Source organism: Mangrovibacter sp. MFB070 (assembly GCF_000705335.1).
Classification (GTDB): Bacteria; Pseudomonadota; Gammaproteobacteria; order Enterobacterales; family Enterobacteriaceae; genus Mangrovibacter; species Mangrovibacter plantisponsor.
This window is the reverse complement of sequence record NZ_JJMI01000050.1, coordinates 1-57,671: the sequence shown is the minus strand read 5'-3', so window position 1 is coordinate 57,671 and position 57,671 is coordinate 1. Positions and strand designations below refer to the sequence as shown.

Genomic DNA, 57,671 nt, shown 5'->3' with positions numbered 1-57,671 from the left:
ATCATTAACTGATTTATACCAGCGTGATTATGGCCTGCACTACGGTGGTGTGCGTTTTACCGTGTTCCCCGGGCCACTTCCGGCTTTTGCGGCGGGGCGACTGCATGTTTCACCGGGCAGCCCGGGCTTGTTTATTGACCGAACTAACCGCGACCAGTACGGGCGCATTATTGACTGTGACCATGAATACTGGCGCTATGATGCATTGTGTATTGATGTGGCTGTCGGGTCTGGTTCCGATACAGACTGGGCACCTTTTCATACCCGCACAACACCAACGTAAGAGTGGCAAAGCTGAATAGTGGGTGGCGTGCAGCCCTCCAGAACGCCCGGTGACGCGCACGCCTGAAGAGCAAAAAAACGCTACAGTTTCCCTTCTTTTATTCGCCGGGCCAGCAGTACCCGCCGTAATTGCAGTTCACGCAATTCGAAAGTGACATCCAGGCTGACCGGTGGATAATCGGCCTCTTCCTGGGGGGCACTGGTTGCGGCTTCTTCCTCGCCACTGGCGTACACGTCTTTTTCAATCAGCCTGAACGCTTCTTTTTTACTGAGCCCCTGTTTTTGCAGGAGCTTCGACAGCATCTTATCAACAGCCGTATATTTTACTTTTCTTCGAAACATACTTTTTCTCTGACACAGGCCTGGTTGCAGATCCTGCCAATCGGTTTAACGCAAATTTTATCGTCTGCGCGCCCGCAAGTTAAGCAGTGATAGCGCTTTGTGACAATCTCTGACAATTAATTAATGGTTGTCATACACCGAATGCTCATTAAAGCAGCGTGATGGTGTTTTTTTGTGCGGGGTTTATTCAGAAACAGCAAGGAAGGCCATAACGGCGAGGGAACCCAGAAAAGAGAAAACACACCGGGCATGGTTACCCGGTGTGCAGGTGTCAGAAGCGGTATTGCAGGCCCACTGTCGCCGTGTAGTTTTTATTTTTCAACCCGGCGGCATCGCCATCAAAATAGTCATGAGTACCGGTATCCCGGTCAATCATTTCTGTACCACCCTTCCCTTCTTCATATTTGTTCCAGGCAAATTCAGCAAATACTTTGGCATTCGGTGTTACGTAGTACCCGACATCCATTGCCACTCCGTAATAATTGCTGTGGCCGCCTTTATCACGGAAAGTCAGGTCACGCATGTAATGCTCGTCGTTATCTTTTGACTTAACCCAGCCACTGAATTTAAACGCGCCATTGACTTCAAAGTTCTGGTAACGGTATTGCCCAACCAGGCCAATATATGGCATGGAGAAACGTTGCTGGTAACCAATTCCTCTTTCACCAGGCGTGAAACTCCCGACATTGGTACCGTTGTCGTAATTATAATCCCCACCAAATGCTGTCCAGCTAAAGCGGGTTTGCTGGTAACCTGCTATCGCCCCTACTTTGTAGGTTTCGCCACGCAGTATCCAGCCTTTAAGGTTCAGGTCAAATTCATTGGCATAATTCAGGTTGGTATTTTCATGGCTGGAATGGTCGGTCCAGCCAGACTGGTTATCATTGAGCCAGTCATAGTCGTCCATATGACCAGAGCCGGAGGCCAGTGTGCTCCAGCCACGGGCATTCAGGGTAAGCCAGCTATAAGCATCCCAGGAGATATCACCTTTGATAATTGCCGCATTTTTTATCTTCCAGTCTAGCTGGCTGACTTTGCGGCCACCATCATAAACCAGTTCATGGGACTCACCCCCCAGGTACCCCATGGAAGCCGCCACGGAGACACTTTCCGGTGAGAAGTCTGGCATTGCCGGGTTCATATCCGCCACAGCGACACCAGAGAAAGACACTGCCATTAACGCAACTATTGTTTGTTTTTTCATTTTCATTCCATTTATTGTTATCCCGGATATAGATACACCAGGTTTGGATTTATTTTTGGTATGAACACTTCAGTATTTACGAAACCAGAGGTATTTAGCTTTCATCACCAAAAATAAATATTAGTCACTTATTTTTTAATTGGTAATTTAATAACGTTATTTTTTCATTACATCTAAAAATAACGTTCCATACACTCTAAAAGACAAGAAAATCCGAACAGTCACAACACTAGTGGTTAATGAAAAGCTATATATAAATAAGAATGTCGCCATACACATTATTACAGTGAATAACTACAGCGTATTTACATCATCTGAATCAATATTAAACAGTTAATAACACAGAAAAGATAAAAATAAAAAAGCCCGCCAGTACAGACATACTGGCAGGCAAGGAGGAAAAATGTGGCGTTACTGACCGAGTGGTTTGCGAACAAATACCCCAAAACTGATAGCGCCCAGCATCAGCAAAGCTGCGCCTAACAGAAAGACATTAGTAAATTTACCTGTGGCATCCAGAATAACCCCGGTAACAATCGGAGCCATTGCCGCCCCCAGAAAACCCCCAAAGTTCTGAATAGCACCGAGTGAAGCAACCTGGTCTTTTGGAGCAATATCAGTTGCCAGCGTCCACAGTGCGCCTTGCGGCATCTGGGAACAGAAATACCCCAGCGATAACAAACCAATTGCCAGAGGTGTGCTACTGACAAACGGAATAGGGCCAACAAAGCAGGCGGCCAGTGCGGCACCTAAAACAATCGGCACTTTACGGGAAGTAATAGGTTTAACCCCGCGGCGTACCAGCCAGTCAGACAGAGTGCCGCCCACCAGCACACCAAGAATACCCGCCAGGAAGGGAATAGAGGCAATCCAGCCGGTTGCTTTAAGGCTGAACCCGAGAGATTTTTCCAGGTAGCCAGGCAACCAGGTCAGGTATACCCAAATGGTAAACATGATTGAAAAGTTACCAATCACCATAAACCAGGTGGTGGGATGACGGAACAGGCTGCCCCAACTGGTGGTTTTCCCGGTATTTTTACTGGCAGTGGTGTGGCCGGCATGAATCAGTGCATCTTCGCGCGCCACCGGGTCACGGTAGAATTTCCACCAGGCAAGCAGTAACGGCAGCCCCATTAACCCAATCCCTACAAACATGCCACGCCAGCCAAAGCTGAGTAACAAAATAGTCAGAATGGGCGGAGCCACTGCGTTGGCGATTTGCGAACCGGTGTTGATAATAGCCGTGGGCAAACCACGCTCTGTTTCGCCAAACCAGCGATGAGTAATTTTAATCCCGGAAGTGAAGAACGGCGATTCAGCCACACCCAGCATCATGCGCAGGCCATAAAAGAAGCTGTAACTATTTACAAATGCCGCCAGCACAGTACAACTGGACCACAGGCACAAGGCCCAGGAAAACATCCGTTTGGGACCAAATTTATCCACCAGCCAGCCAGCTGGCAGGTTGGCCAGGGCATAAGGCCAGAGAAACGCAGAGAGCAATAAGCCCATTTCGGTTTGGGAGAAACCAAATTCTGCCGCAATGGTAGTATTGGCAATACTCAGATTCGCCCGGTCAAGGTAGTTCACTATTGCCGCCAGTAACAGCAGCAGGATGATGCCCCAACGCAGCCGGGTTACCACTACCGGCTGGCTGGCGGTGCCCTGGTAACCTTTCACGCCAGGCAGGCTATCCTCAGGCAGGGTCGAGGTAAGTTCTTTCATTGTTATGTCACCTGGTTATCCCTTGTTACAGGGAAGGGTTGTAGGGAAATGCTGCTAAGGTTTGGTTAGCGAGCGGTTTTGGTTTGCCACAGTGCGGTGCCCTGGCGAATCTGGTCGAGAATGACGCCCAGCCCCCAGTATTTTTCCAGCACGTCATCCTTGTTCACCCGGCAGAATTCGCTGGCAAACGTGCCCATTTGCTGGTGATAAATCTTGGCGTTTTTGGGGTAACCCAGGGTTTCTGTCACAGCGGAAAGGGAAAGGAACAAAGAGAGTTCCTGTGCCAGAGCGGGTTGTTCCTTGCCATGTTTCCATAACCAGGCATACAGCTCAGGGTGGAAATTGGTGAAGACACCGCTGAACCCTTTAGAACCCACCTGAATAGCAGGCCATGCAATGGCAGCATTCGCATTAATGACATGAAGCGGCGTGCCTTGCGCCAGCTTGACACGGCGAATTACAGTGGGCAGGTCGCAACTGACATCTTTGAGCACCACAAAACGGCCACTTTGCGCACAGAAGCTGAACTCTTCATCGCTCAACAAACGGCGCCAGGGAGCCGGGCATTCATACAAACCCAGCGGTAATTCTTGCGGTAAAGCTTCGAACAGTGCAGCCAGAGTGGCTTTAAAGGTTTCCGTACCTTTGTTTTGCGGATCCAGGTGGTTGGTTACCAGCACCAGTGCATCGATACCGGTTTGCGCCATTGCCTGTAATTCTTCAATTTGCGCACTTAAATCATCGCTGATATGCCCGGAAGCAATTACTGGCACCCTGCCCTGCACTTTTTCCACCACGAAACGGGCAAGCTCCGTGCGCTCTGCCAGCGACAGATATTGCATTTCGCTGGACTGGCATACTGCGAATAACGCATCCACTCCCGACGCGATATACCAGTCAACCAGCCGCTCAAGCCCAGTCCAGTCAATCTGGTTTTCTGCCGTAAACGGGGTCAGCATGACCGGAACAATACCCTCAATGGACTTCATAAATTCTCCTGATCCGCCTGACTGGCGGTGATTGCATTCAAAAAAACAACGCGTAATGTCAGCGCAACGCCAGGCGTGATATCACCTGTTGGTACGCGGGCATGTTAGACGCCCCTTCGCGCTCAACAGCCAGGGAGGCAAACGCCGAGGCAAAGGTTGCAGCCTGTGCCAGGGTTTGCCCGTCGGCTATTGCTGCCGCAAGAGCGCCATTAAAAGCATCACCAGCACCGGTGGTATCCACACTCAGCGCCGGAAAAGCCGGAATATGTTGAAATTGCTGGTTGTCATAAATCAGTGCCCCGCGGCTACCCATGGTGATGATCACCCGCCGGGCTCCACGTGCGACTATTGCCAGAGCAGCGGCACGCGCACTTTCCAGGTCGGTAATTTCCACGCCCGATAACAGCGACGCTTCGGTTTCGTTCGGAGTAATAATGTCGATAAGATCGATGCAGCCCAGAATATCGGGTGAAAATGGCGCCGGATTCATAATCACCTGCACGCCCAATGCTCTGGCAAGCTTCATTGCGTTCAGCGTGGCATCAAAGTTGTTCTCCAGTTGCACCAACAGCACATTACTGCTGGCAAGCTCTGGCGACATGCTGGCAATTTCATCGCTGCTCAGGGTTTTATTGGCACCGGAATAAATGGCAATCATGTTTTCGCCATCATCCTGTGAGACATAGATCAGCGCATTGCCCGTAGGCTCCCGTTCAGACTGGTACAACCGGAAAGAGTGGATCCCGGAAGATGCCAGGTGATCAAAGGCAAACTGGCTAAACTGGTCTTTGCCCACTTTGGCGACAAAATGCACCTGAGCGCCTGCCCGGCTTGCGGCCATCGCCTGGTTAGCGCCTTTGCCCCCCGGCCCCAGTGAACTGCGCTGTGCCAGCAAGGATTCACCACCACGCGGAAACCGGTGCACCCACGCCACAATATCCACATTGAACGCGCCCAAAATGCATACTTTCCCCCGCAGTGCGTGAGGGGAAACGTCCGGGTTGCGAACGGGTTCCTGCTCAGAGAGGCGTTTGAGCAACACTTCAAAGTTGTCGCCAGTTTCGCTGATTAACCGTGACTGCAAGTTACGCCGCACAATCATGGCACCGCCATGGCAACGCCGAATTAACCCTTGTTTCACCAGAGCCGCCAAATCACTACGAATGGTTTCTTTAGTGACAGCAAAATGCCCGGACAGCCAGTCCACCGTGACACGTTCATTTTTATCCAAATGCTCAAGAATTTTGTTACGGCGTTCTTCGCGAAACATAATTTTCCTCTCCAGTACACAATTGAGACTAAGAAATACCCTGGCTGTAAAAAGTGATTTTCTTCAAACCTTACAGAGCAAAACGGAAACAAACAAAAATGACCAAAAACCTTGCGTTAAAAAAAACAAAAACACCTGCTATTTTTTCTTAATTCATTTTCTTGCAGTCATTTATTTGACGCCTGTCACACTAAAACCATATAAAAATAATGGATAAAACACATAACCATCTCACAGACAGAGTTCAATTCATTGATTTAAAACCACAAAAAAATTCAGGCTGCTACTTCATTCATAACAGTGCACCGCAGAGGTTGCCAGCCAGCAGTAGCTGGAAATACTGATTACTGGCAACTCACCAGAAAATATTTATTAGTTAACGGCAGGAAAATATAGAAAAACAAAAACAGAAAAAACCAAAACCAGAAAATATACGCACAACAGCAACCCAATGGTTTTATTTAATACTTAAATCAAATATCAAGGGAAATATACCTGTAAAAACCTGAAAGAATGCATCTTGCAATGAACCTTACAAAACCAACTACTCCCACAGAAGTATTTCCCCGCAAGGAAATATGTCGATAATAAATAGCAATCGCACCCAGAAAAGCCCGGTGTAAAATACAGGTAAGTGGAACAGACCAGCATCAATGGCTGACCTGAGCAGGCATGCTCCCTTGCACCAGAAGGGGAAAACTTTTTTTGCTTCGCCCGGGGGGTCATATGAAGCAGTGGTCCTTTGTGATTTCACAACAACATTCACTCTCCCAAATCTGGGAGGCAAAAGACCTGCAGGCGCTTGCGGCAAGCCAGCACCCCAAACTGGTATTTATCTATACCGGCTCGGGCTTCGACAATTTGTACGCCTTTGTGCAACGCTGGCTGGAAGAGAAACTGGATAACGTTGAAATTATTGGCGTGACCACTGGTGGCCATTTTATGGATAACAGCCCGGGCAGCCAGCAATTAATGGTTAGTATTACGCTGTTTGAACAGAGCTATATTCAGGTTTTACCCGTGAATATGCAGTCTTCCCCCCTGAGCGCGCTCGCCATTAATCAAATTCTGCACCATACACCAAATCTGAGCCTGGTTATGTTGCTGAGCACCCCGGTGGATGACCCGCTACTCGACGTAGTATTAAACCTGCAACTTCCGGAGCAAACTCAACTATTTGGTGGTGTGGCCTCTCCAGTACACCCGACCGGACTATTATGTGGTAGCGACCCGCTACAAAGTGGGTTTGTACTGGTGCTGATTCAGAGCCAGAATTTGCATTGCCGGACATTCAGTTACACCGGCTGGTTACCCATGAGCATGAACCGGCGTATTACTGATGCTCAGGGTTCGTGGATAAAATCTATCGATAACCTGCCCGCGTTCGAGGTGTACCACAACTACACCACAATAGAGAACGACAACCAGTTTGCTCATGACGCACTGGCCTTCCCGGTATTGCTCCCTCGCCCATCGTTGTTGCTTTCACGGGTGCCCGTTGAAGTGAATAACGCCGGGCACATTCGTGTCGCCGGAGATGTGCTTACCGGAGAAGATGTTTCATTTGGTTATGGCGATGCACATCGTAGTCTGGCCTGCATTGATGACTGGTGCACAACACTGGCTGACTTCGCGCCACAAGTGCTGTTTGGTTACTCCTGCACTATTCGCAATATGCTGTTCGCCGATTATGCCTGGCAGGAAACCATGCTGCCGGGCAGCCTGGCACCGATGAGTGGTTTTGTTACCTGGGGGGAGTACAGCTCAGTAAAAGGCAAAGTAACGCTGAATAACACATCGCTGTTGATGGTGGCGCTGCGTGAAGGCAATGCCAGCCCAATATATGCCAGAGCCACGCCGGCCCGAATGGCACGGACACGGCCGTCTTTGATGTCGCGCCTGGTCAATTTTATGCATGTTGCCAGTGAAGAATTCCGGGAGCACAACCAACAACTGAGCACACAGGCTCAGACCGATAAACTCACCGGTTTATATAACCGCTACCGGCTGGACAGTGAATTATTGTCTCTGCTCCACCAGGCGAGCGCTGCACGAAATTTTTCGCTGGTGTTAATGGATATCGACCATTTCAAGCAGGTTAACGATGCTTACGGCCACCAGACAGGGGACAGTATTCTCAGGCAAATAAGTGAGCTGGTATGCAACCAGTTACGCTGGCAGGATATTGCCGGGCGCTGGGGCGGGGAAGAATTTATGTTACTGATTACTGACAGTGATAAAACCCAGCTCACCACGGTGCTGAAACGCCTGCAACAGTCACTCGCTCATGCCAGTATGCCCTTTGGGCTAACCATCACCTGTAGTTTTGGTGCCGCGCAGTGGCAACCAGGCGATGACGAACGAAGCCTGGTCCGGCGGGCTGATATTGCCCTTTATAACGCCAAAGACCAGGGGCGTAACCGGTTTGTGATTGACTGATACCAGGCCAGCCCGAGCTTGTGCTGCGCCACTCATGGCCTGTGTTTTCACTCCACCTGTCTGGCAGTCAGTGAGGTTGATAACATGCTGGCAAAAGCACACATGTCTTGTTTACCTGCCTTTACGCCCCATGCCAGGTGATAACGTTTTCCAGAAATTGTCACGTTTGCAAAAGTGATTGTCAGGTTCTGGTGAGTTTTCTGGCAGGTTTACTATGACACTGGAGCCTCTTATTACAGAGGAACCCGGCATGTTAAAAAACCCTGCACAGAAATATAAAGCGCACCCGCCCATCAGTCTTCCCAACAGACAATGGCCGGATAATACACTGAAAAGCGCCCCACGCTGGCTGTCGACAGATTTACGAGATGGCAACCAGGCGCTGGCCGAGCCAATGGATGGTGCCAGAAAGCTGAAGTTTTGGGACTTGCTGGTTAGCTGCGGGTTCCGGGAAATTGAAGTCGCATTTCCTAGTGCATCGCAAACTGACTTTGACTTTGTCCGCTCACTGATTGAAGAGCAGCGAATTCCGCGGGATGTCACAATTCAGGTGCTGACCCAGGCCCGGGAAGACTTAATTGCCCGCACCTTTGAATCATTAAAGGGAGCCCGGCTGGCAACCATTCATTTATACAATGCGACAGCCCCGCTTTTCAGGGAGGTTGTTTTCCGCCAGACCCGTGATGAAATAATCCAGCTTGCCGTGCGTGCTGCGAGGCAAATTCGCCGGTTATGCGATGAAACGCCAGAAACAGAGTGGTCATTTCAGTATTCCCCGGAAACGTTTTGTTTTACCGAGCCAGACTTTGCCCTGCAGATTTGCGAAGCTGTGGCTGATGTTTGGGAGCCCGGAATAACGTGCCCTATGGTTATCAACCTGCCAGCGACGGTTGAGGTGAGTACACCGAATGTTTATGCCGACCAGATAGAGTATTTCTGCCGCCATTTTTCACGCCGTAAACAGGTTTGTATCAGTGTTCACCCCCACAACGACCGCGGAACCGGCACAGCATGCGCAGAACTGGCGTTACTGGCGGGGGCTGAGCGGGTTGAAGGCTGCCTGTTCGGCAATGGTGAGCGTACCGGCAACGTTGACCTTGTAACACTGGCTCTTAATTTATATACCCAGGGTATTGCACCCGGCCTTGATTTCAGCGAAATGAAAAAAGTGGTTGAGGTGGTGGAAGAGTGTAATCAGTTACCCGTTGCACCGCGTCACCCTTACGCCGGAGAACTGGTCTTTACCGCTTATTCTGGTTCTCACCAGGATGCGATAAAAAAAGGGTTTGCCGCCCGGCAGCACTCTGACTCCCCTTTCTGGCAAATTCCCTATTTACCGCTCGACCCGGCAGATGTGGGATGCAGTTATGACGCGGTGATTCGCGTCAACAGCCAGTCTGGCAAGAGTGGCGCGGCCTGGCTTTTGGAACAGAATCACAACCTGAGCCTGCCACGCCAGTTGCAACAAGACTTCAGTCTGCGCGTGCAAAAAGAAGCGGAAAACGGTGAGAAAGAGATGTCACAAATGGCGGTCTGGCAATTGTTCCGCCAGTCCTATGGGTTGGTTGACACACCAAAACTGCAGTTAAAAGAGTATGCCAGCAATAACCTGCCAGACCAGCGTACAGTGCTTTCAGCGGAAATTTGCCGCAATGGCAAAAAACTGAGTCTGGCAGGAGAAGGAAATGGTTTTCTGTCTGCGGCACTGACTGCATTGTGCCGCGAGGTAAAAGAGGTACTGGAAATAGTGAGTTACCAGGAACATACGCTGGGCAAACGCAGCGACAGCCGCTCAGTTGCCTATGTATGCTGCCAGAACCGGGCTGGAGCATATGCCTGGGGAGTCAGTATTGACAGCGATATTACCCGGGCTTCTCTGCAGGCAATGCTCAATGCCGCTGGCAACCTGCTTACTGACTAAAGTAATCGCTGGGTGAGACACCCATCACCCGGCGGAACATCACACTAAAAGCCCCCGGGCTTGTATAGCCGCAGTCCAGCGCTACCCGTGTTATTTGCTCACCCTGGGCAAGGCGAGCCAGGGCATGCAACAGGCGAACACGGCGCACCCACTCGGCAAACTGCATGCCAGTTTGTTGGTAAAAATGCCGGTTAAGTGTGCGCCCGCTGGCACTGATTTTTACAGCCGCACTCGCAACTGACCAGGGTTCTTGTGGTGCTTCACGCACTGCCTGGCACAATTGCCTCAGGCGCTCAGAAGCAGGCTCTGGTATGTGAAACGGCAGAGTGTCCATCAGGCGGATTTCATCCAGTATCAGTTCATAAATACGTTCATCCCGGCTGCCTGATGCATATTCTGAAGGGAGGTTCAGCGAGCTGACAATCAGCGCACGCAGTAAATCACTCACACTAACCACCTGGCAGGCAACCGGTAAATCAGCCCGGGCGAGCGGTTCAATAAACAACACCCGGGCTTTCACTTCACCGGTAATATGCAGCGCATGAGGAATATCTGCCGGTATCCATACTCCCCGTGAAGGCGGGACAACCCAAAACCCATGGCGGGTCTCCACACGGATTACGCCGCTCAGTGTATGGATAAGCTGCGCACAACTGTGGGTATGCCAGCTTTCATAAGCGCCGTGGCAGTAATCCTGAGCATAGGGAATAACTGACCGGCCTGAAAAATCGAAGTCACTTTGTCTGGTCACTGAGTTACACACTCTCACTTGATTGCTTTGTGCCGGGGCGCTACTGCTAGCGAGCCGTGGTAACAATGATAAAGAGAAACAGCACCGTGATAAACGCTCCTTTTCTCATGGTGTAATTTTAGCGCTGACAAATTGATTAGTTTGACTACGCTTTTCATCCCTGCTTCACTTGTCTGCTCAACCGCCGCGGAACACATCTGAATATTCCACTGTAGCGATAAGATGAGTAAATGATTTGTTGATATGTTAAGAGCAACAAGGCGTATTAATGGCAGCGGGCGTGGTATCTGTTTCAGTCACAACCATTTAAGCAGCGGGAAGGTCAATCAGATGAAAATGGCAAATATCCCTTTTGGTGTAACAAACTGGGAAAATGTAGCACCCGAAGTCCACAGTGGTGAACAGGGCCAGGCAATATGGCGAACAGCAACGTTTGATGGCATTCGGGTGAGGATGGTTGAATATTCACCCGGGTATATTGCAGACCACTGGTGCTCTAAAGGCCATATTCTGCTGTGCCTTGAAGGTGAACTGCATACCGAACTGGATGACGGCCGCACCTTTACCCTCACACCAGGCGCCAGTTACCAGGTTGCAGATGGTGCAGAAGCACACCGCTCATCTACGGTATCCGGAGCAAAACTGTTTATTGTTGACTGACTCCGCCGCAGGTTAAATGCCTGGGTAACTTACCGCCAGCCATGAATCGCCACGGGTGAGCATACAGTGGTTGCATGCTCACCCGTAAACAACGTTTGTGGCGCCTGTTCCCCCATTTCCGGGAGCAGTTAACGTGTCAGTTGCTGGAGCGTGGTTAATTGAGCAACGGCTTCCTGCATGGCATCCATCCCTTTCGCCACCACTTTCAGGCGTTCCAGGCTTTGAGCCACATTGTCTTTTTCATGGCTGTTTTGCTCACTCATATGGGCAATCTGGTCTGCCGCGTGAATGCTCTGGTCAGCCATCGTTTGGGTTGCAGCTACCGTTTCCCGGGTGACCAGGCGTATCCGGCCGATGGTTTCCACAGACTCGCCAATACTTTGTGCGGTTGCCGTAGCCTGTTCTTTGGCTTTGTGAGCCAGGCGGCGCACTTCTTCTGCCACCACGGCGAACCCGCGCCCTGCTTCACCAGCGCGTGCGGCTTCTACCGCGGCATTCAGCGCTAACAGATTGGTCTGGTCTGCAATACTGCGGATCCCCCCGGTGATTTTGGTTATTTCCTCAGATATCGATTCCAGTGACTGCAACCCTTCTTCCAGGCGTTTTTGCGCCTGCTGGGTTTCCCCGGCAGAAGTACTCATGGCACGAATACTGTTCTGGGCAACATCCAGTGCATCACTTTGCCGGTGTGTGGCCTCTTCCAGTAAAGGTAACGCCGAAAGTAACGGGCTGAGCTCCTGCTGGTAGTTAATCACCTGGTCGATAACCCGTGATTGCAAACGGTGCAAAGCTTCCCAGCGCCGTAAGGTACGTTGTGCATAATGGGCAGCATAAGCCGCATACTCCACCGGGAAATGGCGCATCGCATGGTTGTCTTTATCAAAAAACACCAGTGCCGAGAGTGTCTGGTTAATTGGCACCCCAAGAATTTCGCCAAAGCTTGAGAACCCGGCAGCTGGCAGGTTGCCAAAAAAGCGTGCCGCTGGCAGTTGCGCTTTGTTACCCACACGGCGTAACACGCAGTCGTTCAGGATCATGCCGGAAGGTGAGCCATGTTCAGCCACGAATTCCTGCCAGTCACGTTGGGTATGGCTGATAAAATCAGTCGCTTTCAGTAAATAGAGCCGGTCACCGAATTCCAGGTCGCAGAAAAAGTGAATACTCTCCTGGGTTATCTGTGCCACTGAGCGAATAAAAAAGTCATCGCCCACTTTCACACCAAAGGTGTACCCCTCCAGCCCGCTGGCGAGGGAGTCCGGCGAACACCCCAGTTGGCTGGCAAGATAAGGCACAATTGGGTGTTCATGCCCGGTGTCGTCAAATACGGAGGTGACAGTACGGGCTACCGGGTCTGCATGGGCAATCAGCCAGCTACTGCGGGTTGGCTCAAAATTCTGGCTCTTAAAGGGAGCAAAAGATTTCCCGTCTGCAATGCGGCAAAACACCACTACAGCCTGGCCCTGCAAAACCTGGCCTTTACTGCCAATCCAGGTACCACTGAAATCCAGCTTACCGCCAGCGGAACCGCCAATGGCAAGGCAGGGAAAACGACCGGCTTTATACCAGGCCTGCATTAAGAAGCCTTCAGATGCCGACAGGCCATCGCAATAAACCAGAGCAAAGGTATTTTCTGCAGAAAGCGGAATGTTGACCTGCAACGCACTAAGTTCGCGTGAAATAGCATCAACACGGGTGGCGACTGTATGGGTATCACTGGCATGCAGGTTTACATGGTGTACTTCATGTTCTTTCACCAGCGTTTGTGGCAAAAACAGCCAACTGCCTTCCTGCCCTTCTTCGTCGGCATATAAGCACTGTTTTTGCTGGCACAATGTTCCGGTAGAAGAGAGCACCAGCACACTACGTGCGGGAGTACCAAAACGTTGCCACGCTTCACTCACCTGGCGGAAGTTCGCCTGGGGTGGAACGAACACCATTAATATGCCGCCTTTATCAGGCACACCGGCCTGGCGCAGCGAGGCGGGTAATTTTTGGCAATTGAACACCCCACTTACCGGGTGTGCGCCGGTTAATGCACGGGCAGGAGCAGATACAAAAGAAGATAAAATTCCCATAGCGGCCTCATTGTTTTTAATTGAACCAGGAAACCCGCGTTATCAGGAGGAGAAGTACAATCTGTCACCGGTATTATCGACAAGGCGTAGCCATTATTAAGCAAAATGTTACGCGGATGTTGTCAGTTGTGGTGATGATCGCAGTTTCATGCAACGGCCCGGAGAAAATTTGCCCCAGGGAAAATTAACCCTGCGCAGGTTCGCGTTTCTGGCCCTGGAGGCGGGTTTGCCTCGTTTCAGCAATGGGGAGTACCCCGCTATACCCCTGAAGTATAAGCTGTTTTGTAGTGAGATCTGCATCACAACCTTTTCTCTCTGGTACGTTATAAATAAAGCCATTCAGGTATGACTTTCTTACCTGCGCATCAGGGGTTTTACGTGGTTAATTATTTTTAAACGCTGTCTGTCAACTTATTCGTTCGTACAGTGGTTGTAGTGGTCGTCGCTGTTACTACTGTGTTCCATGTGTTGTTGGTTGTAGATGTAGTAGATGTAGATGTAGATGTAGATGTAGCTAAGGTCGTCGATGTCGTTCTTACTGTCATTGTTCGTTATTCGTTAAGCTGTTGCAGTAAAGCAATAACCGCAGTTGTGAAACAGAAGTACTGAGTTACGTCATGTCATTTCGTTAAAGCTGTCGTTGTACAGATGTAGTGTTATAGATGTCGCGTTAAGCCGTTTCGTTGAAGTTGTATTATCTGTGAAATTGGGTTTTACCCACCTGTAACCAAAAAGGCGCCTGCTTTCGCAGACGCCTTTTTTACACCCCAAATACGCCGGGTACACGCTTACTTAATAGTGCGGCTATATGAAGAGTACGGACTAAGCAGCTGTCGCAGACTCAGCATGCTGTGCACCACGCAAACGCCACAACACCACCCAACGTTGTAATGCCGAAACCAGAATTACCGCCCCCAGCACCACCATAATGACAGAGATAACCCCGTTGAACAGGTTGTAGCCTTTTGCTGCCGGGTTGAAATAAACATATTTCACCATCCAGTATGCGGCATAGTTTACTGTGACATACAGATACGCCAGCGGAACCAGGCAGGTAAGGATGTAAATACGTTTTTCAGACAGGCGCAGAATAATCGTCGCACCAATAATCAGGCCAATTGAAGCCATTAACTGGTTAGAAACCCCGAACAACGCCCAGACCGAATTGATATCCCCGGAGTTCAGCAAATACCCCCATAATGCACAGGCAACAATACTGCACCCCACCGCACCGGGTACCCAGGTAGTGCGTTTTAACGGCGGCCAGATATCACCCAGAAAATCCTGTAGCAAATAACGGGCTACGCGGGTTCCGGAATCGACGGCAGTCAGAATAAATACCGCTTCGAACATCACCACAAACTGGAAGAAGTACGATGCCAGGTGGCTGAACCAGGGAACCCGAGTAAAGATATCTGCCATCCCAACCGCCAGTGTCACCGCCCCACCCGTGCGCCCGTACAGATCCAGGCCAATTTCCTGGCTCAGTTTCGGCAGGTTAACGACTTCCATACCCAGGCCGGCAAAGGTGGCGGGGGCAGAGTTAATGGCGAAATAATCGGCCGGGTGTAACGCTGTTGCGGCAATCAGTGCCATTACACCGACAACACATTCCGCACACATGGCGCCAAAAGCAACCGGCAAAATATCATTCCATTTATCAATCTGTTTTGGTGTGGTGCCTGAACCAATAAAGGCGTGGAAGCCTGAAATCGCCCCACAGGCTATGGTGATAGAGATAAACGGCCATACCGGGCCTGCCAGCACCGGACCATTACCGCTGATAAACGAAGTTACGGCAGGGAACTGAATTTCCGGGTTAATAAACACTACGCCGATAACCAGCGCACCAAATACCCCAATTTTCATAAAACTGGAAAGATAACCGCGCGGTGTCAGTAACATCCACACTGGCAGTGCGGTTGCGAAAAACGCATAGCAGGGTAACACCAGGCTCACTGTCGTTGCTTTCAGGCTCAGCCACTCACCAAATGCGGATTCCTGAATATAAGGCCCGGCCACCACACAGGCAAAAATCACTGCAATCCCAACCCAGGTTGCCGCCCGCATATTACCGGTATAGCGTTCCCATAAGCCAACACCCATCGCCACGGGGATAGTCATAAAGACAGCGAAAGTCCCCCAGGGGTTACGCTCCAGTGCATGAACCACCACCATCGACAAACCCGCCATCGTAATGGTGATGATGAACAACATCGCCAGCCCGGTACACCAGCCAGCAACCGGCCCCAGTTCAGATTTCGCCACCTCGGATAACGACTTACCCTGGTGTTTCATTGACGCGAATAACACAACTGTATCGTGAACCGCGCCGCCCACAACACAACCTACCAGCAGCCATAAAAAACCGGGAAAATACCCATATTGAGCTGCCAGAACCGGGCCAACCAGTGGGCCAGCGGCAGCGATTGCTGCAAAATGGCTACCAAAGTTCACCCATTTTTTTGTTGGTACGTAATCTTTTCCGTCTTCCAGCAAATGCGACGGTGTGACTTCACTGTTATCCGTATTCAGCACCTTACGGACGAAGAACACGCCGTACAGCCGGTAACAGATAGCGAGAATACACAGCGTGGCAATAACAAAAGTCAATGCATGTGACATAGCCCAACTCCAGAGATAAAGAAGTTCACGGCTATCTTTTCACAAGGAAAGTCTGCAACAGAGGGGTTTACCAGTGAGCGGTTATAAGCGGATTTAAGTGGCGCTATAGCGTACTGAGCGGTGCGGGTGAAGTGTGAATCCGGCATGCTGAACAGCACCACGCCGGGTTCAGAATTTCAGGCCTTCAGGCCAAGCGCCACTTTCAGGTTTTTCAGGTAGCGGCGGCTCACCGGCACGCTTTGCCCGTCGCGCAGCAATAACTCGGCCTGCCCACCTTCATCAAAACGAATCTCTTTCAGGTGCGCCATATTGACCAGGTACTGCCGGTGGCAACGCAACAACGGCGTGCGTGTTTCCAGAGTACGTAACGTCAGTTCCGTAAAGCCTTCATCACCGTGAGCACTGGTCACAAACACGCCACTCAGGCGGCTGCTGACATAACTGACATCTTCAACCGGCAGCAGATAAATACGACTGTGCCCGGTGCAAGGGATATAACGCAGATTCTCACTTACCTGGGGGAGTAACGCCGTATCCTGTTCAGTGCGTTCGTGGCGCAAACGATGCAGGGTTTTTGCCAGGCGGCTGGCTTCAACCGGTTTGAGTAAATAATCAAAAGCATGTTCCTCAAAAGCCTGTACTGCATATTCATCCCAGGCGGTAAGAAACACAATCCACGGGCGTTTTACCGGGTCGAGCATCCCTACCATTTCCAGGCCACTGATACGTGGCATTTGAATATCCAAAAACACCACATCCGGGTGTTCCCGGTGCACAGCGCCAATTCCTTCCACCGCATTGCTGCATTCACCAATCACCTGGATATCACTTTCTTGCTCCAGCATCGCTCGCAGGTTTTCCCGCGCCAGGGGTTCATCATCCACAATCAGTACTGTAATCATGGCATTTCCTCCAGCGGCAGGCGCAGCGTTACCCGGGTAAAACGTTCTGGCTGGCATTCCACCTGAATCCCACAGGCATCTCCGTATCGCGCCCGCAGGCGTTTATCAACCAACGTCATTCCCAGCCCCTGTGCATCTGGCCCGGGCTGATATAACCCGGCGTTATCTTCAATAGTCAGCACCAGCCATTTACCCTGGGTGCTGGCGTTAATAACTATCTCCCCGGCTCCCAGTAACTGCGAGGTACCGTGCTTGATGGCGTTTTCGACAATAGGCTGCAGCGTAAATGCGGGCAGGTGTTGCATGCTCAGGCTTTCCTGTAAGTTAAGCTGTACATGCAACCGTGACTGAAAACGAGCCTGTTCTATTTGCAGGTAAGCATTCACGTGGTCCATTTCATCAGCCAGGGTAACAACTTCCGCCGGGCGCTTGAGGTTTTTGCGAAAGAACGTAGACAAGTACTGCACCAGCTCGCACGCCTGGTCTTTATCGCGGCGGATCACGGCCACCAGGGTATTGAGCGCATTAAACAAAAAATGGGGGTTAACCTGGGCATGCAGCAGTTTGATTTCAGACTGGGTGAGTAACTGTTTTTGCCGCTCATACTGCCCGGCGAGAATTTGCGCCGAGAACAGACGGGCAATGCCTTCACCCAGTGTGCGGTTGATAGAGCTGAATAACCGGTTTTTAACTTCGTAGAGCTTAATGGTGCCCACCACTTTGCCATTCTCGCCGTGCAACGGAATGACCAAAGTGGAGCCCAATTTACAGTGGGAGTCCAGCGAGCAGCGGTAAGGGACCGCATTGCCATCGGCATAAACTACTTCGCCAGTTTCAATGGCACGTAATGTCAGGCCTGAAGAAATAGGCCTGCCCGGCAGGTGATGGTCGTCGCCAGTGCCGGTAAACGCCAGCAGTTTCTCGCAATCTGTAATGGCAACCGCACTGATATCCAGCTCCTGGTAGAGCACATGAGCCACCCGCATACTGTTTTCCTGGTTAAAACCGTTGCGCAGAATACCTTCAGTCAGCGCCGCCACTTTCAGCGCGGTAGTGGAAAACGCGGAGGTGTATTTCTCCAGCATGGCGCGTTTATCCAGCAGAATACGCATGAACATGGCGGACCCCACGGTGTTGGTGACCACCATAGGCGCAGCAATGCTCTCTACCAGGTGCAGTGCTTCGTTGTACGGGCGGGCAATCAGCAAAATAATCCCCATCTGGAGCACTTCAGCTACGAAGGTGGTTGCGCCCGCCGTTATTGGGTTAAACAACAGGTCTGCACGCCCACGGTTAACCAGGATGCGGTGCATCAGGCCACCCAGCAACCCTTCAACAATGGTGGATATCATGCAACTGAATGCCGTCATACCGCCCATGGCATAACGGTGTAAACCGCCTGTCAGCCCCACCAGGCCACCAACCAGCGGCCCACCCAATAAGCCCCCCATCACCGCACCAATCGCCCGGGTATTGGCAATAGAATCTTCAATATGCAGCCCAAAATAGGTGCCCATAATGCAGAAAAAGGAAAAGGTGACGTAGCAAAGTAATTTGTGCGGTAAGCGGACAGTAACCTGGGTTAACGGAATAAACAGGCGGGTTTTACTCATTAACCAGGCAATAACCAGGTAGACACACATTTGCTGGAGCAACAGCAGAACAAGGTTGAACTCGTACATATACGCCCGCAGGAGTCATCACAGTGATGACGGCTACCTTAGCGCGCAGCAGGTTCGCTTTCTTTGAAGGCTTTCAACTATTTTTGATTTTACAGAACAAAATGCAGTAAACCATAACAGATACGCATACGGGCCGCTCAAAATGTGGCCCGTATGCAGTGGGCAGCTAACTACCGGTGTGGCAATTACACTGCGCGGAAGGCGATATCCTCAGGAATGACTTCACCCTGCCAGTACATTTGGGCGGCAACACGTCCAGCCAACTGACGGTAGATAGTGGTGAACTCACTTTCCGGGCGGCTAATGACAGTAGGTGTGCCACGGTCCAGGTCTTCACGCAGGTTAATATGCAACGGCAATTGCCCTAATAATGTGGTGTGGTATTGCTGGGCCAGTTTTTCAGCACCACCAGTACCGAAGATGGGCTCATGGTGGCCACACTGGCTGCAAATATGCATGCTCATGTTTTCAACCACACCCAATACCGGCACTTCCACTTTCTCAAACATCACAATGCCTTTGCGGGCATCAATCAGGGCGATGTCCTGAGGTGTGGTGACCACCACGGCTCCGGTAACCGGAATATTTTGCGCCAGCGTCAACTGGATATCCCCGGTGCCTGGCGGCATATCCAGCACTAAATAGTCAAGATCCGGCCACAAGGTTTCCTGCAGTAACTGCATCAGTGCTTTACTGGCCATTGGGCCGCGCCACACCATGGCGTTGTCATCGGTAACCAGGTAACCAATTGAGTTGGTTGCCAGGCCATGAGCCATGACGGGTGCCATATGGGTGCCATCCGGGGAACTGGGGCGTTCAGCTTCTGCACCCAGCATGGTGGGAACTGACGGCCCATAGATATCGGCATCCAGAATCCCTACTTTTGCCCCTTCTGCCGCCAGTGCCAGCGCCAGATTCACGGCAGTAGAAGATTTACCCACCCCACCTTTGCCTGAACTGACCGCAATAATGTTTTTAACGCCATTAATGCCGGGATGATTTTTCACCCGCTTCATGGTGGCAATATGGTGTGTCAGCTTCCAGTCCACCGCTTTCGCGCCGGTAATACGCAACAGATCTGCGCTACATTGCTCTTTCAGCTCTTCAAATGCACTGGCCCAGGCAAATGGCATCTGCAATTCAATATGCAGCGTGTCATCAAGCCAGGTGACATGGCGCAATGCTTTCAGCGCTGTCAGATTATGTTTAAGCGTTGGGTGCTGAAAATTAGCCAGTGTCCCGGCCACCATAGCTCGCATGGCTTCAGGGGACTTAACCTGGGATTGAGAATTCATCCCGACTCCTTTGCTTTATTCTTGTGATGTGAACCGGCAGGCCGCAAGGCGCTGCACAATGGCTTAAGCATACCAGAACTCCAGCCTGCTCCGGGTAGCGGTGTAAAAATTTCTCATACATTTGCATGCAGCTACGCATTTGTCTGTTCAATCTGTGTTCTGTTGCGATTTTATCCCCGGGCGGTTACGGAAAGTAGCCGTTTCGCCCTTACCAAACGCCTCCCTTTCGGGTAACATCGAAACCCCTTTTTACAACTAAAGATGTAATTGTCACTATGGCTCAAGTCGCTAAAAAAATTCTGGTAACGTGTGCGCTGCCGTACGCCAACGGCTCCATTCACCTGGGTCACATGCTGGAGCATATCCAGGCTGATATCTGGGTTCGTTACCAGCGAATGCGCGGCCACCAGGTCAATTTCATCTGCGCGGACGATGCGCACGGCACGCCTATCATGCTCAAAGCGCAACAGCTGGGTATCAGCCCGGAGCAGATGATTGCCGAAATGAGTCAGGAACATCAGACCGATTTCGCTGGTTTTAATATCAGCTATGACAACTACCACTCCACACACAGTGATGAAAACCGTGAGCTGTCGCAGCTGATTTACACCCGCCTGAAAGAAAACGGTTTTATTAAAAACCGGACCATTTCCCAACTGTATGATCCGGAAAAAGGGATGTTCCTGCCAGACCGTTTTGTGAAAGGCACCTGCCCGAAATGTAAATCACCGGATCAATACGGCGATAACTGCGAAGTGTGCGGCGCAACTTACAGCCCGACTGAGCTTATCGACCCGAAATCGGCGGTTTCTGGTGCCACACCGGTCATGCGCGAATCTGAACACTTCTTCTTTGACCTGCCTTCTTTCAGCGAAATGCTGAGTGCCTGGACTCGCTCTGGTGCACTGCAGGAACAAGTGGCGAACAAAATGCAGGAGTGGTTTGATGCTGGCCTGCAGCAGTGGGATATCTCCCGCGATGCGCCTTACTTTGGCTTCGAAATTCCCGACGCGCCGGGCAAGTATTTCTACGTGTGGCTGGATGCGCCTATTGGCTACATGGGTTCTTTCAAAAACCTGTGCGACAAACGTGGCGACCTGAACTTTGACGACTGGTGGAAAAAAGACGCTGATTCCGAGCTGTATCACTTTATCGGTAAAGATATTGTTTACTTCCACAGCCTGTTCTGGCCTGCCATGCTGGAAGGCAGCGGTTACCGCAAACCAACCAACTTGTTTGTGCACGGTTATGTCACGGTGAATGGCGCGAAAATGTCCAAATCGCGCGGCACGTTTATTAAAGCGAGCACCTGGCTTAACCATTTCGATGCCGACAGCCTGCGCTATTACTACGCAGCGAAACTCTCTTCCCGTATTGATGACATCGACCTGAACCTGGAAGATTTCGTACAGCGTGTTAACGCCGATATCGTTAACAAAGTGGTTAACCTGGCATCGCGTAACGCTGGTTTTATTGCTAAGCGTTTCGGCGGCAAACTGGCTGAAAACCTTGCTGACCCGGCACTGTTCAAAACCTTCACTGACGCAGCACAAACCATTGGCGACGCATGGGAAAGCCGTGAATATGGCCGTGCCATCCGTGAAATTATGGCGCTGGCCGACCAGGCTAACCGCTATGTAGATGAACAGGCACCCTGGGTGGTGGCAAAACAGGAAGGCCGCGACACCGACCTGCAGGCCATTTGCTCCATGGGTATTAACCTGTTCCGGGTGCTGATGACCTACCTGAAACCAGTGCTGCCAGTACTGGCTGAGCGTGCAGAAGCGTTCCTGAACACCACGCTGAGCTGGGATGATGTGGCAACACCGTTACTGGCCCACCAGGTTAACAATTTCAAAGCGTTGTATAACCGTATTGAGATGAAACAGGTGGAAGCTCTGGTGGAAGATTCCAAACAGGAAACTGCACCAGCTAAAGTGGTTACCGGGCCGCTGGCAGATGACCCAATTCAGGACACCATCACGTTCGATGACTTCGCCAAAGTGGATATGCGTATTGCACTTATCCAGAACGCTGAGTTTGTTGATGGCTCCGATAAACTGCTGCGCCTGACACTGGATCTCGGTGGTGAAACCCGCAATGTGTTCTCCGGTATTCGTTCAGCTTACCCGGACCCGCAGGTACTGACTGGCCGCCTGACCGTTATGGTAGCCAACCTGGCGCCACGCAAAATGCGCTTTGGGGTATCTGAAGGCATGGTGATGGCAGCAGGCCCTGGCGGGAAAGATATTTTCCTGTTAAGCCCGGACAGCGGTGCCCAGCCTGGCCAACAGGTAAAATAAGCAACCCAGTTAATCAGTGCTGGGGCAGGTATCATTCCGCATCTGGCACTCTGCAACGGGTTAGCAAACTGGAAAGGGAGAATACGTTCTCCCTTGAGTCTGATGACAAACCTCATGTCCGCACAAAACGAGAGGATGTCACCCAATAAAAAACCCGGAAAATCAATTCATTGATTTTCGGCTGCTCACTAAAAAGAAGGAAAAACCACATTTTTTCCTTCTTTTTCATCACGCTAAAGGGAGAATACGTTCTCCCTTTTTTATTGCCCGCTGTTTTGCGGCCTGCTCCGCGCCCTTCGCGTTCACCCACATTTCGCTGGCTTACGAAGCATTCACTGCTCTGGCTTCTTACACTGCTCGCCATAACAACCCAATGGAGAGCACCATGATTGCCGTACTTTTTGAAGCCGAAACGCACCCTGATGCGCAGGCGCGTTACCTGGAACTGGCAGAAGCCCTGAAACCGGAACTGAAAAACATTGATGGCTTCATTGCTATTGAACGTTTTCACAGCCTGAACACACCGGGCAAGATTTTATCGCTCTCCTGGTGGCGTGATGCCGAAGCTGTGCTCACATGGAAAAACCATATGTCACACCTGGCCGCGCAGAAGGAAGGACGCCAGGCGATTTTTGCCAGTTACCGAATTCGGGTGGCAGAGGTATTACGTGATTACTCATTAAATACAGGAGCACAACACGATGTTTGATATCCATCTGGTTCTGAATAACACGCCCGGCGCACTGGCAACCATGGGCAAAATACTGGGTGAAAATGGAATTGGCCTGGAAGGCGGAGGGGTGTTTACCGCAGAACATATCAGCCATGCCCATTTTTTAGTTGAAGAAGGTGAACGGGCGCAACAGGTGCTGCAACAGGCCGGGTTTACCGTACTGGCAATAACCCGGCCCGTGATTAAAAAATTAAAACAGGAAAAACCTGGCGAACTGGGTGCTATCGCCACAGTATTGTCAGACCATGACATTAATATTCTCGTGCAGTACAGTGACCACCATAACCGCTTAATTCTGCTGACAGATAACAATGCACAGGCCCGGGAAGTGACAAAGCAATGGGATATCCCGACACCATGACACAGATACAGGCACAGACCACGCTGCCCGACACGCAGCCAATCTCTGTCGAACAACGTATTGCAGAGGTGGCCAGCGCCATCTCTGATGCTTCCCGCGCCACTATGCTCTGTGCACTGATGGACGGGCGCGCATGGACAGCGACCGAACTGAGCGCCACCACACACATTGCCGCATCAACCGCCAGTGCGCACCTGGCAAAGTTGTTAAAAAGTGGGCTGGTGCAGTGCGTCACTCAGGGCCGCCACCGGTATTATCGGCTGGCCGGGCACGATATTGCTGCACTGCTTGAATCCATGATGTGCATTTCAACACAGCAGGTGCAGGCCCCTGAAAGCCGGGCACCGGTTCTATTGCGCCATGCCCGTACCTGCTACGACCACCTGGCGGGGGAAGTTGCGGTAAAAATTTACCAGGTTATGCACCAGGCAGAATGGATCACCCCGGATGGCAGCACATTAACCCCTAAGGGAACCTTGGCCTTTTTGCAGGCAGGGATCACGCTCAATACCGCCAGCAGGCGTAAACCCTGCACGGCATGCCTGGACTGGAGCGAGCGGCAGTTTCATGCTGGTGGTGAAGTTGGCGCGGCATTACTGCGTACTTTTGAACAAAACAACTGGCTGGTACGTACGCCAGGTTACCGTGAAGTGACAATAACGGCCGCGGGCGAAAAAGCACTGCAGCGTATTTTTAACTTTGCCTGACGGTTGCTGGCACGCGGTCCGTTTTTATCGCCATACAGGCGGTTTACCCGTTCTGGCACACAAAGCCTTATGTAACGCGCCTGTTTCACTTTATAATCGCCCTGTTAACATTAAGGAGTCCGATAATGAAAGTAACGCGATTTTTTCTGATTGCCGGTATGGTTTTGATGGCACTGGGCGGTATCGGCGGCGTGATGCTCGCTGGCTACACCTTTATTTTACATAGCCAGTAAGCCTGCGTTGCAGGCACTCGAACACCTGGTCCACTATTACTGCGGCCAGCGCCACCAGCACTGCACCCTGAATAACGTAAGCGGTATTAAAACCGCTCAACCCCACAATAACAGGGGTGCCCAGCGTTTTTGCCCCCACCGTTGAGGCGATGGCGGCAGTACCAATATTGATGATGACCGACGTGCGGATACCCGCAATAATCACTGGTGCAGCCAGGGGTAATTCCACTTTCAGTAACACCTGGCCGGGGCGCATCCCCATCCCCTGAGCCACTTCTTTGACTTCTGCCGGTACTGCATTCAACCCGGCCAGTGTGCCCTGTAATACTGGCAATAAACCATACAGAAACAGAGCCAGCATCGCGGGTTCGCTGCCAAACCCCATTACCGGCACCGCCACAGCCAGCACCGCCACCGGGGGGAATGTTTGCCCTGCTGCCGCCAGTGTTTGTACCAGGTGGCGAAAAGGTTCACCCGCCGGGCGGGAGACCAGTATCCCCACACCACCCGCCACGGTAACAGCGCAGGCACTTGAGATTGCCACCAACACCATATGCGCCCATGCCAGTGAGATAAAGCTGGATTGTTGCCACACCGGGCGCTCCAGCCCGGGAAACAGGTAGTGAAACAGCGGGCCACTGTAAGGCATACCGAACAACAGCCCGAGAAACAACGCGGCCAGCCAGAAAAGAGGTAAACGTAATAGCGTCTTCATGGTGTCACACCCTGGTTAATCACATCCTGCAGGTGCAAATTCCCCACAACTTCACCTGTACCATTAACCACAGGCAGAACGTGCCGGGCCTGCTGAATAAATGCAGACAACGCTTCACGCAAAGATAACGCCACTGACACAGGCACCCCACCACTGGGTGCTTCGCCCAGGCGTACCAGATTTTTCACGCAGTACAGCCCCAACAGGCGAATTCCCCGGTCGCTGTCGCCAAAAAAGCCACGCACAAAATCGTTGGCAGGCTGGCGCAGCAAGGTATCTGGCGCCCCCTGTTGCACTACTTTGCCGTTGTCCATCAGGACCAGGTGGTCGGCAAGTGCCAGGGCTTCGTCAATATCATGAGTGACCAGAATGATGGTGCGCCCCTCTGCGCGCTGCACACGCAAGATCTCTTGTTGCAGGCTGCTGCGGGTAACAGGATCCAGAGCACCGAAAGGCTCATCCATTAATAACACTTCCGGATCAGCCGCCAGTGCCCGGGCCACCCCAACCCGTTGTTGCTGGCCGCCTGAAAGCTGGTGAGGGTAACGCTGGTAAAATACCGCCGGTTCCAGATTAAGTAATTCCAGTAACTCGATAACCCGGCTGTGTATTTTTTTATCCGGCCATTTCAGCAGGCGTGGCACGGTGGCAATATTCTCCGCGACCGTCCAGTGGGGAAATAAACCAATGGACTGAATGGAATAGCCCATACGCCGGCGCAGAGCAGTAACCGGATGGCGGGTTACTGGCTCACCAGCAAAGCGAATTATACCGCTGTCAAAATCCACCATGCGGTTAATCATTTTCAGCATGGTGGATTTACCGGAACCGGATGTGCCCACCAGTACACTGAATGCCCCCCGGGCAAAATTCAGCGAGACATCACTGACGGCTGCTTTGCCATGAAAGGCTTTGGTGACATGTTCAAATTCAATCATGGTTGTTATGCTCCAGCCGGTGAATAAGCAGATGGAAAATACGGTCGGCCAGCACTGCCAGCGCCACTACAGGGATAACGCCCAGCAGTACCAGTGACTGGGCGCTGGCTGATAACCCCTGGAAAATCAATGCGCCAAACCCACCGGCGCCAATCAGTGCCGCCACCACCGCCATGCCTGTAGTTTGCACAGTAACCACGCGTAAATTACGTAACAACACCGGTAATGCCAGTGGCACTTCCACCTGCACAAAACATTGCCATGGCGTCATACCATTCCCCTGAGCACTCTCTTTAACCGCCTGTGGCACTTGATCCAGCCCGGCTACCACACCGCGCACCAGGGGCAACAGCGCATATAACACCAGAGCGATGATAGCCGGTGCTGCGCCAATGCCGCCAATTCCCAGCGTACCTAACCATGGCAGGGCGTTACCCAGGGCGGAAAGTGGCGCTATCAGTAACCCAAACATGGCAACAGAAGGTACGGTTTGAATCACATTCAACACGCTGAACACAGAAGACTGAGCCTGCGGTTTACGGTGCAGATATAGCCCCAGAGGAATGCCGATAACCAGCGCAGGCAGCAGGGTGCCGAAAGTCAGTGCCAGATGGCGCAGTAACGCATCATCAAACACAGCTTTGCGGTTGGCGTACTCTTTCAGCAAAGACAACCCATCGAAATGGCCGGAATACAACAGGGCCAGCGGAACCAGCCACAATTGCAGGTACATTATGGCGCGTACAGCGGGTTTCATAGGCAGAGAGCGTGCGGCTTCGCTAAACCCAATCAGGCTGATTGCCAGCACCAGCCAGGTGCCGCCTGCCAGTGAAACTCTGGCATAAGGGTGAGAGCCGCCCGCCAGTTGGTTCGCCCAAAAACCACAGGCAAACAGCCAGCCAATAAATAACAGTTCGAATAACAGCACCACCACCAGGCGGTGGCGTGGAGAACTGCATGCCAGCAGCACAACAGCCGACAGTAACAGCGCGGCTGTTGAATAAGGAACCAGGGCGGAAAGCATTACGGGCTGCCCGCTCAGCAGGCGGTTAGGCGCCATGGTAAGTACAGGCAAATACAGTACGGTAACCACTAACAATGCTACCAGAACCCAGAGCACCGGGTTCTGGCGAAAACTGCTACATACGTTTTGCCACAACCTAGTCAACAAAATGATTTGCCTTTAGCCAGGTCTGCGCCACACTACTGGCATCGATACCTTCAACTGCAATTTTGGCATTAAGTTGCTGCAACGTTTTTTCATCCAGCGCGCCGAATACTGGTTTTAACCAGGTGGCAATGTCCGGGTGTTCTTTAAGTACTGCTTCACGAATAACCGGCGCGGGTGCGTAAACAGGCTGGGTGCCTTTCGGGTCGCTCAGGGTGCGCAAACCCAGTGCTGCTACCGGGCCATCGGTGCCATAGGCCATTGCAGCATTCACGCCCGAGGTATTTTGGGCTGCGGCTTTGATGGTCACAGCGGTATCCCCACCGGCAAGGGACAATAGCTGGTCCTGTGACAGTGTAAAACCATAAGCTTTTTCGAAAGCAGGCAGGGCATCTGGCCGTTCAATAAATTCGGCAGAAGCCGCCAGCTTGAATGTACCACCCTCTTTCAGGTAACGGCTCAGGTCATCAAGGGAAATGAGATGGTTTTTCTCTGCCACATCGTCGCGAACCGCAATGGTCCAGGTATTATTAGCCGGAGCGGGTGTCAGCCAGACCAGGTGTTTTTTTGCCGCATCCAGTTGTTTGACTTTTTCATAACCTTGTTGCGGGTTTTTCCAGACCGGGGAACTGGCTTCATTAAAGAAAAATGCGCCGTTCCCGGTATATTCAGGGTAGATATCCAGCGCACCTGAGGTAATTGCGCCGCGCACGACCGGTGTGGTTCCCAGCTGGATTTTATTTTCTGTTTTCACACCATGAGCATTCAGCACCTGCAGAATAATATTGCCCAGTAATGCGCCTTCCGTATCAATTTTCGAACCGACTTTCACCGGGTCTGCTGCCTGTGCAGGTAAAGCCAGAACCAGTGCTGCGCCCAGTAAACATGATGACCACAGGGTACTTTTTTTCATTTTCTCTCCGTTTCTCTGTTCGTCAACTGCATGAAAAATAAGGATAGCGGAATATTTCCGGCAAAGGGATGTCGGGCAGAAAAATCTGTGCGTAAAACAAAACGGGCCATCACCTGGCAGGGTGACAGCCCGTCATCAACAGTAACGCCAGGGTTTACAGCAAGTCAAACGAACCCTGTTTCACCCGTGCAGAATCCAGGCCGATAAATACGTTGAATTTGCCTGGCTCCGCGACATATTGCATGCGGGCATTCCAGAACTTCAGCGCATTGATATCAACCGGGAAGCTGACAGTCTGGGTTTCGTGGGGTTTCAGGGTCACTTTTTTGAACCCACGTAACATTTTCACCGGGCGGCTCATGCTGGCAGTGACATCCTGCAAATAGAGCTGCACCACTGTTGCCCCTTCCCGGTCGCCGGTATTGGTAACAGTAACGCTCGCCGTGACCGTGCCATCCCGTTTCATCACCGGTGAAGACATTTTCACATCCGACACCTGGAACGTGGTATAGCTCAGGCCATAACCGAACGGGAACAGCGGGCCGTTTGCTTCATCATAATAGTGCGATGTGTATTTATCCGGTTTTTCCGGGTTATACGGGCGGCCGGTATTCAGGTGGCTGTAGTAAACCGGAATTTGCCCAACTGAACGTGGGAAAGACATGGGTAATTTGCCGGACGGGTTGTAATCGCCAAACAGCACATCTGCGATGGCATTGCCCCCTTCGGTGCCAGCGAACCAGGTCTCCAGCATGGCATCAGCCTGCTGCTGTTCTTTCACCAGCGCCAGCGGGCGGCCATTCATCAGTACCAGCACCAGTGGCTTGCCGGTGGCCTTCAGGGCAGCAATCAGGTCGCGCTGGCTTTGCGGAATGGTAATATTGGTGCGGCTGGATGCTTCATGAGCCATGCCCTGCGCTTCACCCACAACTGCCACAACAACGTCGGCGCTTTTCGCCGTGTTGACGGCTTCGTCTATCATGGCCTGTGGTGAACGCGGGTCCTGCTGCACGGCTTTTTCATAGGAGTTCAGAAAATCAATAATGCCCTGGTGGTTAGAAATATTGGCACCACGCGCATAAACAATGTGTGCGCTGTTGCCTGCGGCGTTTTTGATGCCCTGCAACACACTCACAGACTGGCTGGCAACACCGGCTGCAGACCAACTGCCCATCATGTCTCGCTGGCTGTCGGCCAGAGGCCCAATAACCGCAATAGTGCCCTGTTTTTTGAGCGGCAGCGTGTGCAGGCGGTTTTTCAGCAACACCAGGCTTTCACGAGCCACTTCGCGGGCTTCTTTGCGGTGCAGGCGGCTTTCTGCGTTGGTGTCCACCGGGTCACTGCTTTTAGGCCCCAGGTGCCCGTATGGGTCGTTAAATAACCCCATATCATATTTAACGTTCAGAACGTGCCGTGTTGCATCATCCAGTTCTGCCATGCTGACAGCACCGCTTTTAATCAGCCCGGGCAAGTATTTGCTGTAATACTCATCGCTCATGCTCATATCAATACCGGCTTTAAGCGCGATACGCACTGCATCCTGTGGGTCACTGGCTACACCGTGGTTGATTAACTCTTTGATGGCACCATGGTCAGAAATGGTAATGCCTTTAAAGCCCCACTCTTTGCGCAGCACATCTTTGAGTAACCAGGAGTCAGACGTTGCCGGGGTGCCATTCAGTGAGTTCAGGGCAATCATCACCCCGCCACTGCCCGCATCCAGCCCGGCTTTGTAAGGCGGCAAATAGTCGTTGAATAACCGCTGCGGGCTCATATCCACCGTGTTGTACTCTTTCCCGCCTTCTACCGCGCCGTATGCGGCGAAGTGTTTCACGCTGGTCATTACCGAGTAGCGGTCTGCCGGGCTTTTCCCCTGCATGGATTCAACCATGGTGCGGCCCATGATGGATGTGAGATAGGTATCTTCACCGAACCCTTCAGACACCCGCCCCCAACGCGGATCCCGGCTCACGTCTACCATAGGCGCCCAGGTCATATTCAGGCCGTCATCGGCGGCTTCCCAGGCCGAAATGCGCCCCACAGTGCGCACCGCATCAAGGTCAAATGTGGAAGCCAGCCCCAGGCTTATCGGGAATACTGTGCGCTGGCCGTGCACCACATCATAGGCAAAAAATAAGGGAATTTTCAGGCGGCTGAGTTGCATCACCTGATCCTGCATTTTACGAATATCCGGGCGAGTCACCGTATTAAAAATAGCGCCGACGTGCCCTTCTTTAATCATTTCACGAATTTTTTCTTTTGGGTTGTCAGGCCCAACGCTAATTAACCTGAGCTGGCCGATTTTTTCATCGACAGTCATTTTTTTCAGCAGGCTGGTGACAAAAGCATCACGCGCCTCGGTGGTCATGGGATGGGGACCAAACAAATCATCGGCCAGTGCAGGTTGCAGCGCAAGACTCACGGCAAGCCCCACAGAACAAAGCCATTTCATAAGTTGACTCTCAGGTTAAGGCGGTGCCTGGCTGACGCCGCACAGAAAAATAAAAAGGGCAGTTTGCCACAAGCAGGAATGAGTAAAAAGTAAGATAATCCGGATATATGCACCTGTTTTGCAAAATGACTCTCCACAAATTGATTTTTTCGGCGCTATGCTTAATGCCGAAATTTGTTCATCACAGGAGTGGGACATGTCTTACGTCGTGAAATCGAAACACCTGGCCTTTATAAATGAACTCAAACATCTGGTAGGCCATCATCATGTTCTTACTGACCCGGCACGCACTGCTCGCTACCGTAAAGGTTTCCGGTCTGGTGAAGGAGACGCGCTCGCCGTAGTGTTTCCTGGTTCGCTGCTCTCTTTGTGGCAGGTACTGAAAGCCTGTGTCGCCACCGACAAAATTATTCTGATGCAGGCGGCCAATACAGGTTTAACCGAAGGGTCCACGCCAAGTGGCAACGATTATGACCGAGATATTGTCATTATCAGCACCTTACGGCTGGACAAACTGCACTTACTGGAAAACGGTGAACAAGTGCTGGCCTGGCCGGGAACCACGCTGTACCAACTGGAAAAAGCACTGAAACCTTTAGGGCGTGAACCCCATTCTGTCATTGGCTCTTCCTGTATAGGCGCGTCAGTTATGGGTGGCGTGTGCAATAACTCTGGCGGTTCCTTAGTGCAACGCGGCCCGGCTTACACCGAAATGGCTCTGTATGCACAAATTGACAGCCAGGGGCAGTTGCATTTGGTTAACCATCTGGGGATTGACCTGGGGGAAACCCCTGAGCAAATACTGTCGCAACTCGACGATGAAAAAATCGCGCCGGAACGGGTGCAGCATGATGAACGGCGGGCATCTGATAACGACTACCAGCACCGGGTACGCCAGGTAGATGCCAATACACCTTCCCGCTACAACGCAGACCCGGACCGGTTGTTCGAGGCTTCCGGCTGCGCCGGGAAACTGGCGGTGTTCGCCGTGCGCCTGGATACCTTTGCCGCCGAGAAACAACAGCAGGTGTTTTATATCGGAACCAACCAAACACAGGTGCTGACTGAGTTACGCCGCCATATGCTGGCTGAATTTACGCACCTGCCGGTTGCCGGGGAATATATGCACCGGGATATCTACGATATTGCCCAAACCTACGGCAAAGACACGTTCCTGATGATAGACAAGCTCGGCACCGACAAGATGCCTGCCTTGTTCAGCCTCAAAGGCCGTACCGATGCCATGCTGGAAAAACACCATCTGTTTAAACCCCATTTCACTGACCGTTTCATGCAGAAAATCAGTGGCTATTTTCCCAACCATTTACCTTCAAGGATGCAGGAATGGCGGCAGAAATATGAGCACCATTTGTTGCTGAAGATGTCCGGTGACGGCATTGCCGAAGCGCAGACTTTTCTTGAGCGTTATTTTCGCGATGCCGAAGGCGACTTTTTTGTCTGCACTGCGCAAGAAGGGGCGAAAGCCTTTTTACACCGTTTTGCAGCTGCCGGTGCGGCCATTCGTTACCATGCGGTTCATGCCGATGAAGTTGAGGATATTCTGGCGCTGGATATTGCCCTGCGCCGTAACGACACCGACTGGTTTGAACACCTGCCGCCAGAACTGGACAGCCAAATTCTGCACAAGCTCTACTACGGGCACTTTATGTGCTATGTGTTCCACCAGGACTATATTGTGAAAAAAGGCGTGGATGTGCATGCGCTTAAAGAGCAGATGCTGGAACTGTTACGTGAACGTGGCGCGCAATACCCGGCGGAACATAATGTCGGCCATTTATACCCGGCACCACCTGCGCTGCAAAACTTCTACAAAGCAAACGACCCCACCAACAGTATGAACCCGGGGATTGGTAAAACCAGTAAACTGAAAAACTGGCAGGCTCCTCAGGAAACACCTTCAGAGCAGGCTTAAGTTGTTACACCTGGCGGCTAACCGCCAGGTTCCCCACCGCTTATTCCCCGGACTGCACCGGTTCGTTACTTGCCATATCGGTGGTTTTCTCTTGCTTATAAGCCAGCGCTGCGGCAGGTACCGGAGACGCTTTACCGGTTTCCAGCCAGGTACGAATCCGGCTGGCATCGGCGAAGTGGGTATATTTCCCGAACGCATCCAGAACCACCAGCGCCACCGGGCGCTTATTGATTACAGTACGCATCACCAGGCAGTGGCCCGCTTTATCGGTATACCCCGTTTTGGTGAGCTGAATGTCCCAGTTATCTCTGAAGATCAGGTGGTTAGTATTACGAAATGGCAGGCTGTAGTTCGGGTGGCTGAACTGCGCTTCGTCTTCCCGTGTGGTACTGAGTTCGCCAATCAACGGGTACTGGCGGCTTGCCATGACCAGTTTGGACAGATCACGTGCGGTTGACACGTTGCTCGGCGACAACCCGGTCGGCTCTACATAATGCGTATGAGTCATACCCAATGCCCGCGCTTTGGCATTCATGGCGCGAATAAACGCGTCGTACCCGCCTGGGTAGTGCGCTGCAAGGCTTGCGGCAGCGCGGTTTTCTGAAGACATCAACGCCAACAGCAACATATTGCGCCGGCTGATTTCACTGTTGAGTTTGACCCGCGAGAAGACACCACGCATTTCCGGCGTATGGCTGATATCCACGGACAGCATATCGTTCAGTGGCTGATGGGCGTCCAGAACCACCATCGCCGTCATCAGTTTGGTGAGCGAAGCAATAGGCCTTACCCTGTCCGGGTGGCTGGCATAGAGCACTTTGCCATCGGCGAGGTCAACCACCATTGCACTCCCTGAGGCAATTTGTGGCTGGTCGGCCACCACAGCATGGGCGACCGGTTTGGCCCGCGCAATAGCATGATGGGCAGTGGCATGCGCCGTTTTATGTGGTGTGTGGTGTACCGTTTTCTTTACCTCTGCCTTTTTGCTGGCAGTGGCGTGTTTCGTCTGGGCTGTGTGATGAACTGTTTTATGTGTTTTTGTGTGGGTGACCGTGCTGGTTGCCTGCTCAGCAGACACATAAGGCACCGCACTAAAAAGAGCGACACTAAGCAAAGTAAGGCGAATATTTTTATGCATGGCAACAAATTCAACAGGGTTATCTCTGCGCGATACTACGCACACCGCGCTCTGGAATGGCGCTGGCGCCAGAATAATACTCCGCAGTCAGTTGTAACCGCCAGCGAAGATTCGTTATTAAATACTGCAATTTATTCTATAAAAAACAATTTGAGCCAGGGCAACAGTGCCAGCACCTGAGCACACCATGCAGGCGGATTACAGGAGACTGCATCCGGGGATAAAAGCAGCACAGCATAATTGACTAACGCGAGGTTGCCGGAGCTCAGTAGCTCCGGCATCTGCAACAACCAGAATTAGCTGAATAACCGGTAACCATAGCCCCACAGCAGAACCGTGATAGCCAGCAACACTTCGAGTACCAGCACACCAATTGCCAGGGTTGAGCTGGAGAAGTTAATCCCTTCAGATTTGCTGATATTTAAGAATGCCGGGATCCCCACATACAGCAAATAGCCGGTGTAAAACAACGCAACCGTGCCAATTAAGGCACATAACCAGACCACGGGCCACAAACCAACAATGCCGCTTAACATCAGGGGTGTCGCCACATAACCGGCAAACACCATACAACGTTTAAGTGCTGGTCTGTCCGGATAATAGCGGGCCATCCACCAGATAATTCGCCCCATTAACGCCACACCCGCCAGGATCAGGGCATAAAATATCACTGCCAGTACCAGAGCGGTTGAAGGCATTAGTTTTACGGCAATATCATTTCCGAAGCGCCAGCCGAACTGAGTTGTACCAATAAATGCGCACAATACGGGTACAGCGGCCATTAGTAAGACATGGTGTGTATAATGGTGGGAGACAGTTTCGTTTTCCTGCTTGATCGACTGCATTTCACGTTCGGGATGGGACATCAGCCCCCATACATGGTTCATAAATCCCCCTGATGTACTGGAACGATAAACGCGCTACCCTTATCAGGTAAAACAGCCTCAGGCCACAACGCCAGGCGTTAGCCTGTGAGCTGCATGTATCATTAGTATAATGTATGTTGAAATTTTGTTTATTTTTTGAACATATCTGGTTAATAGTAAAAAACATGGGCCCGGTATGGAAGAACGAGAACCCCTAACACGATGGATATACATAGTCTTATCAGCCAGTACGGTTACGCAGCACTTTTGATTGGCAGCCTGGCAGAGGGGGAAACCATTACCCTGTTAGGTGGCGTGGCAGCCCATCAAGGGTTGTTAAAATTTCCTTTCGTTGTGTTATGCGTTGCCCTGGGCGGCATGCTGGGTGACCAGGTACTTTACCTGGTGGGCCGCCATTACGGTACACGCGTCCTTTACCGTTTTCGTAAGCATCGCAAACATATATCCCGTGCCCGCAAGATAATAATCAACCACCCGTACCTGTTCGTGATTGGCTCACGCTTTATGTACGGGTTTCGCGTTATTGGCCCGGTTCTGATTGGCATCAGCCGTTTGCCTCCGCGTATTTTTTTCCCGCTGAATATTCTTGGTGCCGCTATTTGGGCAACGCTGTTCACCACGCTGGGATACCTGGGGGGCGAAATGGTGATGCCCTTGTTACACCAATTCAATAGCCAGATAAAACACCTGATTTGGCCTGCGATGCTACTGGTGGTTGTGGCGCTGGTTATCTGGCGGTTCTGGTGGCAAAAAAGACGCCACAAGCGTGCCAAAAAATAATCACCCGGAGCTGGTGGCTGCAGGGCAGCAAAACGTTGCATCCTGGCGGGCTGCGCGCTAGCATCACCACCACTGATGGGAGGTATCATGACTATCAAAGAAAATGATTTCAGAAAAATTGATTTGAACCTGTTAGTGGCTTTTGCGGTGTTGTACCGGGAACAAAGTGTTTCTCTGGCCGCGGATAAGCTGCACCTGGGCCAGCCTGCCGTGAGTGGTTCGCTGGCAAGGCTTCGGGAAATGTTTGATGACCCGCTGTTTATTCGTAGCGGGCACCGGATGCAACCAACCGCCCGGGCTGATGCGCTGCACTGTGAATTAATGCCCCTGCTGGAGCAATTGCAGTCAACGCTATTCCACCCGTCAGATTTTAACCCGGCAACGGCCAAAGCCACCATCACGCTGGGCATGGCTGACTGGGTTGAAACCTGGCTGATGCCCGTATTATTGCCCCTGATCCGCCAACAGGCTCCCGGGATCCAGTTAAGCGTAATCGCCAGCGATCCGTTTACTGACCAGGCCAACCTGGAAGGTGGGGAAATGGATATGGTGGTGAATATGGCTGAAGGCGGGCCACGCTGGCTGGAAAGCACACCTTTACTGGCAATGCCTTTTGTCGCGCTCTGGCACCCACAGCAAGTGCCGTTGAATGGCCCGTTAACCCAGGACGATTACCTGGCATGGCCACATTTTGCCGTGAGCAACCGCGAGGCAGGTAGCAGCCAGGTTGACACCCGGCTTGCCAAACAGGGCCTGGCACGCCAGATTAGCTATACCACACCGCATTTTGCCGCCCTGCCCGGCCTGCTGTGCAGCCAGCCAGGAATTGCGACTGTACCTGCAGCGCTGGCTCCACTCTGGCAAGCGCACTGGGGACTCAGCGCCAGCCCGGTTCCGGTGGCTATTCCCCCGGCACAACTCACCTTGAGCTGGCACCAGCGCCATAATAGCGACCCGGCATTGATGTGGTTGCGGGACCTGGTGAGTAACCATTTGGCGGAATATTCATTGAAGCAGGCGGCCTGAGCGCCTGCTGGTATTACAACTGTTCAATCGCCTGGCGAATGGCTGCGGAAGTGTTCAGTGTGCGCACGGTCGCGAATAATTCACTGGCCTGCGGGTAATTTTTCCGCAAATAGCCCAGCCATTGTTTGATCCGTGCGACATGGTACATCCCGGTATCGCCCTGCTTTTCCAGGCGGCAGTATTTTTTCAGTAACTGAATCACATCCGGCCAGGGCATGGCAGGTTCGCCATATTTAATCATGCGGCTAATATTCGGCACATTCAGTGCCCAGCGTCCCACCATAATGGCGTCGCACCCGGTTTGTGCCATACAGGCCATGGCACTGGCCTGGTCACGGATTTCACCATTAGCAATAACCGGTATATGCAGGCGTTCACGAATTTTGCCAATGGAGGCCCAGTCTATGCGTTCAGCCCGGTAACCATCTTCTTTGGTTCGCCCGTGCACCACCAGTTCCGTTGCGCCAGCCTGTTGCACGGCATCGGCAATTTCCAGGCTGCGATGGGGTGAATCCCACCCGAGGCGAACCTTCACGGTTACTGGCAGGTGTGCTGGCACAGCTTCCCGCATGGCTTTTGCCCCCTGGTAGATCAGCTCCGGGTCTTTTAGCAGAGTTGCCCCACCGCCGCTGCCATTTACCAGTTTAGACGGGCAACCACAATTCAGGTCAACCCCCCAGGAGCCCAGCTCAACGGCACGCGCCGCATTTTCAGCCAGCCATTGCGGGTACTGCCCGAGCAACTGAATACGCACCCGGGTGCCGGAAGGTGTACGGCTCTGGTTTGCCAGTTCCGGGCAAATGCGCTGGAATGATTTCACTGGCAGGCAACTATCCACCACGCGTAAAAATTCCGTGATGCATAAATCGTAATCATTCACCTCTGTAAGCAGTTCCCGCACCAGTGCATCAAGAACCCCTTCCATTGGCGCCAGTAAAACGCGCATAGTAGTACCCACCCAACCAAAGAGGCGCTATGTTAGCCTGACACCTGGCAGGTGACAAACCGGAAATGCGCTTTGTTTACAGGTAACGCGGCGGCTCACTGGCAATGTTATGCAAACCGATATTGCCGGTGAGTTAAATTAACTTATCCTCTGGTAATTTGAACAATACCCGTTTTATCAATCACCCAAGGGAAATAGAATTACCAACATATTGTTTCAAATAACCACCGGTTATTCCCCATAACTGTAATAATCAAATCACCAGCACAAATAAACCCGAAGAGCTACTCAGGCACCAGATCCACCTGAATTCAGCCAATACAATTTTTCATCAGATAAAGCATCCCTCATAAAAATGCAGTTTGTTTAGGAACTGTTGATACTTCACGTTGGTAACTAAACAATTAAGCAGAAATTGATAAGAAATATACGAACAAATACTTACCATTACCATAAATAAATAATATTCAGGTAAGAAATGAATACCAAAAACATACCTTCTCTTTCTACGGCCTCTTTCTTCAGGCAACTCATTATGAATGAAGTCATTCATGACCGATACTGGGATTCGAAGACAAACAGAGTGAAATACATTCTACGCACCCTGATTACACCGAAAGCAACCTTCAAGTTACTCAGCTTTCTTGCCGCTACCCCAAATGCCAAAACCCTGATAGAACGCCAACCTTCTTTACCTTACAAGGTTCACAGACCGTATCTGAGAGCCAGCATGAACACGAAGGATAAGCTAAAATCAATCTGTGCTGGAAGCTGCCTGATTTTTAATTCCCTCAAGAAAAGTGATTTAGAGAAAATTTACTCTAAGGACGGCCTTTGTATAGATAAAATTGATGGGAAAACAGATAATTACACCATCACACTAGGAATGGAAAACAAATTTAGCCGGGAAGGTGAACTGGTTGTTCACTTCAAAACCAGCGGTAAAATTATACTTGCCTCTTGTGCCTTTGGTTTCCTTTTCACAGAGAATAATACCAGTTTATTCATTGGCGCGATTCAGGGCGGCGGAAAGCAATGCACTCCTGAGCTGATCAAAGAGGCAACAAAATCATGCTATGGGCTATTCCCAAAAAGAATTTTAATTGAGGTGGTCTGTTTGTTAGCACAGCGGTTCGGCTGTAACGAAATATTAGCCGTCAGCAACAATACTCATGTATTCCAGAATAGTCGTTATAAAAGAAAGAAAAATAGCCTGATGATTTCTGATTACGATGGCTTTTGGGAATCATTATCAGGGCACAAAAATGCCAAACAGGATTACATCCTGCCACTGAGCATAAAAAGAAAAGACATTACCGATGTATCAAGCAAGAAAAGGTCCGAGTACAAGAAACGATATGTGTTACTTGATAATTTAACTGCTAACTTTCTGTGCGATTCGCCAAAACAAACGCCGCTACTATAAACATCCCTTCAATACGGGATGTGTTTTTCATGGCTATTATTGAGAGATGCATGCCAGATTCAATGCCACTAATTCAGTGCATAACCGGATTCCATACATCAGCACAGTTAAGCAAGGGAACAGTCGCGCATAAACCGGAAAAACTCAGAGCCGGGGAGACTTATTACAGCAATGAGGCTGGTGTGCCGCGTTGTCTTTAATATTCTGGTCGGTAAAGCGGAAGTAACCCATTTTCACCCGGTTCCAGGTGCTGGTGGCAAACCCGGCGCCAAAACTGTTCAGCACCTTTGCTACTGTATCCACACCACATTGCGCCGCATCATAAACGAAAGTTAAGGTTGCAGAGGCCGGTGAGTAGCCCACTATTTCCATACCCGATAATTGCCTGATTTCACTGACCAGTGCATCGGCCTGCCCTTCGCTCACACCAAAGAGCTTCAATTTACGGGTTACCCGGTTAGCACCGGTAACACCAGACTGGTGAGTAATGTTGCTCATCTTTACCTCTTGCGTTATTTAAACCCGCGTTCAGGTTGTACAGCACCATGGCGTACAAGGGACTGCACCAAAAAAAGCGGTTAACCAACGCCACCAGTATACAAGCCCCGGGGGAATAACCATACGCACAGGGTTACGGAAAAGCCAGCACTAGCGCTCTGACACAGATTTCTGCTCTACAAGCCAGACCCAGGGGTGGCCAATAAATTCGCGCAGTGCATCGAGAAAAACAGTAACCCTGGCTGGCGGGTGGCGAAGCGCGCGCAAGGCATATATCCCGGTGGATGCCTGCGGTTGTGAAGACCACTGCGGGAACAGTTGTTCCAGAACACCTGAGTTAATATCCTGCCCGACCACCCAGTCTGGCAGGTAAGCGATCCCCAGCCCTTCAATAGCGGCCAGGCGCATGGCATCAAAATCATCACAGCCAAACAGTGGTTGAACACTCACACCACGAACCGGTTGCCCAATCACATGGCTCCAGCCCAGTAAATCCGCGCCATGCATTTTATCAATCAAGCGGTGTGAGGTGATATCAGCCTGGGTTACCGGCCTGCCTGCTTTATTCAGGTAATCCGGGCTGGCGCACAACACCCGGGTTTGTACCGCAATACGGCTGCCAATCAGCGTGCTGTCTGCCAGGTCGCCAATGCGAATAACCAGATCCAGGCGCTCAGCAACGGGATCCGCCAGACGCTCAGTGAGATCCAAATCCAGGCTGAGATCGGGATACTGTTTAGCCAGCTTCCCCATCACAGGCAGGACATACCGCTTGCCAAAAGTTGGGTAACAGGCAACCCGGAGCACCCCGGTCACCTCGCCTTTCATTGATGACAACTCCTGCTGCACATCGACCAGCGAATCGAGGATCTGCCGCGCTCGCACCAGCAACGCCTCCCCGGCATCAGTCAGTGTCAGGTGGCGCGTGGAACGTAAGAAAAGTGGGGTGTCCAGGTGGGCTTCGAGGGCATCAATCTGCCGGCCTACAGACGACGGTGTCTTGCCACGCCGCCGCGCAGCACCCGAAAAACTGCTCTCATGTGCAACATCAACAAAGACACCAAGAAACTCCGCAAATTTTTCTGATTGCATCTGTGCATTTCTTGCATAGCTGTTGTGGGGAGTTCCTATCTTATCAGCCATGGGTTCTTTTCATACTCTTCTTCTCAACGAAACGGCAAACAAGCCAACATCAATCTGAGGATGAAGACCATGCAAACCACACCATACGATTCACTCTACCTGTTCATCAACGGTACCTGGCTGGAAGCGGAAGAACGCGACACCGTTGCTGTCATTAATCCATCAACCGAAAAAACGCTGGGCCGTTTGCCCCTGGCAACCAAAGCAGACCTGGAACTGGCACTGAATACCGCACGCGACAGCTTCAAAATCTGGAGCCATACCGTTCCGGCTGAACGTGCTCGTGTACTAAAACAGGCTGCCGCACTGATGCGTGAACGGTCTGAGCACATTGCCAGCCAAATGACGCTGGAAGAAGGCAAGCCACTGGCAGAAAGCCGGGATGAAGTTCTGCGTGCGGCAGACTACTTTGAGTGGTTTGCAGAAGAAGGCCGGCGTATTGATGGCCGGGTGGTACCGGCAAACCGGCCTGGCATTCAGCAACTGGTAAAAAGACAGGCGATTGGCCCTGTCGCTGCCTTTACCCCGTGGAATTTCCCGGCTATTACCCCGGCACGCAAACTGTCAGCGGCATTAGCCGCAGGTTGTAGCGTCATTCTTAAGCCTGGCGAAGAAAGTCCGGCCACGGCACTGGCACTGGCTCGCTGCCTGGATGATGCCGGGTTGCCGAAAGGTGTGTTGCAAATCGTCTTTGGGGTCCCAGACCAGGTTTCGGCGCAACTGATTGCCTCGCCGATTATCCGTAAAGTGGCTTTTACTGGCTCTGTACCGGTAGGCCGGTTGCTTTCTGAACGTGCCGCCGCAGGCGTGAAACCCATCACACTGGAATTGGGCGGGCATGGGCCGGTTCTGGTGTTTGAAGATGCAGATATTGAAACCGCAGCGAGTGCCGGTGCCGCCAACCGCTTTCGCGGCACAGGGCAGGTGTGCATTTCGTCCACTCGTTTTCTGATTCAGGCTGGAGCCTATGAGCACTTTGTAGAACGCTTTGTGGCTGCCACCCAACAACTGGTAATTGGCGACGGGATGTCTGCCGAAACTCAGGTTGGGCCACTGGCGAACCCCCGCCAACTGGCAAAAATGACAGAACTGATTGCCGATGCCGTAGAACAAGGAGCCACAGTGCTGACTGGCGGTAAGCGCCTTAACCGGCCGGGCTATTTCTTTGAACCCACAGTACTTACTGATGTGCCAATGAGCGCCCGCATTATGCATGAAGAGCCTTTTGGCCCGATTGCTGTACTGCGCCCGTTTAACACGCTGGAAGACGGGCTGGAAGAGGCCAACCGCCTGCCTTATGCCTTGTCGGCTTATGCATTCACCCGCGATGCCCGCACAGCACTTGATGTTGGCGATGGCCTGGAAGCCGGAATGATTGGCATCAACCAGTACCGCATTGTGGCAACAGAACTGCCCTTTGGCGGCATGAAAGAGAGTGGCCATGGTTCAGAAGGCGGCAGCGAAGGCATTCATCACTACCTGACCAATAAATTTATCAGCCAGGCCTGATCCTCATAAACACAACGCACAACAACATAAAGGAAAAGACCATGAAAAGTATCGACTTTACCAGCCCACGAGCAGCAGCCCGCCCTTTTACACCCAAACTGGCGGATTTCGTAGAGCAACCGCTCTATTCCGATGTCTGGACTGACACAGACCTGGCTCCCCGCGACCGTAGCCTGATAACCATCGCCTGCCTGGTGGCGTTAAACCACGCTAATGAGTTACCGGCCCACTTACGGCGCGGCGTGGAGAACGGGCTGACTCAGACAGAGCTAAGCGCCGTGATCACTCACCTGGCGTTTTACGCGGGTTTCCCGGCTGCCATTACGGCATCGGCTTACGCTAATGCGACGTTCAGCAATAACGATAACGACGCGCAATAACACCCGGTTGCCAGCCACTCTCACTGCGCTGGCCATACCCAACATCTTCTGACTTGTGATAAGAGGCAACAAAATGAAAGCGATAAACTTTGATGAATTTGGACCTGCCAGTGTACTGAAACTGGGTGAAGCAGCAGACCCCGTACTTCGCCCGAATGATTTACTGGTGCGTACCCGCGCCGCCGGTGTGAACCGAGCAGATTTAACCCACCGCCGCGGAGGTTATGGCCGCCCCGATTTCGGTGACTCCACCATTATGGGGCTGGAAATTGCTGGCGATGTCATTGCTGTAGGGGAAAATGTCCGGGGATACACAGTGGGTGACCGGGTAATGGGGATTGTTGGTGGTGGCGCTTATGCTGAAGTTGCCCGTATAGACTACCGGATGGCAATGCCCATCCCGGGGAAAATGGATTACATCCATGCAGCAGCGATTACCGAGGTCTTTGTCACCGCTAACGAAGCACTGATTCACCTGGGGCAATTGCAGGCTGGTGAAACAGTGCTGGTGCACGCAGGTGCTGGCGGGGTTGGTGGTGCAGCAGTGCAACTGGCTCATGCCGTGGGTGCGACAGTGCTGACAACAGCCAAAAAAGAAGCGCATGGCCTGGTCCACCAACTGGGCGCAGACTACGCCATTGATTATGAGAACGAAGATTTTACCGACGTGGTTTCCCGTGTCACCGAGGGCAAAGGCGTGGATTTGATACTGGATTTTATTGGTGCGCCTTACCTTGCCCGGAATGTTAACTCCCTCAACTTTGGTGGCCGCCTGGTGCAAATTGGTATCATGGGTGGCATTGAGAACGCACAACTGCCTTTGGACCGCGTGCTGTACCGCCACTTGCGGATTATGGGAACCGTCATGAAATCCCGTTCTCAAGAAGTAAAACAGGCTATGTCGCAACGCTTTCGCGAACGCTGGTTATCCCGGTTTAATGAAGAAAGTTTAAACCCAATTATCGACAGCGTGTTCCCTCTGGCTGAAGCCAGTGCCGCGCACCAGAGAATGGAAGACGGCCTGAATGTGGGTAAAATTGTGTTAACCATGTAAATCTCACCCAGGCAGCATGGTAAAACAAGGGGGAGGAAGCAATGCGTTTCCTCTCCCCCTTCACAGGGCAACATCTCAAGCCCGCAAAGCACAGTACAAAACTGTGCCAGCACGACCTGTCATCAACACTTCCGATTCTGCTGCACATAGCACACAGCCGGTTACCCTGACAGGTACACTCCCTTTCCATCAACCGCAGTACCACACTGGATTGCATCAATCACCTATGGTATCAACCGGTATCAGCCATACTAAAAAGGCATTGTTGCTATAACCGGAATTCATGGTGTGATCCATAGCACAAAAGCTTTTTTAATTGTATGATGAATGCATTCATTCAGGGGTTACTTAAATGCGCCATACATTGCTTATTATCTGGCAATATTGCCGGGCCTTCTTCTTTATTTATGCCTGTCTGTATGCCGGGCAGTTTATTGCCACACTGCTCCCTATTACGATTCCAGGCTCCATCATTGGCATGCTGCTGCTGTTCCTGCTGCTTTCATTACAAATTCTGCCAGCCCAGTGGGTAAAACCTGGCTGCCATCTATTTATTCGTTACATGGCATTGCTGTTTGTGCCCATTGGGGTGGGGGTTATGCAGTATTTCGATTTACTGCGTACCCAGTTCGGCCCCATCGTGGTGTCGTGCACTATCAGTACCATAGTTGTTCTGGTCGTTGTCAGTTGGAGTTCTCACCTGGTCCACGGTGAACGTAAAGTGGTTGGCCAGAAAGAGGTTAAAGAGAAATGAGTGATATTTGGTGGTCGTTGCCACTGACTCTGGTGGTGTTCTTTGCAGCACGCAAGCTTGGCTCTGTGGTTAAAACCCCACTGCTTAACCCGCTGCTGGTTTCCATGGTGGTGATTATTCCCTTTCTGCTGCTCACCGGGATTAAATACCAGCACTATTTCCAGGGCAGCAAGATGCTGAACGACTGGCTGCAACCGGCTGTCGTGGCGCTGGCATTTCCGCTGTATGAACAGCTTCACCAAATTCGCGCCCGCTGGAAATCGATTATCTCTATCTGCTTTATTGGCAGTATGGTGGCAATGATAACCGGCACCAGTATTGCGCTTTTAATGGGTGCCACACCGCAAATCGCAGCGTCTATATTGCCTAAATCCGTTACCACCCCTATTGCGATGGCTGTAGGCGGGAGTATTGGCGGGCTGCCGGCAATCAGCGCGGTGTGTGTTATCTATGTCGGGATTCTGGGTGCAGTTTTTGGCCATACTCTGTTAAATGCCATGCACATCACCACCAAGGCTTCGCGTGGGCTATCTATGGGTACAGCTTCCCATGCGTTAGGCACTGCACGTTGTGCAGAACTGGATTTCCAGGAAGGCGCATTCAGCTCACTGGCACTGGTTATCTGCGGGATTATTACTTCGCTGCTTGCTCCGTTCCTCTTTCCGGTGATTCTGGCAGTTTTAGGGTAAAAGTTGCGCACAATCTCGAAAATACGCAACATATTTCACGAGTTGCATTAATAATTAGACGCTGATCACATATTCAGGTTGATGAGAACCGTACACTACGGTTCCATTAACCTGATACAAGGCATCATGTTATGCATCCCCGTTTTGTTTCAGCCTTCGAAGCCCTGCCTGTAACACTTCGTGCTTCCCTGCAACCTTTACTGGACGATAGCGCTTTTCCGGCCATGTTGACCCCGGAGCAAACACAGCACCTGCAACAACAAACCGGTATGGATAAGCACGCCCTGGCTTTTGCATTGCTGCCTTTAGCCGCAGCCTGCGCCTGGACAGGTATTTCGCATTTCAATGTGGGTGCAGTGGTGCAGGGTGCCAGTGGAGCCCTGTGGTTTGGGGCAAATATGGAGTTCCCGGGCAGCAGCATGCAACAAACCATTCATGCTGAACAAAGCGCAATTAGCCATGCATGGATGGGTGGGGAACAGGCCCTGAGCGGAATAACCGTCAACTACACACCCTGTGGGCACTGCCGCCAGTTTATGAATGAACTCAACAGTGGGTTGTCGCTGGAAATTCATTTGCCGGAACGGGCACCAGCAACACTGGGCAATTACTTGCCGGATGCCTTCGGGCCGAAAGATCTCGCTATCACCACACTGCTGCTGGATAACGAAAACCACGGGTTCATGGTTACAGGCACGGAACTGGAACAAGCGGCAATCGCCTCCGCCAACCGCAGCCACTGCCCTTACAGCCAGTCTCCAGGTGGGGTGGCATTGCAAACCCATGACGGCAATATCTTTGCCGGAAGTTATGCTGAGAACGCGGCGTTTAACCCGTCTTTACCCCCATTACAGGTTGCCCTGAACCTGCTGCGCCTGCGTGGTTACGGGGCTGAAGATATCGCTTGCGCAGCAATAGCAGAGCGTGCCAATGGGCAGATAAGCCACCATGACAGCACGGTTTCACTGCTGAATACTCTGGGTTGCCAGAAGATAACCTGCGTAGCACTCGCCTGATCAAGTGAGCATCGCGTGCTCAAAATAGCTGCAACCAGGCGGGGATAGCTTGCTCTTCACGGAGTGGTCAAGTAGCCTTGAAAACACTTTAACCGCAAGCCGAGCGTTACTGATTATGTTTAAGCGTCTGTTATACAGTCTGTTAGTCCTGACCGGGTTAATGCTGATAACGGCGCTTGCCCTTGACCGCTGGATAAGCTGGCAAACAGCGCCCTACGTGTATGATGAAATCCAGGACCTGCCCTACCGCCAGGTGGGAGTGGTGCTGGGTACGGCCAAATATTACCGCACCGGCGTTATTAACCAGTATTACCGCTACCGTATTCAGGGCGCACTCAATGCCTATAACAGTGGCAAGGTAAACTACCTGTTGTTAAGCGGCGATAACGCATTAACCAGCTATAACGAACCCATGACCATGCGCAAAGACTTAATCGCCGCAGGTGTGGATCCGGCTGATATCGTACTGGATTACGCCGGGTTCCGGACACTGGATTCAATAGTGCGTACCCGCAAGGTATTCGATACCAACGATTTTATTATTATCACCCAGCGTTTTCACTGCGAACGCGCGCTGTTTATTGCGCTGCATATGGGGATTCAGGCACAGTGCTATGCAGTTCCTTCCCCGAAAAATATGTGGTCGGTGCGCTTCAGGGAGTTCGGTGCCCGGCTCGGCGCACTGGCCGATTTATTTATTTTTAAACGTGAACCGCGTTTTTTGGGGCCATTAGTGCCTATTCCGGCGGCTCATGTTGTTTCTGATGATAATCAGGGCTACCCCGCTGTAACGCCAGAGCAATTGCTTGAACTGCAGAAGAAAGCCAGCTCCGCAGAAAAGAAAGTGACTGATACGCCATAAAGTGTGGGGGCTTATTTTGCCTGCCCGCAGTTTCTCTCAGCTACCTGTGCGCCAGAAACCAGGCAAAAAAACCGCACCAGGAATAACAGGTGCGGTTCTTCAGTTGGAACAGCTTATTTCTTGCGGGTGTATTTCAGTGAATCCAGCGCCACAGCAAAGATAATAATGCCGCCTTTAATAATGTACTGCCAGTAAGGGTTGATACCGATATAGGTCAGGCCGTAGTTAATCACAGTAAAGATGATTACCCCGGTCACCACACCAATCACCGTGCCCACACCACCACTGAACGAAACACCACCCACCACACAGGCCGCAATGGCGTCCAGTTCGTACATAAAGCCCAGGTTGTTGGTGGCAGAACCAATACGCCCGGCTTCCAGCATCCCACCGAAGGCGTAAAACACACCAGATAAGGCGTAGATCATCAGCAGGTTCAGGCCAACATTCACCCCGGATACTTTTGCCGCCTCAGGGTTACCGCCGATGGCAAAAATGTTTTTACCAAAGCGGGTTTTGTTCCACAGGATCCAGACAAAAACACTGGCTATCGCTGCGTAGAAGGTAATGTACGACAACCGGAATGTGCCCAGTTGCACAAACCCCTGGGTAAAGGTGGAGAATTGCTGTGCAAAACCGGAAATTGGCGATGCACCAACAAAATCGTAATACAGGGAGTTGATCCCGTAGACGATAATCATGGTACCCAGAGTGGTGATAAACGGCGTTACATTAAGGTAAGCAATGATAATGCCGTTAACCAGGCCGATTACCGCGCCAATCACGCAGACAATCAGGATAACCAGTGGAATAGACATGGTTTCCAGGTGCGGGAACACTTTGTTGACGTTATCCATCGCCTGCAGCATGGTCGCCGCAATCACCGCCGCCAGGCCAACCTGGCGCCCGGCAGACAGGTCTGTCCCCTGGGTAACAATCAACCCGGCCACACCCAGTGCGATGATAATACGCACCGATGACTGGGTCAGAATATTACTCATGTTAAGCAGGCTTAAAAAGGTTGGGTCCTGGAAAATAATAATAGCCAGTAAGACAAACAGTACGACGTAAATACCGCCGTCCTTCAGGTAGGTAAGTAAGCTTTTCTTATTTAACGCACTCATGAGAAGCCCCTGAGATTAAAGGTGCAAAGACGCAAGACGCAAGATTTCGTTTTGCGTGGCGGTTTTAGTGTCAACAACGCCGGAAACGAGCCCATTGCTCATAACCAGAATCCTGTCAGTTATCCCTAATAACTCCGGCATTTCGGAGGAAATAATAATTATCCCCTTCCCTTTTTTCGCCAGCTCAGCCATCAGTTGGTAAATTTCAAACTTAGCCCCGACATCGATTCCACGCGTCGGTTCATCAAGCATCAGTATTTCAGGTTGGGTCAACAACCAACGGCCAATAATGACCTTTTGCTGGTTACCGCCAGACAAAGAACCAATTTGGGTTTTATGACCTGGTGTTTTAACCCGCATGGCATCGATTACCCATTGGGTATCGCTTTTCATACGGGAATTATCCAGCAAGCCAACTTTGTTTTTATAACGCTTAATATTGGAAATCAGCGAGTTAAAACCAATATCCAGATATGCATAAATACCGGTTGAACGGCGTTCTTCGGTTACCAGCGCAAAACCATTATTAATGGCTTCATTCGCGGTATGGTTATTAATGGACTTGCCATGTAACTTAATGGTGCCAGCTGATTTTTCGCGGATCCCAAATAACGTTTCGACAATATCGGTACGTTTGGCGCCCACCAACCCCGCTATCCCCAGGATCTCCCCCTGGTGAAGGTCGAAGGAGATATCACGAATGGAAGGCTGGCGTAACGAAGTCAGATTACGAACTTCCATAATCACATCACCTGGCGTATTTTCACGCTCAGGGAAGCGCTGGCTCAGGGAACGCCCCACCATCATGGCGATAATTTTATCCATATCCAGCCCTTCCAGGGGCTGAGTCGCAATCCACTGGCCGTCACGCAGTACAGTAATTTCATCACACAGCTGGAAAATTTCTTCCATCTTATGAGAAATATAAACAATTCCGCATCCACGCTCTTTTAGCTTACGAATAATGGTGAACAGGTGGTTAACTTCTTTTTCTGTCAATGACGAAGTGGGCTCGTCCATAATGACAATTTTGGCATCATAGGAAAATGCCTTAGCGATTTCGATCATTTGCATTTGCGAAACAGATAACGTACCCACGCGTGCTTTTGGGTCAATATCAATATCCAGCTCTTCGAAAATCGCCTTGGTATCCTGGTACATTTTATCCTGGTCGACAAACATACCTTTGGTGGGATAGCGCCCCAGCCACATGTTGTCCATAACTGAACGTTGCAACACCAGGTTCAACTCCTGGTGAACCATGGAAATCCCATTTTCCAGGGCTTCTTTTGCGGAGTGAAATTCGATTTCTTTTCCCTGAAAAAGAATACTCCCACTATCTTTCTTATAAATACCAAACAGGCATTTTAATAATGTTGATTTCCCTGCACCATTCTCTCCCATCAGGGCATGAATAGAGTGCGGGCGAACTTTCAGGTTCACATTATCCAGCGCTTTAACGCCAGGAAATGATTTATTAATGTTAGACATCTCTAACAAAAACTCACCTGACGGCTGTATATTATTGCTGACCATAGTCATCACCTGGCTACATCCCACGAATAAACACGGCATCACGTTTATTAAACCTGGTTTACCATGAATTATTTTGGGTAAAGTATTTATTGCTCATTATTTTGTACTAACAGCTACAGTATTAATCTGCAGCTGTTATTTCCTGTACTATTCAGGCCACCTTTCAGTAACCTGAATAGCAAGGACAAACAATGCCGGAATTAAATTACTTACCTTCGAATTGAGATAAGTTGTCTTTATCTACGCCGACATAAGGTACACGAACAATTTTATCGACAATTTTCCAGCTGGTGCCTTCAGCCGGTGCTTTGCCGTCTGCCAGGTTACGAGCCAGATCGAAAGTCGCTTTTGCCTGGTTGTTGGCATCGTTCAGTACCGTACCAGCCATTGCACCAGATTTAACCAGCGCCAGGGCTTCAGGCAGTGCATCCACACCGAATACCGGAATAGAGGATTTGTTGTGTGCTTTCAGCGCTTCTACTGCACCCATTGCCATGGCATCGTTGTTTGCGATAACCACTTCAATTTTGTTAGCATTCGGGCCAGACAGCCAGGCATCCATTTTATCTTTTGCCTGAGCGGTATCCCACATCGCGGTGTCCAGTGCCAGTTGCTGTGTTTTCAGGCCTTTGTCGTTCAGGGTTTTCACCACATAAGTGGTACGTGCTTCGGCATCCGGGTGCCCCGGCTCACCTTTAAGCAGAACATACTGCACTACGCCATCTTTGTTCAGATCCCATGACGGGTTAGCGGCCCAGTGTTTCGCAATCAGTTCACCCTGAATGATGCCAGACTCTTTAGAATCTGTGCCTACATAATAGGCTTTATCGTAGCTGTCCAGCGCTTTACGGGAGGGTTCTTTGTTGAAGAAAACAATCGGCACGTTCTGTGAACGAGCTTTCATAATCACGGTGCCTGCGGCAGCCGGGTCAACCAGGTTAATTGCCAGCGCTTTTACACCTTTCGCCAACAAGACATCAATCTGGTCGTTCTGTTTTGACTGGTCATTCTGCGAGTCATTCATCAGCAACTGAACATCAGGCGCACTTGCACCATCTTTTTCAATTGCCTTACGCACCACAGACATAAAGTTATCATCATATTTATAGATGGTGACGCCAATACGGGTTGCTGCGTTTGCAGCTGCGCCAAACAACATGCTTGCCATCACAGCTGAAAGAGTAAGCACCTTCTTATTCATGGTATCTCCGGTTTTGCAGGGTAACGATGAAAATCAGTCAGGCGGGATGTTTGTAATCAAAATGTTACATCACGCCGACTTTTCGGGAAAAAAGTTAACGCATCCATGTGATATAACACTCCGTTACTGCTTTTTATGAGCGTTCAGAGGGTTTTTATGCGATAACCACTCATATGCAGTTACATTATGTTTCACCCTCTAAAACACCGCCATAATAGTAACCGGAATGTTAACTTACTGTGAATTTACTCACAGATTGAAACCGGTTACATCAAACTCTTTATGAAAGAAGTGATCTGGTACACAGTTTACTGGCTGGGCGAAACAGAATGACGACGAACCAGTGTTGGCATAAAACAGTGGGTTTCTGACTGGTCAAGTGTGCCTGCAGCACCCCGTAGCGCGAGTTCAGTTGCTGTGCGGGCCATGGAAGCAATCGGGTAACGCACCGTAGTCAGTTGTGGGTCGGTATAGCGTGCAACGGGAATGTCATCAAAACCAATCACAGATACCTGTTGCGGAATATGAAAACCATTGTCTTTGAGGGCAGTCATTGCTCCGGCAGCCATACTGTCGTTATAAGCAAAAATCGCACTCAGTTGTTGGTTACTGCCAAGGAGCTCCACCATTGCCGCTTCGCCACCTTGTAAATCGGGCGTGCCACGGGCAACCCAACTTTCCCGGGCGGAAATCCCCTGCTCTTCCAGCGCCATGGCCCAGCCCTGGCGGCGTTGAATATCGTCGTCAATGCCGTGGCTGGAACTGAGATAACCAATGCGCTCGTGGCCTTGCGCTATCAGCATTCGGGTCGCCATTAATGCGCCAGATACGTTATCCAGACCAACACAACGGTACTCATAACCGGGTAAAATTCGGTTAATCAGCACCATGCCCGGCACCTGTTCCATAAACAGTGCCATCTCCTGGTCAGATAACGCTTTGGCATGGACTATCAGCGCATTACAACGCTGGCGGATCAGTACCTCAATGGCGTGCCGCTCTTTCTCTGCTTCATGGTAACTGTTACCCACCAGCACATATTTATGATTCGCCTGGGCAACACCATCTACAGCTTTAACCAGCGCGCCAAAAAATGGGTCGGAAACATCCATTACCACCACACCAATGGTGTCACTGACCTGAGTCGCCAGTGCCTGTGCGTTGGCATTGGGCCGATAGCCAAGCTGCGTCACTGCTTTCATGACTGCATCACGGGTATCAGGGCTCACCAGCGCACTGTTGTTGAGGACGCGTGAAACTGTGGCAACGGAAACACCCGCGTAACGGGCTACATCGCGAATCGTGACCATGCAAATCATCCAGGCAGAGGTATTTGAAATTGTTGTCGCCGCGTTACCTGCGGCGTGGCGGTTATTTTGTCAGCGAGTGAGTTAACACAGCGTGAGGAAAATCACAGGGATGAAAGCGGTTACAGCAGATATGTTAATGATTGTGATCTGGATCGTTATCTGGTTGTAGATGAAACAGGCGTACCAGTAGCCAGTGACGTCAGCTTACGCCACACCCACTCCAGTGGCCCCTGGCGGAAAAAGTGCAACCAGCAAACAGACAGCACAATATTCACCAGCCACACCGCAGGCACAAATGCCAGTAGTTGTAACCGGCTGAAATGCATAAACAGACCCGCTCTCTCAAACAGTGTGGTGCAAATAACCGTTTGCAACAGGTAGTTTGTCAGTGCCATCCGGCCAACACAGGCAATAGCGATGGTGATGCGCCAGGAAGCCATTGTGCGCCAGTAACCAAAAATGAGTGATGCATAACCAATAGACTGCAGTGGGGCACTTAATTCACGCGGCGACTGTAACAAGAAAGCACACCACCGGTATTGCCAGCCTAAATGCCATTGCGCAAACACAGCAGGCGCGTTAATTAATAACCCCAGCCCCACCAGAATCATACCTGTACGCCGGTAATGGGACTGGCTGAAGCGCCCACGTAACCAGCCACTGCGCATCAGCGCCGCACCCAGCAGCATCATGCCTGCCAGTTGCCAGCCGTATTGTGCGCCAATAGCTAATAAGTTAGAGGACAACAGGCTCAGGCGGTTATCGACAGCTTCCATTCCGCCTTTTAATTTCCAGTAGGCTTCATATTGCAGCGGTGCTGCTTCTGGTACCCATGAACGGCTGGTGTGATCACCAGAAATCAGCCCCAGCACCAGTAATACACCGAGGCCAATTAAATAAAGCACAATACCAGTATTAAACAGCGCCTTAACACCACTGGCATCGCGAATCATTCTCCAGCACACCAGCCCCACCAGCCCGTATGCCAGAAGAATATCGCCATCCCATAAAAATACCGCATGACAAAACCCCAGCATGACCAGCAAAGTCAGGCGGGACTGAATCCAGCGTTTACCACGCGGCAGCAACATTTGCAGCCCTGCGCCGAACAACAAGGCAAATAGCGTAAGGAATTTAACCTGGGCAAAGAGGTCCAGTATGGCCCATGTCCAGGCATCACTTAATGAAACACTGCCTGACCAGGCGGGATTAAGATAAGCAGCCTTGGGTAAACCAAAGGCCACTATATTGAGAAGCAGGATGCCCAGAATGGCAACGCCGCGAATGAAATCGAGCGTAAGGTTTCTTTCCATTGCATCCTGCCTGGCAGTTAAATTTAGTTATGGTGACGCACTGCGCGTAAAAACTCCTGCCGGGTATTCTGGCTCGATTTGAATAACCCGCCCAACGATGTAGTGGTGGTCGCGCTGGTTGCATCACGAATACCGCGTGCTTTTACACAGTAATGCACCGCATCAATTGATACAGCAACATTATTGGTCCCCAACAAAGTTTGCAGTGCCACTAATATTTGCTGAGTCAGACGTTCCTGAACCTGTGGGCGCTGAGCAAAGAACTGCACAATACGGTTAATTTTAGACAAACCAATCACCGCATCTTTTGGAATATAAGCTACGGTAGCTTTGCCATCAATAGTCACGAAATGGTGTTCACAGGTACTGGTGAGCGTAATATCACGTACTGTTACCATTTCATCCACTTTCATTTTATTTTCAATGACAGTGATTTTAGGGAAATTTGCGTAATCCAGACCAGAAAAGATCTCATCGACATACATTTTGGCAATGCGATGAGGTGTTTCCATCAGGCTGTCATCACTCAAATCCAGATTCATGAGTTGCATGATGCCTGTCATATGTTCGGCAATACGTGCTTTGCGAGTTTCGTTATCCAGTTGCTCGGCAGGTTGGCGTAACGGTGTTTCCAGCCCCCTGGCAACCAGAGCATCGTGGACCTGGGCGGCTTCTTTACTGAATGATGGCATCAAATTTCTCCTGCAGGTGTCTCGTTCCTTACCCTGCGTGGGGTAAAGTTTATGCTTATTTTGCGGCACTGCGCATGTTTAATCCAGTACCATGACGGATTATTGTTGAAATAGGTACAGCCATGCACCAGAAGAAAACACGATGACGTTATTGGCTGGCGGAGCGAAAGAAAAAAGGATATTGCTCTGGCTGTATCTGGATTCAAATTTCACAACCAGCGAAATAAAAAAAGCCAGCGCAAGTGCTGGCTTCAGGTAATAATCAACGGGCAACACCCTGTTAACCTGCCGGTTGCTCTGCCGGTTTTTCTTTCGCAGCAGGTGCTGGCACTGAAGGTAGTGGTGGTAATTCACGCACTTCAATGCGCACATCATAGCGTTTGCCTTTCTCCAGCGCAGGTACATCACCTGTCAGTTTTTTCAGTGCTTCTGCAGGGTCTGACGTTTGCATTGAAGACTGGTAAACAGGTGGCATCATCATTGGGGGCATAAACTGCCCATGCCCACCAGGAACCATCATTTTTTGGCCTTCATGATGAGGATGTTTTGCGGTTTCCTGTTGCGCCGCAAAAGCAGTAGCTCCCGCAGCCATCAGGCAAACAGCAACCAAAGCCTGGTACGTTTTTTTCATACCCAAAACTCCTTACAGGCGCACGCTGCGCCAATGCATTAGTGATGCAATGCACTATTCAGAATGATGGAAGTAATCACACCGGTTGCCGCAGCAATCAGGACATAGTTACCGTCAATATAAGCCCAGTGTTGCCCTGATGGCGGGTTAGGTAAACCACGGTCACGCCAGTCATTCACACGATAGTCATCGCCTCTGAAGCGATCCGGTGCCGGATGCCCGCGCCGGAAGTCATGCCCATTCCATGCAAAGTGATCGCCCTGATGCATTTTTTTAGGGTCATAATGATTTTTGCCATGATCCTGTGGCTGGCCTTGCTGCCCGTGCCCTTGCTGTTCCTGCCAGGGTTGTTGCCCCTGGTTATCCGGCCCATGGCCATCAGCCCAGGCTAGTGAAGTCATGGAACATGCAGCTACCAGTACTAATGCAGTCAGTTTTTTCATAAGTCACCTCTTCTCCTTATGGATGACTTAGTTTTACAAGCCAACAGTGGAGAAAATGTGAAAAAGCGGTAATGTCGGAGAATTCCTGGAAGAATGGTTTATTACTCAGCAGATTATTCTGATACGTAACAGAATCGGTATAACATCATGCTTTCGATGAGTAATGATTAATAGCAGAGAATATCCATTCAGGCAGGTCACCCTGCCTGAACAGACTGGAGGGGTTACATTTCCAGTGAAGTCGTCAGCCCGTCGATAACCACCTGAGGTGTGCCACGCGAGCAGCGTTCTATACGCCCTTTCACCCCATAGACTTCCGCCAGGCTCTCAGCCGTAATGACTGCTGCAGGTTCACCGCTGGCAACCAGCTTGCCGTTTTTCAGCATCAGCACATGTTCACCATGGCGCAGGGCGATATTGATATCATGCACCACTACTACCGTTATCATATTGCGCTTGCGGGTTTCACGGGCTACCAAATCCATTACGTGGAACTGGTAATTGAGATCTAGCGCACTGAGCGGTTCATCGAGCAACAATAATTCCGGGCGGCGGATCAATGACTGGGCAAGGCCAACCAGCTGTTTTTGCCCGCCAGAGAGTTGGTCCAGGTAGCTCATCGCCAGGTGTGAAATGCCCAGTTGCTCAAGCAGGCTCATTACTTCCTGCTCATGGGATGCATTGGCATGGCCGCCAGACGCACGCTGTGCAACGATTATTGATTCCAGAACATGCAGGTGAACACCCGCCGGTAAACTTTGTGGTAAATAAACCACTTTCTCTGCCCGTTTCGCAAAAGGCAGTGCCACCAGGTCTTCACCGCCCAGCACCAACTGGCCCTGTGCTTTATTCAGCCCGGCCAGCGAACGCATCAGCGTGGATTTACCACAGCCATTGGGGCCAAGTAACACGGTGATTTTACCACGGGGTAACGGCCCAACATTCAGATCACTGATAATCTGGCGTTTCGGGTAACCGGCATGAAACTCGCGAATAACTAAGCCACTCATTATACGCTCCCCCGGTGGCGCAAAATAATACTCAGGAAGAAAGGCACCCCTACCAAAGATGTCACGATACCTACCGGGATGATGACGCCAGGAATGATATTTTTCGAAGCAACAGATGCCATCGACAACACCAGTGCACCAATTAGCACACTACCCGGCAAGTAAAAACGGTGGTCTTCACCAAATGTCAGGCGGGCAATATGGGGAGCGACAAGGCCGATAAAACCAATCGGGCCGACAAACGCCACTGATAACGCAGAAAGAATACTGATACGCAGTAAAGTCGCCAGGCGCAGGCGGCGCACGTCAATACCGAAGCTGACTGCACGGTCTTCACCCAGGCGCAGTGCGGTAAGCTTCCACGAACTCATCATTGAAAGTGGCAAAATAACCGCAAAAGCCAGCGCCAGCACACCCAGTTTGTCCCAGGAAGCTCTTGCCAGGCTGCCCATAGTCCAGAAAACCAGCCCCTGCAACGTATCTTCGCTGGCAACAAACTGCAACATAGAAACCAGCGCATTAAAGGTAAACACCAGTGCAATACCAAACAGCACCACACCTGATGTCGCGACTTGTGTCCAGCGGGTGATGGCATCAAGCAACAAGGCTGCGATTAACGCGAAAACAAAGGCATTGGCCGAGATAAACCACTGGTCAGGCACGCCGGGTATACCAATACCCAGGACGATAGCCAGCGCTGCACCAAATGCCGCTGCAGAAGAGACACCTAGAGTAAACGGGCTGGCAAGCGGGTTATTGAGAATGGTCTGCATCTCTGCCCCGGCCAGGCCCAGCGCCATCCCCACCATTACCGCCATAAGTGCATAAGGCAGGCGGATATCCCAGACAATCACCCGGGTTCCCGGGTTAGCACTGGATGGGTCAATCAACGTATGCCACAGCGTACTCAGTGATAAACCTGAAGGGCCAAGGGTAAAATCCAGTAGCAGCGACGCCAGAATGGCAAGAATAATTACGCCAAGTAACCAGTAACGGTGGTACAGCACCTTCTGGTAGCGACCCATCACGTTGTTGGCAGATGATGATTGCGACGTTGACTGTGACATTGATTCGGAGGTTACACTCATTACATCTAAACCTTTACGGCGTCATGCTCATCATTAAACGCCTGCCAGCTCGCGCCACCAGGCTCTCAGGTTAAACACCCGCACAGGCAACAACTATTCATACTGGCTACACGCCAGCTACAACAATACAGAATGTTGAGACCGATACAGGCACTGTCCAGGGTACGTCCGTAAGTGTTTGTATGCTGCCTTGCTGTAAACAAGGGCTCACAGCGAGACTACCAGGCAAAATAAATACGAGCGCAGGCATATATGCCCGCCAACGATAAGACAAATGATAATTCTTATCAATTCTATAGTTATAAAAACCTCATTTTTTACACGCGCAGACGTTATAAATCAACGCATACACGTAAAAACAACACATATTGTGTAAGTTTTCCCTGACCGGGAACAAAATTGCAGCAGTTGCGCTGCCCACTATGCCAGTATTGAGCAAATTGCGCGCCGTGCCAGCCACACCAAACCACACAAAAAGCCCCGCTATTCACAGCGAGGGTTGAGTCGCGTAAGACCGGTGAACCGCAGAAAGGAAGACAAGGTTATTCCGCCCGGATGGCGGAATAAGGCGAACCGAGGCATGGATGCCGAGTCGAG

52 protein-coding genes (1 of these 52 running past the window's edge) are annotated in these 57,671 nt (G+C 51.1%); 20 read left to right on the top strand and 32 right to left on the bottom strand.

Annotation, left to right across the window (positions count from 1 at the left end):
• Window positions 1-283, top strand: partial view of a UTRA domain-containing protein gene (locus tag DT73_RS21295; protein WP_051691517.1) — the final stretch only. Its footprint begins 473 nt before the window's first position; the window shows 283 of its 756 coding nt (coding positions 474-756); its start codon lies off the left edge, out of view; its stop codon occupies window positions 281-283.
• An 80-nt stretch (window positions 284-363) separates the two neighbouring features.
• On the opposite strand, the gene DT73_RS21290 is transcribed toward DT73_RS21295, so the two are convergent.
• From DT73_RS21290 to rbsK, 5 genes are all read right to left on the bottom strand, one after another.
• Window positions 364-624, bottom strand: a complete 261-nt coding sequence (locus tag DT73_RS21290; protein WP_036114854.1) for a hypothetical protein — start codon at window positions 622-624, stop codon at window positions 364-366.
• A 271-nt stretch (window positions 625-895) separates the two neighbouring features.
• Window positions 896-1,828 (bottom strand): omptin family outer membrane protease, encoded by a 933-nt coding sequence (locus DT73_RS21285; protein ID WP_036114850.1) that lies wholly within the window; start codon window positions 1,826-1,828, stop codon window positions 896-898.
• A 411-nt stretch (window positions 1,829-2,239) separates the two neighbouring features.
• Window positions 2,240-3,553, bottom strand: a complete 1,314-nt coding sequence (locus tag DT73_RS21280) for an MFS transporter (protein ID WP_036114847.1) — start codon at window positions 3,551-3,553, stop codon at window positions 2,240-2,242.
• Window positions 3,554-3,618: 65 nt separating this feature from the next.
• On the bottom strand, window positions 3,619-4,542 hold the full coding sequence (locus DT73_RS21275; protein ID WP_036114844.1) for a dihydrodipicolinate synthase family protein: 924 nt from the start codon (window positions 4,540-4,542) through the stop codon (window positions 3,619-3,621).
• 58 nt (window positions 4,543-4,600) lie between these two features.
• On the bottom strand, window positions 4,601-5,812 hold the full coding sequence (gene rbsK / locus DT73_RS21270) for a ribokinase (RefSeq protein ID WP_036114841.1): 1,212 nt from the start codon (window positions 5,810-5,812) through the stop codon (window positions 4,601-4,603).
• Between the two features lie 726 nt (window positions 5,813-6,538).
• Here rbsK and DT73_RS21265 point away from each other — a divergent pair.
• Together DT73_RS21265 and leuA are read left to right on the top strand one after the other, a co-directional pair.
• Window positions 6,539-8,251, top strand: a complete 1,713-nt coding sequence (locus DT73_RS21265; protein WP_036114837.1) for a diguanylate cyclase — start codon at window positions 6,539-6,541, stop codon at window positions 8,249-8,251.
• Between the two features lie 250 nt (window positions 8,252-8,501).
• Window positions 8,502-10,172 carry a 2-isopropylmalate synthase gene (gene leuA / locus DT73_RS21260; protein WP_036115300.1) on the top strand — a complete coding sequence of 557 codons (1,671 nt, stop codon included), beginning with the start codon at window positions 8,502-8,504 and terminating at the stop codon, window positions 10,170-10,172.
• Here leuA and DT73_RS21255 read toward each other — a convergent pair.
• A complete protein-coding gene (locus DT73_RS21255; protein WP_036114834.1) occupies window positions 10,162-10,923 on the bottom strand; it encodes a helix-turn-helix domain-containing protein in 762 nt (253 codons plus the stop codon). The two genes, leuA and DT73_RS21255, sit on opposite strands and share 11 nt — an antisense overlap.
• 330 nt (window positions 10,924-11,253) lie before the next feature.
• Here DT73_RS21255 and DT73_RS21250 point away from each other — a divergent pair, with 330 nt between their 5' ends.
• The gene (locus DT73_RS21250; RefSeq protein WP_036114831.1) at window positions 11,254-11,583 is read left to right on the top strand and encodes a DHCW motif cupin fold protein; all 330 of its coding nucleotides are present in this window, start codon (window positions 11,254-11,256) and stop codon (window positions 11,581-11,583) included.
• A 128-nt stretch (window positions 11,584-11,711) separates the two neighbouring features.
• Here the strand turns inward: DT73_RS21250 and DT73_RS21245 are convergent, their stop codons facing one another.
• From DT73_RS21245 to apbC, 5 genes are all read right to left on the bottom strand, one after another.
• Window positions 11,712-13,589: a methyl-accepting chemotaxis protein gene (locus DT73_RS21245; protein ID WP_036115297.1), complete on the bottom strand. Its 1,878-nt coding sequence runs from the start codon at window positions 13,587-13,589 to the stop codon at window positions 11,712-11,714.
• Window positions 13,590-14,480: 891 nt separating this feature from the next.
• The gene (locus DT73_RS21240; protein ID WP_036114829.1) at window positions 14,481-16,283 is read right to left on the bottom strand and encodes a carbon starvation protein A; all 1,803 of its coding nucleotides are present in this window, start codon (window positions 16,281-16,283) and stop codon (window positions 14,481-14,483) included.
• A gap of 176 nt (window positions 16,284-16,459) precedes the next feature.
• Window positions 16,460-17,185 carry a two-component system response regulator BtsR gene (gene btsR, locus DT73_RS21235; protein ID WP_036114826.1) on the bottom strand — a complete coding sequence of 242 codons (726 nt, stop codon included), beginning with the start codon at window positions 17,183-17,185 and terminating at the stop codon, window positions 16,460-16,462.
• Window positions 17,182-18,867 carry a sensor histidine kinase gene (locus DT73_RS21230; protein WP_036114823.1) on the bottom strand — a complete coding sequence of 562 codons (1,686 nt, stop codon included), beginning with the start codon at window positions 18,865-18,867 and terminating at the stop codon, window positions 17,182-17,184. The genes btsR and DT73_RS21230 overlap by 4 nt, the downstream gene beginning before the upstream one ends.
• A 185-nt stretch (window positions 18,868-19,052) precedes the next feature.
• A complete protein-coding gene (apbC, locus tag DT73_RS21225; protein WP_036114821.1) occupies window positions 19,053-20,162 on the bottom strand; it encodes an iron-sulfur cluster carrier protein ApbC in 1,110 nt (369 codons plus the stop codon).
• 275 nt (window positions 20,163-20,437) lie between these two features.
• Here apbC and metG point away from each other — a divergent pair, with 275 nt between their 5' ends.
• Entirely contained in the window at window positions 20,438-22,465 is a 2,028-nt protein-coding gene (gene metG, locus DT73_RS21220; RefSeq protein WP_036114818.1) for a methionine--tRNA ligase, read from the top strand.
• Between the two features lie 112 nt (window positions 22,466-22,577).
• Here metG and DT73_RS26305 read toward each other — a convergent pair whose 3' ends face one another.
• Window positions 22,578-22,829: a hypothetical protein gene (locus tag DT73_RS26305; RefSeq protein WP_152552558.1), complete on the bottom strand. Its 252-nt coding sequence runs from the start codon at window positions 22,827-22,829 to the stop codon at window positions 22,578-22,580.
• Between the two features lie 21 nt (window positions 22,830-22,850).
• On the opposite strand from DT73_RS26305, the gene DT73_RS21215 reads away from it, so the two are divergent.
• The 4 genes from DT73_RS21215 (at window position 22,851) to DT73_RS26300 (ending at window position 24,499) form a co-directional block, all read left to right on the top strand.
• Window positions 22,851-23,174, top strand: coding sequence for an antibiotic biosynthesis monooxygenase (locus tag DT73_RS21215; RefSeq protein ID WP_036114814.1), 324 nt, complete (start codon window positions 22,851-22,853; stop codon window positions 23,172-23,174).
• Window positions 23,167-23,559: an amino acid-binding protein gene (locus DT73_RS21210; RefSeq protein WP_036114811.1), complete on the top strand. Its 393-nt coding sequence runs from the start codon at window positions 23,167-23,169 to the stop codon at window positions 23,557-23,559. The genes DT73_RS21215 and DT73_RS21210 overlap by 8 nt, the downstream gene beginning before the upstream one ends.
• Complete coding sequence (locus DT73_RS21205; protein ID WP_036114810.1) at window positions 23,556-24,266, top strand: helix-turn-helix transcriptional regulator; 711 nt, start codon at window positions 23,556-23,558, stop codon at window positions 24,264-24,266. The genes DT73_RS21210 and DT73_RS21205 overlap by 4 nt, the downstream gene beginning before the upstream one ends.
• A 125-nt stretch (window positions 24,267-24,391) precedes the next feature.
• A complete protein-coding gene (locus DT73_RS26300; protein ID WP_036114808.1) occupies window positions 24,392-24,499 on the top strand; it encodes a protein YohO in 108 nt (35 codons plus the stop codon).
• Here the strand turns inward: DT73_RS26300 and DT73_RS21195 are convergent.
• From DT73_RS21195 to bglX, 5 genes are all read right to left on the bottom strand, one after another.
• Complete coding sequence (locus DT73_RS21195) at window positions 24,480-25,214, bottom strand: ABC transporter permease (RefSeq protein WP_036114806.1); 735 nt, start codon at window positions 25,212-25,214, stop codon at window positions 24,480-24,482. The two genes, DT73_RS26300 and DT73_RS21195, sit on opposite strands and share 20 nt — an antisense overlap.
• The gene (locus DT73_RS21190; RefSeq protein ID WP_036114802.1) at window positions 25,211-26,152 is read right to left on the bottom strand and encodes an ABC transporter ATP-binding protein; all 942 of its coding nucleotides are present in this window, start codon (window positions 26,150-26,152) and stop codon (window positions 25,211-25,213) included. Before DT73_RS21190 ends, DT73_RS21195 begins: the two co-directional genes overlap by 4 nt.
• Entirely contained in the window at window positions 26,145-27,323 is a 1,179-nt protein-coding gene (locus DT73_RS21185) for an ABC transporter permease (protein WP_304413348.1), read from the bottom strand. Before DT73_RS21185 ends, DT73_RS21190 begins: the two co-directional genes overlap by 8 nt.
• Complete coding sequence (locus DT73_RS21180; RefSeq protein ID WP_036114798.1) at window positions 27,313-28,233, bottom strand: ABC transporter substrate-binding protein; 921 nt, start codon at window positions 28,231-28,233, stop codon at window positions 27,313-27,315. The genes DT73_RS21185 and DT73_RS21180 overlap by 11 nt, the downstream gene beginning before the upstream one ends.
• 154 nt (window positions 28,234-28,387) lie before the next feature.
• Window positions 28,388-30,685, bottom strand: a complete 2,298-nt coding sequence (gene bglX, locus DT73_RS21175) for a beta-glucosidase BglX (protein ID WP_036114797.1) — start codon at window positions 30,683-30,685, stop codon at window positions 28,388-28,390.
• Between the two features lie 196 nt (window positions 30,686-30,881).
• Between bglX and dld the strand changes: the two genes are divergently transcribed.
• Window positions 30,882-32,618: a D-lactate dehydrogenase gene (gene dld, locus DT73_RS21170; protein ID WP_036114794.1), complete on the top strand. Its 1,737-nt coding sequence runs from the start codon at window positions 30,882-30,884 to the stop codon at window positions 32,616-32,618.
• Between the two features lie 40 nt (window positions 32,619-32,658).
• Here the strand turns inward: dld and pbpG are convergent, their stop codons facing one another.
• Together pbpG and DT73_RS21155 are read right to left on the bottom strand one after the other, a co-directional pair.
• Window positions 32,659-33,756 carry a D-alanyl-D-alanine endopeptidase gene (gene pbpG / locus DT73_RS21165; RefSeq protein ID WP_255358368.1) on the bottom strand — a complete coding sequence of 366 codons (1,098 nt, stop codon included), beginning with the start codon at window positions 33,754-33,756 and terminating at the stop codon, window positions 32,659-32,661.
• A 296-nt stretch (window positions 33,757-34,052) separates the two neighbouring features.
• Window positions 34,053-34,643, bottom strand: coding sequence for a Yip1 family protein (locus tag DT73_RS21155; protein WP_036114788.1), 591 nt, complete (start codon window positions 34,641-34,643; stop codon window positions 34,053-34,055).
• A gap of 201 nt (window positions 34,644-34,844) precedes the next feature.
• Between DT73_RS21155 and DT73_RS21150 the strand changes: the two genes are divergently transcribed.
• Together DT73_RS21150 and DT73_RS21145 are read left to right on the top strand one after the other, a co-directional pair.
• Entirely contained in the window at window positions 34,845-35,423 is a 579-nt protein-coding gene (locus DT73_RS21150) for a DedA family protein (protein ID WP_036114786.1), read from the top strand.
• Window positions 35,424-35,510: 87 nt separating this feature from the next.
• Complete coding sequence (locus DT73_RS21145; protein ID WP_036114783.1) at window positions 35,511-36,449, top strand: LysR family transcriptional regulator; 939 nt, start codon at window positions 35,511-35,513, stop codon at window positions 36,447-36,449.
• Between the two features lie 13 nt (window positions 36,450-36,462).
• Here DT73_RS21145 and dusC read toward each other — a convergent pair whose 3' ends face one another.
• Window positions 36,463-37,395, bottom strand: a complete 933-nt coding sequence (gene dusC / locus DT73_RS21140; RefSeq protein ID WP_036114780.1) for a tRNA dihydrouridine(16) synthase DusC — start codon at window positions 37,393-37,395, stop codon at window positions 36,463-36,465.
• Window positions 37,396-37,930: 535 nt separating this feature from the next.
• Between dusC and DT73_RS21135 the strand changes: the two genes are divergently transcribed.
• The gene (locus DT73_RS21135) at window positions 37,931-38,821 is read left to right on the top strand and encodes a VirK/YbjX family protein (RefSeq protein WP_160173987.1); all 891 of its coding nucleotides are present in this window, start codon (window positions 37,931-37,933) and stop codon (window positions 38,819-38,821) included.
• A gap of 144 nt (window positions 38,822-38,965) precedes the next feature.
• On the opposite strand, the gene DT73_RS21130 is transcribed toward DT73_RS21135, so the two are convergent.
• Both DT73_RS21130 and DT73_RS21125 read right to left on the bottom strand, forming a co-directional pair.
• On the bottom strand, window positions 38,966-39,319 hold the full coding sequence (locus tag DT73_RS21130; protein WP_036114777.1) for a hypothetical protein: 354 nt from the start codon (window positions 39,317-39,319) through the stop codon (window positions 38,966-38,968).
• Window positions 39,320-39,469: 150 nt separating this feature from the next.
• Complete coding sequence (locus DT73_RS21125) at window positions 39,470-40,411, bottom strand: LysR family transcriptional regulator (protein ID WP_036114775.1); 942 nt, start codon at window positions 40,409-40,411, stop codon at window positions 39,470-39,472.
• Window positions 40,412-40,531: 120 nt separating this feature from the next.
• On the opposite strand from DT73_RS21125, the gene DT73_RS21120 reads away from it, so the two are divergent.
• From DT73_RS21120 to sanA, 7 genes are all read left to right on the top strand, one after another.
• Complete coding sequence (locus tag DT73_RS21120; RefSeq protein WP_036114770.1) at window positions 40,532-41,971, top strand: NAD-dependent succinate-semialdehyde dehydrogenase; 1,440 nt, start codon at window positions 40,532-40,534, stop codon at window positions 41,969-41,971.
• A gap of 41 nt (window positions 41,972-42,012) precedes the next feature.
• Window positions 42,013-42,351 carry a carboxymuconolactone decarboxylase family protein gene (locus DT73_RS21115; RefSeq protein WP_036114767.1) on the top strand — a complete coding sequence of 113 codons (339 nt, stop codon included), beginning with the start codon at window positions 42,013-42,015 and terminating at the stop codon, window positions 42,349-42,351.
• Window positions 42,352-42,424: 73 nt separating this feature from the next.
• Window positions 42,425-43,405: an NAD(P)H-quinone oxidoreductase gene (locus DT73_RS21110; protein WP_036114764.1), complete on the top strand. Its 981-nt coding sequence runs from the start codon at window positions 42,425-42,427 to the stop codon at window positions 43,403-43,405.
• Window positions 43,406-43,757: 352 nt separating this feature from the next.
• The gene (locus tag DT73_RS21105; RefSeq protein ID WP_036114761.1) at window positions 43,758-44,159 is read left to right on the top strand and encodes a CidA/LrgA family protein; all 402 of its coding nucleotides are present in this window, start codon (window positions 43,758-43,760) and stop codon (window positions 44,157-44,159) included.
• A complete protein-coding gene (locus tag DT73_RS21100) occupies window positions 44,156-44,848 on the top strand; it encodes a CidB/LrgB family autolysis modulator (protein WP_036114758.1) in 693 nt (230 codons plus the stop codon). Before DT73_RS21105 ends, DT73_RS21100 begins: the two co-directional genes overlap by 4 nt.
• Before the next feature lie 131 nt (window positions 44,849-44,979).
• Window positions 44,980-45,864, top strand: a complete 885-nt coding sequence (gene cdd / locus DT73_RS21095) for a cytidine deaminase (RefSeq protein WP_036114753.1) — start codon at window positions 44,980-44,982, stop codon at window positions 45,862-45,864.
• Window positions 45,865-45,979: 115 nt separating this feature from the next.
• Window positions 45,980-46,726, top strand: a complete 747-nt coding sequence (sanA, locus tag DT73_RS21090) for an outer membrane permeability protein SanA (RefSeq protein WP_036115291.1) — start codon at window positions 45,980-45,982, stop codon at window positions 46,724-46,726.
• Window positions 46,727-46,839: 113 nt separating this feature from the next.
• Here sanA and mglC read toward each other — a convergent pair whose 3' ends face one another.
• The 10 genes from mglC to DT73_RS21040 form a co-directional block, all read right to left on the bottom strand.
• On the bottom strand, window positions 46,840-47,850 hold the full coding sequence (mglC, locus tag DT73_RS21085) for a galactose/methyl galactoside ABC transporter permease MglC (RefSeq protein ID WP_036114750.1): 1,011 nt from the start codon (window positions 47,848-47,850) through the stop codon (window positions 46,840-46,842).
• A gap of 15 nt (window positions 47,851-47,865) precedes the next feature.
• On the bottom strand, window positions 47,866-49,386 hold the full coding sequence (gene mglA, locus DT73_RS21080) for a galactose/methyl galactoside ABC transporter ATP-binding protein MglA (RefSeq protein WP_036114747.1): 1,521 nt from the start codon (window positions 49,384-49,386) through the stop codon (window positions 47,866-47,868).
• A 205-nt stretch (window positions 49,387-49,591) separates the two neighbouring features.
• Entirely contained in the window at window positions 49,592-50,587 is a 996-nt protein-coding gene (mglB, locus tag DT73_RS21075) for a galactose/glucose ABC transporter substrate-binding protein MglB (RefSeq protein ID WP_036114744.1), read from the bottom strand.
• Window positions 50,588-50,895: 308 nt separating this feature from the next.
• Window positions 50,896-51,897, bottom strand: coding sequence for an HTH-type transcriptional regulator GalS (gene galS / locus DT73_RS21070; RefSeq protein WP_036114741.1), 1,002 nt, complete (start codon window positions 51,895-51,897; stop codon window positions 50,896-50,898).
• Between the two features lie 155 nt (window positions 51,898-52,052).
• Complete coding sequence (gene yeiB / locus DT73_RS21065) at window positions 52,053-53,210, bottom strand: DUF418 domain-containing protein YeiB (protein WP_036114739.1); 1,158 nt, start codon at window positions 53,208-53,210, stop codon at window positions 52,053-52,055.
• A gap of 23 nt (window positions 53,211-53,233) precedes the next feature.
• A complete protein-coding gene (gene folE, locus DT73_RS21060) occupies window positions 53,234-53,902 on the bottom strand; it encodes a GTP cyclohydrolase I FolE (RefSeq protein WP_036114737.1) in 669 nt (222 codons plus the stop codon).
• 280 nt (window positions 53,903-54,182) lie between these two features.
• On the bottom strand, window positions 54,183-54,533 hold the full coding sequence (locus DT73_RS21055; protein ID WP_036114735.1) for a hypothetical protein: 351 nt from the start codon (window positions 54,531-54,533) through the stop codon (window positions 54,183-54,185).
• Window positions 54,534-54,571: 38 nt separating this feature from the next.
• Window positions 54,572-54,976: an RcnB family protein gene (locus DT73_RS21050; RefSeq protein WP_036114730.1), complete on the bottom strand. Its 405-nt coding sequence runs from the start codon at window positions 54,974-54,976 to the stop codon at window positions 54,572-54,574.
• A gap of 224 nt (window positions 54,977-55,200) precedes the next feature.
• Window positions 55,201-55,989, bottom strand: coding sequence for an ABC transporter ATP-binding protein (locus DT73_RS21045; protein ID WP_152552557.1), 789 nt, complete (start codon window positions 55,987-55,989; stop codon window positions 55,201-55,203).
• Window positions 55,986-57,053 (bottom strand): FecCD family ABC transporter permease, encoded by a 1,068-nt coding sequence (locus DT73_RS21040; RefSeq protein WP_369792668.1) that lies wholly within the window; start codon window positions 57,051-57,053, stop codon window positions 55,986-55,988. Before DT73_RS21040 ends, DT73_RS21045 begins: the two co-directional genes overlap by 4 nt.
• Window positions 57,054-57,671 lie beyond the last annotated feature (618 nt).

What these genes read in the sequence shown, in the direction of transcription:
- DT73_RS21290 (WP_036114854.1), bottom strand. Translation starts at nt 624, where the DNA reads ATGTTTCGAAGAAAAGTAAAATATACGGCTGTTGATAAGATGCTGTCG.
- DT73_RS21285 (WP_036114850.1), bottom strand. Translation starts at nt 1,828, where the DNA reads ATGAAAAAACAAACAATAGTTGCGTTAATGGCAGTGTCTTTCTCTGGT.
- DT73_RS21280 (WP_036114847.1), bottom strand. Translation starts at nt 3,553, where the DNA reads ATGAAAGAACTTACCTCGACCCTGCCTGAGGATAGCCTGCCTGGCGTG.
- DT73_RS21275 (WP_036114844.1), bottom strand. Translation starts at nt 4,542, where the DNA reads ATGAAGTCCATTGAGGGTATTGTTCCGGTCATGCTGACCCCGTTTACG.
- rbsK (WP_036114841.1), bottom strand. Translation starts at nt 5,812, where the DNA reads ATGTTTCGCGAAGAACGCCGTAACAAAATTCTTGAGCATTTGGATAAA.
- DT73_RS21265 (WP_036114837.1), top strand. Translation starts at nt 6,539, where the DNA reads ATGAAGCAGTGGTCCTTTGTGATTTCACAACAACATTCACTCTCCCAA.
- leuA (WP_036115300.1), top strand. Translation starts at nt 8,502, where the DNA reads ATGTTAAAAAACCCTGCACAGAAATATAAAGCGCACCCGCCCATCAGT.
- DT73_RS21250 (WP_036114831.1), top strand. Translation starts at nt 11,254, where the DNA reads ATGAAAATGGCAAATATCCCTTTTGGTGTAACAAACTGGGAAAATGTA.
- DT73_RS21240 (WP_036114829.1), bottom strand. Translation starts at nt 16,283, where the DNA reads ATGTCACATGCATTGACTTTTGTTATTGCCACGCTGTGTATTCTCGCT.
- btsR (WP_036114826.1), bottom strand. Translation starts at nt 17,185, where the DNA reads ATGATTACAGTACTGATTGTGGATGATGAACCCCTGGCGCGGGAAAAC.
- DT73_RS21230 (WP_036114823.1), bottom strand. Translation starts at nt 18,867, where the DNA reads ATGTACGAGTTCAACCTTGTTCTGCTGTTGCTCCAGCAAATGTGTGTC.
- apbC (WP_036114821.1), bottom strand. Translation starts at nt 20,162, where the DNA reads ATGAATTCTCAATCCCAGGTTAAGTCCCCTGAAGCCATGCGAGCTATG.
- metG (WP_036114818.1), top strand. Translation starts at nt 20,438, where the DNA reads ATGGCTCAAGTCGCTAAAAAAATTCTGGTAACGTGTGCGCTGCCGTAC.
- DT73_RS26305 (WP_152552558.1), bottom strand. Translation starts at nt 22,829, where the DNA reads ATGGCGAGCAGTGTAAGAAGCCAGAGCAGTGAATGCTTCGTAAGCCAG.
- DT73_RS21215 (WP_036114814.1), top strand. Translation starts at nt 22,851, where the DNA reads ATGATTGCCGTACTTTTTGAAGCCGAAACGCACCCTGATGCGCAGGCG.
- DT73_RS21210 (WP_036114811.1), top strand. Translation starts at nt 23,167, where the DNA reads ATGTTTGATATCCATCTGGTTCTGAATAACACGCCCGGCGCACTGGCA.
- DT73_RS21205 (WP_036114810.1), top strand. Translation starts at nt 23,556, where the DNA reads ATGACACAGATACAGGCACAGACCACGCTGCCCGACACGCAGCCAATC.
- DT73_RS26300 (WP_036114808.1), top strand. Translation starts at nt 24,392, where the DNA reads ATGAAAGTAACGCGATTTTTTCTGATTGCCGGTATGGTTTTGATGGCA.
- DT73_RS21195 (WP_036114806.1), bottom strand. Translation starts at nt 25,214, where the DNA reads ATGAAGACGCTATTACGTTTACCTCTTTTCTGGCTGGCCGCGTTGTTT.
- DT73_RS21190 (WP_036114802.1), bottom strand. Translation starts at nt 26,152, where the DNA reads ATGATTGAATTTGAACATGTCACCAAAGCCTTTCATGGCAAAGCAGCC.
- DT73_RS21180 (WP_036114798.1), bottom strand. Translation starts at nt 28,233, where the DNA reads ATGAAAAAAAGTACCCTGTGGTCATCATGTTTACTGGGCGCAGCACTG.
- bglX (WP_036114797.1), bottom strand. Translation starts at nt 30,685, where the DNA reads ATGAAATGGCTTTGTTCTGTGGGGCTTGCCGTGAGTCTTGCGCTGCAA.
- dld (WP_036114794.1), top strand. Translation starts at nt 30,882, where the DNA reads ATGTCTTACGTCGTGAAATCGAAACACCTGGCCTTTATAAATGAACTC.
- pbpG (WP_255358368.1), bottom strand. Translation starts at nt 33,756, where the DNA reads ATGCATAAAAATATTCGCCTTACTTTGCTTAGTGTCGCTCTTTTTAGT.
- DT73_RS21155 (WP_036114788.1), bottom strand. Translation starts at nt 34,643, where the DNA reads ATGAACCATGTATGGGGGCTGATGTCCCATCCCGAACGTGAAATGCAG.
- DT73_RS21150 (WP_036114786.1), top strand. Translation starts at nt 34,845, where the DNA reads ATGGATATACATAGTCTTATCAGCCAGTACGGTTACGCAGCACTTTTG.
- DT73_RS21145 (WP_036114783.1), top strand. Translation starts at nt 35,511, where the DNA reads ATGACTATCAAAGAAAATGATTTCAGAAAAATTGATTTGAACCTGTTA.
- dusC (WP_036114780.1), bottom strand. Translation starts at nt 37,395, where the DNA reads ATGCGCGTTTTACTGGCGCCAATGGAAGGGGTTCTTGATGCACTGGTG.
- DT73_RS21135 (WP_160173987.1), top strand. Translation starts at nt 37,931, where the DNA reads ATGAATGAAGTCATTCATGACCGATACTGGGATTCGAAGACAAACAGA.
- DT73_RS21130 (WP_036114777.1), bottom strand. Translation starts at nt 39,319, where the DNA reads ATGAGCAACATTACTCACCAGTCTGGTGTTACCGGTGCTAACCGGGTA.
- DT73_RS21125 (WP_036114775.1), bottom strand. Translation starts at nt 40,411, where the DNA reads ATGCAATCAGAAAAATTTGCGGAGTTTCTTGGTGTCTTTGTTGATGTT.
- DT73_RS21120 (WP_036114770.1), top strand. Translation starts at nt 40,532, where the DNA reads ATGCAAACCACACCATACGATTCACTCTACCTGTTCATCAACGGTACC.
- DT73_RS21115 (WP_036114767.1), top strand. Translation starts at nt 42,013, where the DNA reads ATGAAAAGTATCGACTTTACCAGCCCACGAGCAGCAGCCCGCCCTTTT.
- DT73_RS21110 (WP_036114764.1), top strand. Translation starts at nt 42,425, where the DNA reads ATGAAAGCGATAAACTTTGATGAATTTGGACCTGCCAGTGTACTGAAA.
- DT73_RS21105 (WP_036114761.1), top strand. Translation starts at nt 43,758, where the DNA reads ATGCGCCATACATTGCTTATTATCTGGCAATATTGCCGGGCCTTCTTC.
- DT73_RS21100 (WP_036114758.1), top strand. Translation starts at nt 44,156, where the DNA reads ATGAGTGATATTTGGTGGTCGTTGCCACTGACTCTGGTGGTGTTCTTT.
- cdd (WP_036114753.1), top strand. Translation starts at nt 44,980, where the DNA reads ATGCATCCCCGTTTTGTTTCAGCCTTCGAAGCCCTGCCTGTAACACTT.
- sanA (WP_036115291.1), top strand. Translation starts at nt 45,980, where the DNA reads ATGTTTAAGCGTCTGTTATACAGTCTGTTAGTCCTGACCGGGTTAATG.
- mglC (WP_036114750.1), bottom strand. Translation starts at nt 47,850, where the DNA reads ATGAGTGCGTTAAATAAGAAAAGCTTACTTACCTACCTGAAGGACGGC.
- mglA (WP_036114747.1), bottom strand. Translation starts at nt 49,386, where the DNA reads ATGGTCAGCAATAATATACAGCCGTCAGGTGAGTTTTTGTTAGAGATG.
- mglB (WP_036114744.1), bottom strand. Translation starts at nt 50,587, where the DNA reads ATGAATAAGAAGGTGCTTACTCTTTCAGCTGTGATGGCAAGCATGTTG.
- galS (WP_036114741.1), bottom strand. Translation starts at nt 51,897, where the DNA reads ATGGTCACGATTCGCGATGTAGCCCGTTACGCGGGTGTTTCCGTTGCC.
- yeiB (WP_036114739.1), bottom strand. Translation starts at nt 53,210, where the DNA reads ATGGAAAGAAACCTTACGCTCGATTTCATTCGCGGCGTTGCCATTCTG.
- folE (WP_036114737.1), bottom strand. Translation starts at nt 53,902, where the DNA reads ATGCCATCATTCAGTAAAGAAGCCGCCCAGGTCCACGATGCTCTGGTT.
- DT73_RS21055 (WP_036114735.1), bottom strand. Translation starts at nt 54,533, where the DNA reads ATGAAAAAAACGTACCAGGCTTTGGTTGCTGTTTGCCTGATGGCTGCG.
- DT73_RS21050 (WP_036114730.1), bottom strand. Translation starts at nt 54,976, where the DNA reads ATGAAAAAACTGACTGCATTAGTACTGGTAGCTGCATGTTCCATGACT.
- DT73_RS21040 (WP_369792668.1), bottom strand. Translation starts at nt 57,053, where the DNA reads ATGTCACAGTCAACGTCGCAATCATCATCTGCCAACAACGTGATGGGT.